This window comes from Streptococcus sp. HMSC064H09 (assembly GCF_001812625.1).
GTDB lineage: Bacteria > Bacillota > Bacilli > Lactobacillales > Streptococcaceae > Streptococcus.
Genome location: NZ_KV809593.1, coordinates 1 through 57,140, shown reverse-complemented (window position 1 = coordinate 57,140; position 57,140 = coordinate 1). Strand labels below are relative to the sequence as shown.

The window sequence follows — 57,140 nt, the reverse complement described above, 5'->3', positions numbered from 1 at the left end:
TTAATTTAGATAGTACGGTTGGTATACCAACTATACTATAAAGCATCAGCATTAGTGAATAAACTACTAAGACAATCCCAAAGATGTTTTTATTGATATCTTTCCTTTTAATAACAAAAGGCAAGATTAGGAGTATGTAAAGTAAGAAATTAAATGAACTTGATAGTTCAACTTGGTTACTTACTTGAGGAGCCTTAAATGGCAGAACGATATTAAATAAGAAATCACTTAAATTTTTCCAAGTATATTCCCCACCAACAGAAATTCTTTTTCCCGGATATACAGTATGAAGAGTTGCTGATATTGCATCCCAACTCTGATAAATGGTCAATGCATCTATCGTAAGCGAAACAAATAAAGTTAATGTAATCACAATCACATCAAATAGTGTAACCTTTTTATTTCTTAATGCCTTGAAAAACTGTATTACTGTAAATAATAGAATAATATAAGCAAATGGGACTTGGAATGCTGGATATATAATTAATGGGAACCCAATAAGAGCAATTATCAAATTTATTGCCATTAATATTTTGAACACTTTCTTTTCAGAGTTAAAATAATGATATATAGACACCATTATCAATAATGAAAAGAATACCACATCGCCAAGATGTTGCATGAACCACCATTGTACTGTCGGTGTGAAAGTTATCCAAAAACTTGATACAGCTGATAATAGCTTACGCCTAGAGGTTAAAATCATAGCAAATTCATAAGCTAATAGTAGCATTGCTATAATTTTAAAACTCCAATACCAAGATAACCCTCTAGAGGCTCCTAAGAAAAGAAATCCCCAGTTAAATGGTTTCCCTATCGTTGAAATATGCCAGGATGAAACATTATAAGCAAGCATCATATTCTGACCTGTAACTTGATAGGATTTATTTGTAAAATGATTTCCTGTTTTTACCTGAGATAAGTAAAAAGGTGTTTGGACTAACCATTCATCAGATCTGATTGGTCTAGGACTACCTATGATAGTATCATCCGTACGATACAGTGATGGAACCCATAACTTTAATTTTTGAAAGCCTTGATAATCATCAACTGTCTTTGTTTCAGACTGAACACCTGACACGGTTTCTCTAACACCAAAGTTATTCCAATTAGCAATTGAACTACCATTAAGATTCAGACTTACTGAACAAATAAGAGCAAATAGAGCGATTACGTAACGCCACTTGATAAAAGATATCCCCAAACTACGAGCTTTTTTCATAAAATTATTTTCCATTTCTAGAGTTGATTAAAAAGAATTAACCAGTAAGAAATCGCTGGTAAAATTGCCAATAACGAAATTATAGTCAGGTATAATCCAGATGATATTTTTCGTTTAGGAATTATGCTTAATAAAATGAAGTAAATTGGGATAAAATATCGTTCTTGAACTCCATCAATGGTATGACTACCAATTTCTGAGAACTGTAAGTAAAGTATGATAAATACCGAAACAATAAAAGCAAAAGAAATTAAATATTTTGAAATCTCAAACAACTTAAAATAAATATTTCTTGGTGCTTTCAGATAGTTTTGACTATTGTATTTAGCAAATACTGATAATACCAGTGCTGTAGCACTCAAGTAGGTAAACAACTTTGGAATTGCATGTACAGCTAAATCATTCGTATACCCAATAGTATATACAAAAAAATTATAGCCCAATAATGTACGAACAAGTAAGGTTAAAAAACTTGGAATATCTGATAAGATAAAACTCAACTGCTTGAACGTATCTACATTTCTACCAAAATAAGCACCTGTATTAATGTTCTTAACAATCAGTACCCACCATATAGTTACCAAAAAACTAAGACCAAAAAGAAGCAATAAATAAAAGTATGCCTTATGTTCAAAATTTGATCTTTTTTTAAGCAAGAACGCAAGCGGTAATAGCAAAAATAAATATAGGAATATTGGAATTTTTCCCATTGATAATAATATCGTTACAATCGAGACAGCTAGTACATCATTTAAAGTAATGTTTTTTCCTTGCTTTAAGGAATAAACCACTCTCAATATTACAGCAAAGAATAAAGCTGAGATTGCAACCATATAACCATCGGCAGAAATATTAGTCCAACTAACTATTACAGTCGGAATAGTAGAAATAAATGCTAAAGTAAACTTCCCAACTGGTGTAATTTTGATAGCTAATATAAACAAAAGAAAATAGGTTAAGAAACCAATAAGTCTCATTAACAAATATTCTGTAACAGGCTTTATTCCAATAATTTTCGACAAATAAGCTGTAAAAACATATGGTAAGTAAGAAAAAGGTGTATAGGGAACAGTATTTGTATTCACATAAAACCTTTTCTGATTAGTAAAAGGAATTGAAGAAAATTTATGATACCAATCTTTATCCGTCGCTTTATACTTAGTAGAATTACCCGATTGAACTTGCTTAGCTTTTTCTATAAATTCATATTGTGTATTTGAAATTTTTCCTCCAGCAAGTGCAGGATTCCCATCCTGTAAACTAAGTAAATTACCATTTGAAAGTTCAATACTCCTTGCGTAATGCCCCATTTCATCTAATCCCACCATAGGGCTCCTCAAAGTAATAGACACTAATCCCGTAAGTAGAGTAACCATCAGAATGATCGTGAGTACAACATTACTATAACCTTTTCTACTAAAAAAATTATCTTTTATCGTTTCCATAATAGATTCTATCAATCCTTATAAAAGTCGTAGATTTTCAACTCATACTGCATTCTATTTTGTCTTACTAGTGTATCTAGAATAAACCCTGCAATAAAAGATAAAGCGGCAAGAATCATCAACCCCGTTGCTAAAATTGCTGATGGCATCTTAGCAATTAATCCTGTTTTAGCAAATTCAGTTACTACAGGAATTCCTACACATAGACCTAAAATAAATAATACAAGACTAACTAAGCTAAAGAACAAAAGAGGTTTATAATCTTTAAAAAGGTTAAAAATCATTTTAAGAACTTTAAAACCATCTGAGAAAGTATTTAACTTAGATTCACTGCCTTCTGGTCTATCTTGATAGGTAATCGGAACCTCGACCAATTTAAAACGTTTATCTAATGAGTGAATAGAAAGCTCTGTCTCAATTTCAAAGCCAGGAGAAAGAACTGGAAAGGTCTTAACAAAAAGTCGATTAAAGCCCCGGTAACCAGTCATAATATCTTGATAATTACCCTTATATAATTTATTCACTAGAAGTCTGACTAAATTATTACCGAAACCATGAAAACCTCGTTTATTTTCTTCAGCATAAGTACCATTTGATAATCTATCACCAATGGTCATATCAGCCATACCTGAACGTAACGGCTCTAAAAGTTTTTCTACCTCATCTGCGGGATAAGTGTCATCAGCATCAACCATAATGTAGTAATCAGCATCAATTTCACGGAACATAGATCGAACTACATTTCCCTTACCCTGTCTAGGTTCAAAACGGACAATCGCCCCTGCTTCTCTTGCTAATTCATTAGTTTTATCTTTAGAGTTATTATCATAAACATAAATATCCGCATTTGGAAGTACCTTCTGAAAATCTGCAATAACCTTTTGGATAGTCACTTCTTCATTGTAAGCTGGTAAAAGCACCGCAATTTTTTCTGTCATAATTTCTCCTTCATATTATTAGATTTAAATTTTCTCTTTATTCTTCTCAAAATGTACTTCACAGCGGTCCCTGGACCTACAATAATATATTTGAGAGCACCTTTTATACCACCGATATTATCAAAATTAATATAGGTATTTGGTAAAGTATCTGGTCGGATATTTAACACAACATTATCTACAAAAGGCGTAATATAGATATCGTTTTTTGCAATGGCATAATCATAACGTCTTGCCCAAGCAAGGTAAACTAGAATACGTTCAATTGAATGCAAAATGGTATGTTGAGGAATTGGTTCTGCTGGAATCTCTTCATCTTGTAAGTCAAGGTCAAACAATGGTTTTAAAGCATCATACTTGAACCAAATAAATGTTCCATAACTCATGATAAAAGTATTCATCTTATCAAAGTCAATTTCTCGACCAAGATTCATACGCTCCCATAAATCATTCATTCCTTCGGCAAAACGATTCTCATTCCAAGGATCCACAATTTTAGTATAACGGAAGAAAGTTGGAATATCAGCAATTACAAGCCCTAACCTATCATCACGTTCTAGATTTGCAATAATATTATCAGCAGGTTGAATTAACATTGAGAAAAGTTCATTTCGCCATGAATCTCCAACCCAATAAGGGTATTCTGGTGATTTTTTCGTATGGAAATGTCCAATATAATCATAAGCAGAAAGTTCATCTTTCAACTTAAGCATTGGAATAACATCACGTCCACGATTCCCAGTAATAAAGATTCGAGCTACTTTTCCATTCTTATCAAGGATAGACTGAATCTCTTCCTTCTTCTCTTCTGAATCCGTTGTTAGGAAGAGATCATAAGTAAAGTTAAAATTCTCAAATTGCTTTAAAAAGTCTTCAAGTAAGTCAACATAGTAGGTATGAAGATGTACAGCAATCTTTTTATTGTCTGAATATGGCTTTGAGCTTTCCTTAATAACCTTGCGGTCAAGCAAGTAGGGTGGAGTCGGTAAACTCATATCTGACATGTGAGACAAAATGAATTCTACCGGATAGTCTGTTCTATTCTCGATTTCCTTAAGCAAATAAGGAGCAAGATGCTGGGTTAAATCAAATGTCTTAACCTTAATAAACGGAACCCCTGCATCAAGCAAAACATGAGGATAATGAATTGTAAAATTACTATGGAAAAACTGATCATTTAGTGGAATCGTATTAAGAATCGATTCATACTTAAATCCAGCATCCATAAACTTCTTGGTATAAAGAGTTTCATAATTATCGATTACCTTTTGAACATCATCGAAACTCTCAACTGATTTCCAGAACTTTTGGAAAACACTAGATTCAACTAAACGTTTTTTAAATGAAATAAAGTAAGATTGCAAATGTTCATGAATATAAATATCACCAGCCTTGATTCCTTGATGATTAGTCATACCCCAAAAATCTACATTTGAATTTGATTCATATTTATCATAGATTGGTGCCATATCCCATAGAGGACCAAAACAGGTATCATTCATAACAGTGACAGAATCATACTGTTTCAAGTTATCAAATCCAACAAATTCCATACCATCATGCCAAGCAGCAAAATCGTAACCTTTATTCTCACGTTGGATAAAATCATCAATCAAGTATTTATCACGAAGTTTCTGTACTTCACTTTCACTAAGACGACTATTTGAAATAAAAACCAATTTATCAAACAACGGTCTCATATGTTCAAGTTGATAAAATACATGTCGACTAATATGATTATATTTATTGAAATGAACATAAAGCAATAGACGTTTCATTTACTTCTCCTAAAGAAATTAATAATTTTAGTTGGTATTGTCCATCTTCTCGAAGTAACAACACTGTTATATTGGATTTGTAAGTCATCATATAGACTTTGTATACGATTCAACTCACTAGTCAAATTAGAACGTAACTCTTCTTTCTCTTTTTTCAAAACTTCAATATACTCGTTTTGGTCATGAGAAATCTGTGATACTTGATTTAATTTCAAATTCAAGTCTTCTATCTGACGATCTTTTTTAAAAACTAAGATATCCAAATCACGATCCTTAACAAGCGCTAAGTGTGAAATTCTTTGAATATCCTGATCTGGATATTTGTTGAGATATTTAATTTGAGAATCTAAGATACCTGTGAACCGCCTTTCAGCAGTCTCCAATGTCATAGGTTTTGAATCAGATCCCAAATTCATACGATATACAGTAGTGGAATCACTCAAAAAAGAAATTTTAGTGCGTTTGAATAATTCAAGTTGCAACTCAAATGTATCGTCTGCGGCTGTATCGCTAATTTGAGCAGATACATCTTGCATAAGAGTGGTATCAACCAACCAGGTTGAAGCCATTGTCATTCCTTTCATGACAAGCATCTCTTCGTAAGAATCAATTAAAGGGAGTGCCTTATTAGCAAAAGCATCTTTTTGGATAAGATTTCCGTCTAGGTCTACCATGTCAAATTCGGTATTTGACCATAGTGAATCTGTTGAAGCATCTAGCAAATCAACTTGCTTTTGAAGTTTTAATGGGTCCGTCCAAAAATCATCACTATCACATCTCGCGATGTACTGACCCTTAGCTTCTTGGCAAACTTTTTTCCAAGTTCTAGTAATGCCAAGATTCACTTCATTACGAAAAGTTCTAACTTTTTCAGGAAACTTATTTTGATATTCTTGAATAATCTCATACGAATAATCTGTCGAAGCATCATCAATGATAATAATCTCGAAACCAAAATTTGTTTTCTGATTGAGAAAGCTATCTATAGCCTCTCGTACCCAATCCCCCTTATTATAATTGGTACAAATAATCGATACTTTCATTCAAACTTCCCTTTTTTCTCTTAAGAAAAACTCCACTTCCCATTTCTTTGAATAATACCAGTTGCAGAATCTTTGGCTGACTCGTCATCTTCATCAATATCATCCCTATTAAGAACAATAACTGGAATCTCATCAGCCGGAAGAAAGGCTAGAACTTGGTTATTCGCATCCCTTACAGTAATTTCGAGTTTTAACTTAATATCGTTTAACCCTGCCAGTGAGCACTGGTAGTTTACTTTAACATCACCCTTGCCACTTGTTAAGTTGTCCATCGTATTATCATTGTAAATCCAAATATTACGATCAATATCTGTAAATGAGATAGCAATATAAGTAGGCACATCTTCTAGCAAAGTATACGTCAAATCAAATGAAATTGGTTCATTTGGTGTAGCCCTCTTAGAAGACAACAGTGATAGCTTCAGATTTTCCACAAGCGAACCACTTCTTTCAATTCCTGATTGTTCTGAAGTGATTACTTGTTCTGTATTGTCAAAACTATATTGATTGGCAACGTCTCTTGGCTCGCCTTTGGCTTTAATGTATCCATCCTCAATTAAAATAGCCTTGTTACAGTACTTCTTAACAGCCCCCATATCATGAGTTACAAGAATTGTTGTTTTCCCTGATTTCTTACGTTCCATAAAGTAGTCATTACACTTACGTTGGAAAGCCTCATCACCTACTGCAAGAACCTCGTCAAGGATAAGAACATCACCCTGTGCCTTGATAGCCACAGAGAAAGCCAAACGGACCTGCATACCAGACGAGTAGTTCTTGAGTTTTTGGTTCATGAAATCTTCAAGTTCTGCGAACTCAACAATCTCATCATACATGGCGTCCACTTCTGCTGTCGTAAAGCCAAGCATTGCTCCGTTCATATAAACATTCTCACGTCCAGTTAATTCAGGATTAAATCCGACACCAAGTTCAATAAATGAAACCATTTTACCATTTACTGTAACCGTCCCTTGTTCAGGAACATAAATTTGAGAAATAATCTTCAATAATGTCGACTTTCCTGAACCATTTCGTCCCACAATTCCGAAGAAATCACCTTCCTCAACTTCGAAGTCAATATCCTTCAAAACATGTTGTTCTTTATAGCCTTTGATTCCTTTAAATCTATTTACTAAGGCAGTTCTAAGACTTTGAGTAGACTCAACCGGTAATTTGAAAAACTTACTTACATGGTCCACTTTAACTGCAATTTTCTTTTCTGTCATTAGAGAATCTCCGCGAATTTTTTAGCTTGATGATGGAAAATGTAGTAACCAATAGCAAAGATAACAAGTGGTAGGAAATACGGAATAATAGCAATAGCTTTATGACCAATTAAATCCCAACCACGCAAGCTACCTGAGAAGACAATAAAGTGTCGCAAGTCCTGAATAATTTGTGCTAAAGGATTCAACATCATCAGTTTTGCAATCTTAACTTGTCCACGTTGCAAAATAAATGTCAACGAATAGATAATAGGTGTCGCATACATACCAGCTTGCATAACTACTTCCCAAATTGGACCAATATCACGGTACTTAACAAAGAGCGTTGCTAAGACAAAGGCAATACCGGCTGAGAAAAGGAAGAGTTCAGCAAACAATGGAATAACTGTCAACCAGCCTAATGAAAAATTAACACCGTTTACCAAGGCAAAAACAAAGACAACAAGGAGGTTAATCACATAGTTAATTGAAGCTCCAACAACTGATGAAATAACAATAATTTCTTTTGAAAAATTCAATTTTCGTAACAAGTCACCCCTTGATACAATTGACATCATCCCCATACTCGTCGCTTCTGAAAAGAAACTCCATGTAACCATACCGATTAAGAGACCAATGGCGTAATGTGGTGTGCCATCATCAAAACGTAAGAAGCGAACAAATACCAGGTACATAATTGTAAAGAGCATAAGTGGTTTCAAAATAGACCACAAATGACCGATTAAACTACCTTGATAGCGCAATTTGAAATCGGTTTTAACCATTTCTCGTAACAAAATACGATTTTTCTGACTAAAAAAGTCTAACATCTTTCTCTCCTCTATATGCAAACTTTGTAAGAATCAATGTCGTAAACACAATTGTGTGAAATGCTCTATTTTTTCGATAACCGTATTTTCGAATACGTGCTAAACGTTCTCTAAATGGAGCATCCATAATTGTTACAAAGTTTTCAATGATTTCCTTATTCTGTGAACTTAACGGGAGTTCCAGCAAATTTCTAGCTTGATCTTGGCTAGCTTTGATAAGACTCCAATATTTGGCAAAAAGGATATGGGGTCTAACCCAATTTTTCATCCGCTTTCGCAAAGTTCGAGCTCCAAGGACATTACTACTATGTTGACGATAGAGCTCAGTTGGCTCATCAATATAGACTAAGTTACCAAAGGCAGAAGCTAGCAAACCTAGATACCAGTCATGCATCAGTAAATCATGCTTTTCCTCACCAGTCCATAGTTCCGCTAAAGCATGGTTAATCATAGCAACGCCACCAGTAACTGTATTTTCAGTCAACTCTTGAATCAGCTCAGTATTCGCATGATCGGACTGGGTGCGGATCATACTATCATGAAGGACAGATAGATTTTCATCCACTACCTTTAAATCAGTATAAATGAGTAGAGGTTTATCCTGAGAATACTTTTTTGCTTCTGTCACTTGAAGTGAGATCTTTTCAGGAAGCCAAAAATCATCTTGGTCACTGAAACAATATAGGTCTGCCTTACTATACTTAAGAAGTGCGTGGAAACTTTTGATAACACCAACATTCTCAACATGATTCTCATTAATAAAGCGAATACGTGAGTCTCGTGTAGCCAGTTGTTTAATAAGTTCGACTGTTCCATCAGATGAACCATCGTCACGTATGAGAAGTTCCCACTCCTGATAGGTTTGCTCTTGGATACTCTTAACTTGTTCCGCTAAATACTGCTCACCATTGTAGGTTGACAGTAAGATATTTACTTTCATGATAAAAATAGCTCCTCGTACTGACCTACAATTTTTTTCCAAGTAAAGTTCTGTTTCATGTTCTCCTTAGCTAACTTACCTAGTTCAGAGTAATCTAAAACGTCATCTACTTGATCAATCAAATGCGACAGATTGCCTTCATCTTTTTCCCAATAACGAGCTGTATCTTGAGCTACTGACCGGTTAAATGAGACACCTAATACTAAATTCAAATCAGTTTGTGCCATAGCTTCCAGTAAGCCAGGGTTGGTTCCTCCAACTTCGTGACCATGAATATAGGCAAAAGCTTCTTTGCGAATATATTTTAATAGGTCTTGATCATAAACTGTTCCAACAAACTTCACACGTGGATCCGTATCAAACTGTGTTTTGGAACGCAATTCCTCAAAATAAGCATTGCCCTCATAATTACAAATAATAATTAAATCACGTTTTGTTGAGGAACTCATAAACTCACGAATAGCCGTTTCATAATTATTTTCTGGAACAAAACGTCCAAGAATCAAATAATAATTTTTCTCGTAAGTATTCCATGTCTTGTAAATATCTCTAACTTTAGCATCCTGATTTGTTAGTGTTGTCGGTGATAAATCTGTTCCATAAGCAATATAAGTTGTCTTAGACCACGGATAGGCATCTTGAATATAAGTTTCAATTCCTGGATTATCCGAGATAACCAAGTCAGCATGTCTTGTCATTACTTTCTCAGAATACTTTAGATAAGCTTGTACTGGCTTGGGCCACTTAGCTCGCTTCCACTCCAAACCATCTGGATTAATGTAGAATTTACCACCAATTCTATGAATCTTACCAGCAAAGGGAGCCACAAAGGCACCTATAGTATTTCCCAAAACATAGAAAATTGGTTCTTTTATATTTTCCTTACGGATTATCTTCAAAGCGTAATTAATAGCCATCATATCATAGGCAATAACGCGAGCAGGTCCTAATTGGGGGGCCTTAATCGTGAAACAATCTACACCTTTATATTCGAAATGCTCATAGGCCTTTTTATCAGAAAGGCAGGCAACATGGTATTTAATTTGGGATGAAACTTGGTTGGAGACTAATTGATCTACAAATGTCTCAAAACCACCGTATTTTGCTGGAAGTCCACGACTTCCGATGATGAATACGTGTTGCATAAATCCCCTTTCTAACAAGTCTATAATCTAATCAATTATACCATTTTACAAGGCTTTTGCCTAATACAAACAGAACAGCAGCCACAAAGGACTGCTGTGTTTTTATTTCACTTCCTGTTTGTAAAACTCTCTCAAAGCATCTTGCCATGTTGGGATTACAAACCCTGTTGCCTTAGCCTTAGCCAAACTCATTGTTGAGTTAAGTGGGCGTTTAGCTTTAGCTGGGAATTGGCTTGAATCAACAGGTTTCACTTCAACATCAGTATCTTTGAGGATTTCAACCGCAAAGTCATACCAAGTTGTATCTTCTGATGCATCATTTGACAAGTGATAGTAACCATATTCCTTACGGTTTTCAGCCAAATAAGTCATAAATTCTGCCAAAGTACGTGTCCAAGTTGGGCGGCCATGTTGGTCATTAACGACTGTAAGTGTTTTATGAGTCTTAGCAAGATTTTGCATAGTGAAGACAAAGTTCTTACCATAGTTACCGAATACCCATGCAGTACGGATAATGTAGTAGTTAGTCACATGTTTTTCAACTAGCTCTTCACCCATGCGTTTTGTACGACCATACTCTGTCTGTGGATCTGGTTTATCATCAACTTCCCACTCCTGACCGACTGGTTTTTCACCATCAAAAACGTAGTCCGTTGAAATATAAACCAGTGTTGCACCATGTTTTTCAGCAGCCTTAGCGACATTTTCAGTACCTGTCACGTTGATAGCATAGTCAAGCTCTTTACCTTCATCTTCAGCAGCATCAACAGCTGTGTAAGCAGCACAGTGATAAACCAAGGTTGGTTTTACTTCCGCAAAAACTTCATCTACTTTGGCAGCATCAGTGATATCCATTTCTGCCACATCTACTGCTACATATTCTTCGTTACGTTCGTCAAGAAGGTGACGAAGCTCAGTTCCGAGTTGACCATTTGCACCTGTTACTAGAATCATATTTTTCTCCTTGTAGTTTTCATTAATAGCTCTTTAATTTTAACAGAAAAAGGGTGAAATTTCACCCTTTTTCCTTAACAATATAAACCGGTCGTTTCTTGGTTTCTAGGAAAATCTTTGAGATGTAGTTCCCGATGATTCCCAAGGCTAAGAGTTGGATTCCTCCGATAAAGAGGATGATTGAGACGAGGCTTGCCCAACCTGCAACACTCCCACCTATAGTTAGTTTTCGGATAACGACAAAGACAATTCCAACCAAGGAGATTAAGAATGAGAAGGTTCCTGCCCATGTGGCAAGCTTCAACGGTACTTCGGAGAAGTTGATAAAGCCATCAAGTGAGTAACTCAATAGGCTCCAGAAAGACCATGAAGTCTCTCCCGCCACACGTTCACGATTTTCATAAGAGACGTAGGCCACATCAAAGCCGACCCAAGAAAAGAGCCCTTTTGAAAAGCGATTCACTTCCTTGAGCTCAAGGATGGCATCAACGACTTGACGAGTCATTAAGCGGAAATCACGCGCCCCATCCACCATTTCAGTATCAGAAACTTTATTAATCAACCAATAAAAGGCCCTAGCAAAGAGTGAACGAATAGGTGGCTCACCCTTGCGGTCAGCACGTCGTGTCCCGACAACGTCGTAACCTTCTTGGATTTTGGCATACATCTCGATAAGAAGTTCAGGTGGATCCTGAAGATCGGCGTCCATAACTGTGACGTAGTCGCCTTCAGCTGATTCAAGGCCTGCAAGTAAGCCTGCTTCCTTCCCGAAATTACGAGAGAAAGAGAGATAGTGAACATTTTCAAATTGTTTTGAAACCTGTCTCAAAACCTCTAAGGTGCGATCTTTTGAACCGTCATTGACAAAATAATAGTTGAAAGTCAACTGATTGGCCATTTGTCGTTCAACTGCCTGACAAGCCTCTAAAAAAGGATGGATGGTCTCTTCCTCGTTATAACAAGGTACAACGATAGCCAGTGTTTTCATAAGCCTTCTCCTAACGAATACCTAGAGCGATACGGGCATAACGGCTCATTTTTTCGATAGTCCATGCTGGTGTCCAGACCAACTTGACCTCAGTCTTAGTGACTTCAGGCACTTCTTTCATAGCGTCATAGATTTGGTCTGTCAAAAGGTCTGCCAAAGGGCATCCCATAGTCGTCAAAGTCATATCGATTTCAGTATAGCCGTCTTGTTGGAAACGGATATCGTAGATAAGGCCTAGGTTGACAATATCAATCCCCAACTCTGGGTCAATGACCATTTCTAAGGCTTCCAAGATACGGTCTTTGATTTTTTCAATTTCTGCTTCAGTGTATTTTACTTCAGACATAGCTTTTCCTCCAAAATCAGGGCCTAATAATCAGGCCCCTTCCATTTACTATCTTAGTCTTCAATAAAGTCTTTAAGTTGTTTACTACGACTTGGGTGGCGCAATTTACGAAGGGCTTTAGCCTCAATCTGACGAATACGTTCACGAGTAACGTTGAAGACTTTACCAACATCTTCCAAAGTACGCATCTTCCCATCATCAAGACCGAAACGAAGACGAAGAACGTTTTCTTCACGGTCTGTAAGGGTATCAAGCACTTCATCCAATTGTTCACGAAGAACGACACGAGTTGTGTAATCTACTGGATTTTCGATAACTTCATCCTCGATAAAGTCACCCAAATGGCTATCATCTTCTTCACCGATAGGTGTTTCAAGAGAAACTGGCTCTTGAGCAATCTTAAGGATTTCACGAACCTTATCTGGAGTCATATCCATACGTTCAGCGATTTGCTCAGGCGTTGGATCTTGTCCCAACTCTTGCAAGAGGTTACGTTGTTCACGGACCAATTTATTGATAGTTTCAACCATGTGAACTGGGATACGGATGGTACGTGCTTGGTCTGCGATGGCACGAGTGATTGCTTGACGAATCCACCATGTCGCATAAGTTGAGAATTTGAAACCTTTAGAGTAGTCAAATTTATCAACGGCTTTCATAAGTCCCATGTTACCTTCTTGAATCAAGTCCAAGAACTGCATGCCACGTCCCACATAACGTTTTGCGATTGAGACTACCAAACGAAGGTTGGCTTCTGCCAAACGTTGTTTAGCTTCCAAGTCACCATTTTCAACAGCGATAGCCAATTCTTTTTCCTCTTCGTTACTCAAGAGAGGCACTACCCCAATCTCTTTGAGGTACATACGAACAGGGTCATTGACCTTAGCTGAATTTGAACCAAGAAGCTCCTCGTCTGTCAACTCTTCTGGTTTTGGGGCTTCAACAACATATTTAGATGAAGGATTCCCATCCTTATCAGTGATAGAGATACCACCGTCTGTCAAACGTTCCAAAAGGTCATCAATCCCATCAGCATCAAGAACAAATGGAATAACAAGTTTTTCTGTGACTTCATCATCAATTGCTGTACCAGCTTTTTTGTGGTTACGAATGAAATCAGCGACTTGAACGTTAAATGCTGTATTTTGTTTTTTCTTTGCCATGTGTTACTCCATATCTCGTTTTTGGGCGATGAGCATCTGCAGGGCTTCCACCGCTGCATCCACATCACCGTGGTTACTTGATTCTCTTATTTGTTTACTTTGCTTACGAAAGTCCTGTTCCCTCAGAAAATGATTTCTACGCTCTTCGATAGCCTGAACTTCTTCAAGACTAGTTTCAGGTGGTAAAATCTCCTCTAAAACCTGATAATAGGCTGTTTGCACCTCTTGAGAAAGTAGAGACAAAGCTACGGTATCAATCTGACCATCTTGTTTCAGAATATGATAAAGCTCCTCTAACTCAGGTGTTTGGAAGAAAAACTCCTCTCTCATGCGATAGTCATTCAAAATCATCGGATGATTAAGCATACGATGGAAGAGTTGATTTTCCGCTCGACGAAGACCTGTGATCTTAGGTGTAGAAGGTAGTTTGACCGTCCCTCTGAATCCTGACGCTGAAGACTCATAAGCACTATTACTAGCAGCCGATAATTGAGCCGTCTGCTGATTCCTCATGGTCAACCGTTCATTATTGACCGCTTGCTCGACTTGGAAAAAATCAAAGTCAGGCAAAAGGTCGGCCACCTTAGAAATGTAGGAATTTTGTGCCGTCACAGAAGGTGACTTGGCAATAATCTTAGCAATCTGCTCAACATAAGCAATCTCCGCTTGAAGATTGTCCACATTAGCAGGTTTTAGTTGTCCTATCCAAAATTCCACATCTGAAATGCGGGACTCGACCAAGAGTTTCCCCAGAGCCTCTTCGGATGTTTTCTGTAGATATTCATCAGGGTCCATATTGTCTGGAATTTTAACAATATCCACTTGGAAATCCGATAAAAGCTCAAGAGACTTGGCAATCGCATTTTGCCCAGCCTTATCACCATCATAGGTCAGAACAATTTTCTTGGTGAGTTTACGCAGACGATTGACATGTTCAGGAGTCAATGCCGTCCCCATAGAAGCCACAGCATTAACATGCCCAGCCCTATAGGCAGCAATGACATCCATGAATCCCTCCATCAGATAGACCTCATGAGTCTTCTGAATCACTGGCTTAGCCTGATCGAGGTGGTAGAGTTCATAAGATTTATTGAAAATGCGGGTAGCCCTTGTATTTTTGTACTTGGCTTGTCCTTTTTCAATATCTTCCTTAGTCCAAACACGCCCTGAAAAACCGATAGTCTTTCCAAACTCATTCTTAAGCGGAAACATGATTCGATTTTTAAAAGTATCGAAAAGACGATTACTTTCAGAAAGATTAAAAAGACCTGATTCTGTCAGTACCTCTTCGTCATATTTTTTTGATACAGACTGATAGAGATAATCTGGTTCGTCAGGGGCTAGACCAATCTGGAAGGTCTTAAGTAAATCGTCAGTCATACCACGCTCATAGAGGTAGGCACGCGCTGCTTCTCCTATCTTGGTCGTCATCAGGACTGCGTGATAAAACTTAAGCGCATCCTCATGAAGATCATAGAAAGCTTGGTTAGGAGAATTCTGTTGCTGAGCCTGTCTTGGTGCGTCTATCGTAACTGCAATACCTAAGCGGTCTGCCAGAACCTTGACACTTTCTTGGAAAGAAATCTGACGGTATTCCTCTAAAAATTTAAAGACATCCCCAGACTTTCCGCAACCAAAACAATGGTAAAACTGTCTGTCCTCAATAACGTTAAATGAGGGGGTTTTCTCCTTATGGAAGGGGCAGAGACCCAGGTAATTGCGACCTGCACGATTAAGACTGACAACTTCGCCAATTACGTCGACGATGTTGGTACTGCTCTTAATATCTTCTATTAAAGCTTTATCAATCACCATCTAATCGCCCCCTATCTTACCATAATTGCATTACCCCTAATTATAACACGATGAAAAATGAAAGTAAAATAAAATTGATTTTTCATGAGCAAATACCTTGTCAAGATTTACAAAATCGGATAAACTATTAAAAGTAAATAAAAGAAAGGATTCATTGTCAAAATGATTAAAGAACTTAAAGACTTTTTGTTCAAGGGTAACGTCCTTGATCTTGCTGTAGCCGTTGTTATGGGGGCTGCTTTCAACGCTATCATCACTTCACTTGTAAGTGATATCATCACTCCACTTATCCTTAACCCAGTTGTTAAGGCTGCTAACGTTGAAAACCTCTCTAAATTGTCATGGAACGGTATCGCATACGGTAGCTTCTTGAGCGCAGTTATCAACTTCATCATCGTTGGTACTACTCTCTTCTTCGTTGTTAAAGCTGCTAGCAAAGCAACTGCTCTTAGCAAAAAAGAAGCTGAGGATGCTGCTGAAGCAGCAGGTCCATCACAAGAAGAATTGCTTACTGAAATCCGCGATCTTCTTGCAAACAAATAATTTTTATTTGTTCAACTAAAGACATATGAAACTCAAGACGTCTGAAATCTCAGACGTCTTATTATTTTGTACCTCAGGACTACTAACTGACTTATTTATTCGATGAAAAGAAAAAAACTTGAGTCTTCTCAAGTTTTTTTCTGTTAATTTCATTCTTAATTAGAATTTTTTACGTTTGCGAGCTGCCTCTGATTTACGTTTACGTTTTACAGAAGGTTTTTCGTAATGTTCACGTTTACGAGCCTCTTGAAGAGTACCAGCTTTAGTCACAGAACGTTTGAAACGACGAAGAGCGTCGTCAAGTGATTCGTTTTTACGTACTACTGTTTTTGACATTGAATTCACCTCCTCAAGATAATGTAACATTTTACACGTTCTATTCAAGTATACAAGACTCGCCTTTTTCTGTCAAGAAATATATTTAAGTTTAGGAATTTTTGCTATTACAGTTGACTTCTAAGTCTACTAAAACTATCCAAGTTTTTTCCTATACAAAAACTAGAGGAGGCATCTCCCCTAGCTACTGATTTATTCAACTGCTGTGTATTTAGAAGCATCCTTGATGTACTCGTCGTAAGTACCATCTGCTTTCAATTTCTTGACGACTTTGTTGACTACTTCTTTCAATCTTTCGTTGCCTTTAGCCATAGCGACTGCTTTTGCATCGCCATCATCAACTTTGAGGGCAACGCTTGCCAAAGCCAAATCTGAATTTTGTGCCACGTAACCTTCTGCTACTGGTTTTTCAAGGTCAACAGCATCAACTTGGCCAGATTTCACCTCGTTAATCGCCTCACCCATTGCTGTAAGTGATACGACTGTTGAATCTTTCAATTGTTTCTTAGCAAGGCCTTCTTCAATGGTACCTTTTTGAACTGCTACTTTCTTACCTTTGAAAGCATCAAGACTTGAGTAAGTAGACTCTTGATCTTTGCGAACGATGATAGCATTTTGTGTTTCGTAGTAAGGATATGAGAAATCAAAGGTTTTCTTACGTTCGTCTGTTACTGAGATACCTGAAATAGCAAGATCAGCCTTACCTGATTGAAGGCTAGAAAGGACATTGTCAAAGCTCATTGTTGTAACTTCAAGCTTAACACCGAGTTCATCAGCGATAGCTTGTGCCAACTTGATATCTGAACCAACTACTTGGTCTTTACCATCTACCAAAGTTTTGAACTCAAATGGTGCATAGTCTGGGCTGACAGCCACGACAAGTTTTTTATTTTCTTTAATGGATAAGTAAGCATCCTTTTTTTGACCCACAAGCTACTAAAGTCACAGTAGCAAGGAGAGCCATAGCCCCAAGGAAAAGTTTTTTCATTTTCATAAGAAACTCCTGTATAAATATAATTTTTGCTCGTTTATTTTACTTAAAATTAGTGGTATTGTCAACATTTATTAAGAAATTGCGACAATTTTTCTAAGCCCTTTTGAAGAACTTCCTTGTCACAGCAATAACCGATGCGGACATGAGACTCCTTGTCAAAACGGTTACCTGGAACCACAAGAACACCATAGTCCTGAAGAAGCTCCAAAGCAAAATCTTCGATAGGACGATTCACATCTAGTTTGACGAAAGATGTGGAAACACTGGCAGGTCTAATCCATGACGCCTTAGGTTCCTTGGCAATCCATTCATCCATAAGAGCTAGATTTTCCTCTACAATCTGACGATTACGCTCTAGGATGGCTTCTTTATTTTCCAAGACAAGGGTAGCCACCATATCATCAAAGACACCCGCACAAATCATCGTGTAGTCACGGTAGTCACGCAGAATGTCCGCCACCTCTGTGTTAGAAGCAACCCAACCCACACGAATACCAGGAATGGAATAGGTCTTTGACAGACTATTGACGGCAATGCCCTTTTCATACAAATCTACAATAGAAGGCGTAGGCTGGTCAAAACTGCGATAGACCTCATCTGAGAAGATATAGGCGTCTACTTCTTTAGCGATAGCCACTAGCTCCTCGAGGTAAGCAGCGTCCATAAGGGCACCGGTAGGATTGTTGGCGTTGTTAATACAGATCATTTTGGTATTAGGACGAATGAGACGGCGGAGTTGGTCCAAATCAGGCAACCACCCCTTGTCCTCTTCAACCTCCCAGAGATCCACGTCTGCTCCTAGCGACTTAGGAATGTCATAGAGCTGTTGATAAGTTGGATACATGGAGATGACATGGTCCTCAGGCTCAATAAGCGCATAAAGGGCTAGCATCGTCGCTCCTGTAGCCCCATTGGTTTGGAGGATATTATCAACCGGCATGTTCTTGTATAAGCTAGCCACTTGAGTCTTAAACTCTGGTGACCCTTCAATCCAGCCGTAATCCATCTTTTTCTTTAGTAGTTGGGCAAAAAAGGCGTCTTTATCAAGGCCTGACAGGTCAAATAATTCTTCCATTGTGAGGGCCTTAATTGAAACTCCTGCGATATCATATATGGCAGATTTTTCATGGACATTAAGCCATTCTTCAACACCAAAACGTGGTAGCTTCATAGTTTCTCCTTGCTTTTCTTAAGCACTCTATACGATGTCATTTGTCTATTTTGACAGACTTACCTACTTTGATAATAACTGTTTTTAACAGAGAATTCAATAAAAAATGGGGTATTGCCCCATTTTAGATTTAAGAATTATTGGAGACTCCTCTTAGGTGAACAAAGCCATCACCAAACGAAACTTTTCACTGTTGATGAAAGCACCTGAATTTTACTCTTTTCAGGTGCTCGGGAGTTTTAAATTTACTTACTTTGTTTGTAGGTTGATGCTTCTTTCAACCATTGGTCAAATTTCCCAGAGTCCTTAGTCTCTTTGATGACGGCATTGATTTCTTTAAGCAAGTCATCCGAACCTTTACGTGTTGCGACGGCATAAGCATCTGTGCCATCTGACTTGAGATTAAAGTTGGCAAGGGTTAAATCGTCATTTTGAGCGATATAACCTTCTGCAATGGCCTTCTCAAGTACAACTGCTTGAAGCTGCCCTGATTTGAGTTCGTTAATCATTTCACCATTTGAAGCCAGTGATACCACACTTGCCTTAGGGATTTGTTTCTTAGCAACGGTTTCTTGAACAGACCCTTTTTGCGTACCGACCGTTTGTTTTGCGAGACTATCAGTGCTTGTGTAGTCATTTACCTTGTCTTTTTTGACAATCACTACATTTTCTGACGTATAGTAGCTGTCTGAAAAATCATAAACCTTCTTACGTTCGTCTGTCACCGAAATCCCTGCAATGGCGATATCGGCTTTACCACTTTGTACGTTAGCAAGAACATTATCAAAAGACATTACTGAAAATTCAACCTTTACACCGAGTTTTTCACCGATAGCTTTGGCCAACTCGATGTCTGCTCCAACTAGCGTATCTTTGCCGTTAACCAACGATTTGAACTCAAAAGGTGCAAATTCAGATTCTGTTGCCACAACAATTTTCTTCTTTTCCTTAATCGTTTTGGGACTTACTCCCTGACTTCCGCTACAAGCAACTAGAAAGCACGTGACGACTAGAGCTGTAAGGATAAAACAAAATTTCTTCATATAATAACCCCTTATTTAGTAGAACTCTTAAGAGAGAGAGCATAGGCATCTTGAACATAGCTGTCAATCTTACCTTCTTTTTTGAGTTTAGCGATAACCTTATTAACCTTTGCTTTTAGCTTATTGCTTCCTTTAGGCATTGCGACGGCATAGGCATCTTTTGAATCTGACTTGAGCGTAATGTCTGACACAGCTAGATCACTGTTTTGATCTACATAACCTTGTGCAATGGCTTTTTCAAGAACTACTCCTTCAACTTGACCAGATTTCAATTCATTGATAGCTTCACCAGGTTGTGCCAAGGATACCACATTAGCATCTGACAAGTTTGCTTTGGCAATATTTTCTTGAATAGAACCTTTTTGAACGGCCACAGATTTTTTAGCAAAATCACCGGTTTGTTTGTAAGTTCCTGTCGCATCTTTTTTGACAACAAGAACCGTTTCAGACTCATAGTAAGTATCCGAGAAGTCGAAAATTTTCTGACGTTCTTTAGTGGCTGAGATACCAGAAATGGCAATATCTGCCTTACCAGATTGGACGCTGGCTAGGACATTGTCAAAGGACATTTCAGAGAATTTGACTTTCACACCAAGCTCATCTGCAATGGCCTTGGCAATTTCGATGTCTGCTCCAACAATAGTATCCTTACCATCTTGGATTGTTTTAAACTCAAAAGGAGCAAAGTGGGGATTAAGAGCGACAGTCAAGGTCCCCTTATCTTTAACTTTATCTAAAGTGTTAGTCGATGAAGAACAAGCCGCTAAAGCTGTCAAAGCAAAGACACTAGCGAGTCCCAATAAAAGTTTTTTCCATGGTTTCATAATCAATCTCTTTTCTATATTTATTAACTATGTAAGTATAATAATGTATTATTATTCATTTGTCAATGGAAAACTAGACTTTTATTGATTATATTTTTTATTTTTATTAATTTTTTGCTAGTCAATCACTCGGAATTTCCTTTATTTTAAGCCATTATATGTATTTTTTTAATGATAAAAAACTATTCATTCGCTTGAATAAATAGTTCATTTTATTACCAAAATTCTCGGATAAAGTCATTTTCGAGTCGCTCCCGATAGAAAAGTTCTGAGAGATTGTCTTCTTCAAAGACACGTAGTAGATTGAGCATGTCATAAGCTAAATCCATATTAGCTACCTCCTCTCGAGCAACCCAACGAACTTCGCCTTCTTCTGTTGAATGGAGTTTTCCTTCAAAATCCGAAGTTCTATAAAGGAATACTAGATAACGCTCATCATCTGTCGTGTAAAAATGCTTCATACCAACTAATTTAGGGTTTTTGATGGTCAAGCCAGTTTCTTCTTTAACCTCACGGATAACTGATTCTACCAGACCTTCATGTGCTTCGATATGGCCACCAGGTAGGGCTGCTCCCGACCAGTAATAACGCTTTGGATTGCGGATTTGCATGACAATATTTCCACGGCCATCTTCGATGAGACACATATTAGTTAAAATAGTTGCTTGTGAACGTGACATATATTTCCTTTCTTACTTATAATGCCTAAGTGATGTAACTAGCCTTAATCCATACTCTTCAGCTCAAGAACCATATCACGGATTTGAGCCGCCAACTCGAAGTCAAGCAGTTCTGCCGCTTCGTGCATTTGTTTTTGAAGTTTCTTGATGGCTTCTTGGCGTTCTTTCTTGTTCATAGCACTGTAGTCCACAGTATCCTCTGCCACTTCTGCTTCATTGACCTTGGTAATCGAAATAAGGTCCCGAATTTCTTTCTTAATCGTTTGCGGAGTGATACCGTGTTCCTTATTATAAGCCATTTGGATTTCACGACGGCGAGCTGTTTCATCCATGGCCTTCTGCATAGACTCCGTAATCTTATCCGCATACATGATAACGTGCCCTTCACTATTTCGGGCAGCACGTCCAATCGTTTGGATAAGCCCACGTTCATTACGAAGAAAACCTTCCTTATCAGCATCCAAAATAGCAACCAGACTAACCTCAGGAACGTCAATCCCCTCACGGAGAAGGTTAATCCCAATAAGAACATCAAAGACACCCAAACGCAAGTCACGGATAATCTCAGTACGCTCCAAAGTCTTAATATCAGAATGCATATATTTGACCTTGACACCCATTTCCTTGAGGTAGTCCGTCAAGTCTTCAGTCATCTTCTTAGTCAAGGTTGTTACAAAGACACGCTCACCTTTTTCAGTACGGGCATTAATCTCACCGAGAAGATCGTCCATTTGACCCATAGTTGGACGCACTTCGACTTCTGGATCAAGAAGCCCTGTCGGACGGATAATTTGTTCAACGACGGTCTCAGTCTGCTCCATCTCATAGTCACCTGGTGTCGCTGATACATAAACAATCTGATGCACATGACTTTCGAATTCTTCACGACGAAGGGGACGGTTATCAAGAGCTGACGGTAAACGGAAGCCGTAATCAACCAACATCTTCTTACGAGCTTGGTCTCCGTTATACATTCCCTTAATCTGTCCCATGGTCATGTGACTTTCGTCAATCATGATGAGGAAATCTTCTGGGAAGAAATCAAGTAAAGTAAACGGTGGCTCGCCTTCTTTTCGACCATCCATGTGGCGCGAGTAGTTTTCGACACCGTTGGTGTAACCCATCTCACGGAGCATTTCGACATCGTATTCTGTCCTTTGACGGATACGTTGAGCCTCGATGAGTTTCCCCTCGGCTTCAAATTGCTTAACCTGAGCCTCCATCTCTTCCATAATATTCTTGATGGCTTCTTCCATATGCTCTTCATTGGTCATAAAGTGAGTAGCCGGGAAAAGAACAAGGTGCTCAACTTCACCGAGATTACGTCCGGTCAGACTCTCAATCTCACAAATGCGGTCAATCTCATCACCGAAAAATTCGACACGAAAGGCGTGCTCATCACGGCTGGCAGGAAAAATTTCGACCACATCGCCACGCACACGGAATTTCCCACGTTGGAAATCAATATCGTTTCGCTCAAACTGGATATCAACTAGGTCATTTAGCAGCTTGTCTCGAGAAATCTCTTGGCCTGGTCGAAGGCTGACTGCTGAATCAGCATATTCTTTGGGCGAACCCAAACCGTAAATACAAGAAACAGAAGCCACAACGATAACATCATTACGCTCAAGGAGGGCCGACGTTGCTGAGTGTCGTAGCTTATCAATTTCATCGTTTACAGAGCTATCTTTTTCGATATAGGTATCTGATGATGGTACATAGGCCTCTGGCTGATAGAAATCGTAGTAGGAAACGAAGTATTCCACAGCATTGTCTGGGAAAAACTCCTTGAATTCTCCGTAAAGCTGACCTGCCAAAGTTTTATTGTGGGCGATAACCAAGGTTGGTTTATTCACGCGCTGGATGACCTGACTCATGGTATAGGTCTTACCTGTCCCTGTCGCTCCCTTTAGGATTTGAGCCTTCTCCCCACCTTCGATATTATCAACCAAGGCTTCAATGGCCTGAGGTTGGTCCCCAGAAGGTTCATATTTAGAAACCAAATGAAATTGGTTGTCTTCTTTTCTATCTATCATGGTTTTTCCTTTCATTTATGTAATCATTCATCTCTTGGTCGGAGAAAAATTCTCCTTCTGCGATAGGAATATGTATCATTCGTGTCTCAGCGACGTATTTGCGCTTTCTTCGTGTCTGATAACCGAGTTTTTTATCATATTTCAAGGCCGTTTTACTATCTTTGAAAAAAATGTATAAAACTCTATACCTCTTCCTTTCCCAAGACCTTATATTCCCGAAATCATAGATACGTTTTAGGATATAGTATATAGTTGATGAGTGTTTGGCATCATCCATTGGCGTTGACCAGTCCTTCATAACCAAGTCAATTTCAGACAGCGGAATCTCAAAGGTGACCCGCCCACATAATCTTCCATAATAAATAAAGGTATCATTGTTAATTTCCAAAATTTTTTTATGACCTTTAAGTCTCACAATACCATCAACTAAGTTAGTCAAAGCATGAAGAAATATTAGTAAAATGAGGAAGGCAACACAGTTATCCACAAAATTCCCAAAACGATAATCATCTATAAGAAACCAGCAGAATAAACCAGTGTAAGCGATAAGAAGTATAAGTCCATAGACAATCTGTACCCAAATCATACCTCGCTCAATCTTAACTATCATCTCTTCCCCTTTTCCAAACTTTCTTCTATTTTAACACAGAAGTAAAAAGACCGAGTCTTTGAACTCAGCCTTAAAAGTTTTCTTTCTTTAATTGTAATCGAAGAATGATGATACCTACCACCAGAACCACACAGGTAACGATATTCCCTTCTAGGCCAAAGGCTCCACCTGACAACCAATCAGGCACACCTGTCCTGGCCTGAAAGTGCAATAAGCTGCCGCCTGCATTCTGTCCACTAACTGACACACCAACTAGATTTCCTTGCGCAAAGTTCCAAGCACCATGAAGAGCCGCTACACCCCAGATATTATCTGTCTTGAGCATGTAAAGAGCCATGAGAACACCCACTAGAACAATACTGATGAGAGACAAGGCGGTAACTCCTTGATTTCCCAAGTGTAGCATTGAAAAGAGAGAACTTGAAATAGCAATTCCCCAAGAAAGGTTCAATCTATTAGTCACCGTCTGAAGCAACCAACCACGTGTCACCAGTTCCTCGGTTCCACCTTGGATAAACCAGAAAGGTATTAGGGAAAGTATGTATAAGAGGGTTTTCTGCGAAAAGTCTACCTTCACAAATTCTAAACCGCCTAGTAAATAAGTCCCAAGGAAACTAACTAACAAGAGCAAAGATCCAAGTCCCCAACCTTTAAGCAAGTTCAACCAAATATGACCCTTGAAAAATCCAAGTGTACGAATGGGACGTTTTTCAACAACTTTAACCCAGAAAAAGATAGCTAAGGCAGTAAAGGCAAAGGCTCCCAACTGAAAATACAAGGTTGAAAATATTTTATAGTAAATCGAATGTATATCCTGGAACTGAATGTTGCCATTTAATACTAAGAACGAAAGAACAATAGCCATTGGAATTCCCACAACAATCCCTGATAGAAATCCACTTATAAGGAAATAACCAAAGGCAATAAAACAGGACAGCATAATCATCAGCCAACTTGGGACTTTATCATATAGGCTAGTATATTTCTCAAGCATACGTTTCTTCATTTTTTAGCTCCTGTAACAAATCTTACATGTATTCGATTACAGTGTAACTAATTGACACAAGCTTGTCAAATTCTTCTAAAACTCTTCTCATATCTAACGAACTTTGTTACATTTCCTAACATCAAACTCCAAGAAGTTTGATAACAAGACCTTTTTTTGATAGAATAGGAAGGTATTTTATAAAGGAGACTTTTTATAATGAAGAAAAAACTTCTGACACTCTTCTTGAGTGTCATGTCAGTTTTCTTTGTTTTCGGAGCTAAGGCATCTGCCGAGACTATCTCAGTCGTTTCAGATACAGCCTATGCCCCATTTGAATTCAAAGATTCTGATCAGACCTACAAGGGTATCGACGTTGATATCATCAACGAAGTTGCCAAACGTAAAAATTGGGACGTTAACCAAACCTTCCCTGGTTTCGATGCAGCTGTCAATGCTGTTCAATCAGGCCAAGCTGACGCCCTTATGGCCGGTACTACTGTTACCGACGCACGTAAGAAGGTCTTTACTTTCTCAGACACTTATTACGACACCTCAATTGTTATCTACACACGTAGTAGCGATAAAGTCAGCGACTACAAACAATTGAAGGGTAAAACAGTCGGTGTTAAAAACGGTACCGCTTCTCAAACTTGGCTTGATAAAAATGCTAGCAAATATGGTTTCACTGTTAAAACTTTTGACACTAGCGACTTGATGAACAACAGCTTGGATTCTGGTTCTGTTGATGCAGCTATGGACGACACACCAGTTGTTAAATACGCTATTGGTCAAGGAAAAGACTACGCTATCAACATTAAGCCTGAATCTATCGGTAGCTTCGCTTTCGCTGTTAAAAAAGGTGGAAAACACGAAGATCTTATCAAAGATTTCAACGAAGCTCTTAAGGAAATGAAGAATGACGGCACCTACGACAAAATCATGAACAAATGGTTGGGTGACTCATCAAAATCTTCTTCATCAAAACCTTCAGCAGATCTTAAATTGACTGGTAATGCCAACGCAAAAGCCACTCCTGCTAAGGAAACCTACACTATCTCAATGGACTCATCTTTTGCTCCATTCGAATACCAAAATGGTTCAGGTAAATATGTAGGTATCGATGTCGATATCATCAATGCCATTGCTAAAAACCAAGGTTTCAATGTCAAATTGACAAACCCTGGTTTCGATGCATCACTTAATGCTGTACAATCTAGCCAAGCTGATGCCGTATTGGCTGGTATGACCATCACTGATGCTCGTAAACAAATCTTTGACTTCTCTGATCCTTACTACACATCAAACATTCGTTTGGCTGTAGCTAAAGGAAGTAAGGTTAAATCTTACAAGGATCTCAAAGGTAAGACTGTAGGAGCTAAAAATGGTACGTCATCTTACTCATGGTTGGAAGACCACGCTGGTGAATATGGCTTTACTGTTCGTGCTTACGATGAAGCTTCTACTATGTACGACAGCTTGAACTCTGGTTCAATCGATGCTCTTATGGATGATGAAGCCGTTCTTCTATACGCTATCCAACAAGGGCGTAACTTTACAACACCAATTGAAGGTATTGCTACTGGTGAAGTCGGCTTTGCTGTTAAAAAAGGTACTAATCCTGAGTTGATTGAAATGTTCAACAATGGTTTGGCTGCTATCGTGAAAGATGGTACTTACGATAAGATTATCAATAAATACCTTGATAGCAACAAATCAAAAGAAGGAAGCTCAAAAAAAGCTACCGATGAAACAACCATCGTAGGCTTGATTAAAAACAACTACAAACAACTTCTCCAAGGTCTTGGAATTACCCTTGGTTTGACCCTTCTTTCATTTGCTATTGCTATGATTATCGGTGTTATCTTCGGTATGATGGCAGTTGCACCAAACAAGACACTTCGTGTGATTTCACAAGTCTTTGTTGACGTTGTCCGTGGTATCCCATTGATGATCGTTGCAGCCTTCATCTATTGGGGTATCCCTAACTTGATTGAAAACATCACTGGTCACCAGTCACCAATCAATGATTTTGTGGCAGCGACAATTGCCCTTTCACTTAACGGTGGTGCTTACATTGCCGAAATTGTGCGTGGTGGTATTGAAGCTGTCCCTATTGGTCAGATGGAAGCCAGCCGAAGCTTGGGTGTTCCTTACAATACAACAATGCGTAAGGTCATCTTGCCACAGGCGGTTCGCTTGATGTTGCCAAACTTCATCAACCAATTTGTTATCTCATTGAAAGATACGACTATCGTATCAGCTATCGGTTTGGTTGAACTCTTCCAAACTGGTAAAATCATCATTGCTCGTAACTACCAATCATTCCGTATGTATGCGATTTTGGCCCTCCTTTACTTGGTTATCATCACATGCTTAACGAAATTGGCTAAACGACTAGAAAAGAGACTTAAATAATGGCTGAATTGAAAATCGATGTGCAGGACTTGCACAAATCATACGGCGACAATGAGGTCCTTAAAGGCATTGACGCCAAATTCTACGAAGGTGACGTTGTATGTATCATCGGTCCTTCAGGTTCAGGTAAATCAACCTTCCTTCGTACGCTTAACCTACTTGAGACAGTGACATCTGGTAAAGTAGTCGTTGATGGCTATGAATTATCAGATCCTAAGACAGACCTTGACAAAGCCCGTGAAAATATCGGGATGGTCTTCCAACATTTCAACCTCTTCCCACACATGACAGTCCTTGAAAACGTAACATTTGCACCTGTTGAACTTGGACGTATGAACAAGGAAGAAGCTGATAAATTAGCTATGGATCTTCTTGATCGTGTTGGACTTGCTGACAAAGCCGATGCTACACCTGATAGCTTGTCAGGTGGACAAAAACAACGTGTGGCAATTGCGCGTGGTTTGGCAATGAATCCTGATATCATGCTCTTTGACGAACCGACTTCTGCCCTTGACCCTGAAATGGTCGGAGACGTTCTTAACGTTATGAAAGAATTGGCAGAGCAAGGTATGACCATGATTATCGTTACTCACGAAATGGGATTTGCTCGTCAAGTTGCCAACCGAGTAATCTTTACTGCGGACGGTGAGTTCCTCGAAGATGGTACTCCAGATCAAATCTTTGATAACCCACAACACCCACGTTTGAAAGAATTCTTGGACAAGGTTCTAAACGCCTAATTATCAAAACAGTTACTCTTGCTAGAGTAGCTGTTTTTGATTACCATTTTGGATAAGAAAAACAGAGCAAGTGCTAGACTTGCTCTGTTTCTTCATTTAGTTCAGGGTGTTTTGCTGCTTCTTCCCTTGCCAAGCGCTCACGCTCAAGACGGAGTTTTCGGTTAGGATTTAAGCGCGTAAAGAGTTCTTCAAGTTTCTTTGGATTCCAAACATCGGCCGCAGAAACAAAATTTCCATCTTTATCCCTGAAGGATATCGGTTTATCTCCCATTGTAAACCTCTTATTTTAATATTTTTTATATTTCACTGACTTTACGCAGTTAGTGAGGTTGATAGGCAATCCGCCATAGCGACTGCCGTAGACTATCAAGTGCTTGGCACTTAGAGAGTCTTGCACGGTCACGACACGAAGGAAAGTCGGTCGATTATACCGACTTTACGCGGTTAGTGAGGTTGATAGACAGTCCGCCATAGCGGCTGCCGTAGACTAGCAAGTGCTTGGCACTTAGAGAGTCTTTCAACATCAATCCACAAACTCAAATTCGAAGTTACCAATACGAACGATGTCGCCATCCTTAGCACCACGTTCACGAAGCGCTTCATCAACTCCCATACCACGCAATTGACGTGCAAATTTCATGATTGATTCGTCACGTTCCATGTTGGTCATAACAAAAAGTTTTTCAAGTTTCTCACCAGAAAGTACCCATGAGGCATCGTCGTCACGGCTAATTTCAAATGGACGTTCATCCTCGTTAAAGCCATAGTAAACTTCTTCTTGTTCCATATCATCTTCACTATAAAGTAAGAATTCGTCTGTCTCATCAAGCAATTTTGCAGTAGCTTCTAAGAGATTTTCCAAACCTTGGTGAGCCAAACTTGAAATTGGAAAAATTTGTGGCAACTCATCGAATTCATCGTAGTTAGCAGCCAATTTTTCCTTAAACTCTTTCAAGTTTTCCTCAGCCTCAGGCATGTCCATCTTATTAGCTACAATAATTTGTGGGCGTTCCATCAAGCGTAAGTTGTAAGTTTCCAACTCTTTATTGATTTGAAGATAATCCTCGTAAGGATCACGTCCTTCGCTCGCTGACATATCAATCACATGAAGGATAACACGTGTACGCTCAATGTGGCGAAGGAACTGCGTTCCCAAACCAACACCCTGACTAGCCCCCTCAATCAATCCTGGAAGGTCAGCCATAGCAAAGCTCTCACCTGACTTAGTACGAACCATTCCCAAGTTAGGAACAATTGTCGTAAAATGATAGGCACCAATCTTTGGTTTTGCTGCCGTTACCACACTGAGAATCGTTGATTTACCAACAGATGGGAAACCAACCAAACCAACATCAGCCAAAATCTTCAATTCCAATTGAAGTTCACGTTCTTCACCTGGTTCACCATTTTCAGCGATTTCAGGAGCAGGGTTACGAGGTGTTGCAAAACGGATATTTCCTCGACCACCACGTCCACCGTGAGCAATGACAAACTCTTGGCCATCTTCAACCAAATCAGTAATAACTTTGCCGGTCTCAGCATCACGAACTGTCGTACCTGGCGGGATGCTAACGATGAGGTCTTCAGCACCTCGACCGTGCATTCCCTTGGTCATCCCTTTTTCGCCATTCTTAGCCTTGAATTTACGGTTATAACGGAAATCCATAAGGGTACGCAGACCTTCGTCAACCTTGAAAATGACTGAGCCACCCTTACCACCGTCACCGCCCCAAGGACCGCCATTGGGTACATATTTCTCACGACGGAAAGCGACCATCCCGTCACCACCACGACCAGCTTTGACACTAATCTTGGCTGTATCTAAAAACATACTCATCTCTATATCTCTCTTTCTGACTAGTGCGTCCTATATCAAGACATTCTCATATAAAAGAATTTCTGACAGACACAAAAAAACGCTTGATAGCGTCTTAAAGGACAGCTGCGACTGCTTGGAAAATCAATGCCCCAACTGTTACTAATAGCATAATCAAAACGACCAATACTGTTAGACGTTCAAAAAATGATTTCTTACGTGGTCCGTTATCTCCAAATGCCACTTGAATTTACCTCGTTTTTTCTTCTATTATTTCACAATAATAGTAACAAAAATCTGCCCATTTCGCAACTCTTAACTAGCTTAAGCCAAAGGAATTCCAAAAACAGCTAAAGCTTCCAACTCCTCCTCGCTTAAACGTCGCCAAGCACCAAGTTCTAAATCATCTGGCAGACTTAAAGGCCCCATACTCATACGTTGTAACTCTGTCACTTCCTTACCACAAGCAGCTACCATACGCTTAACCTGATGGAATTTCCCCTCAGCAATGGTAATCTGAACCAAGCTAGTCCCAGCATCCCTATCTACGGATACAATCTCTAGTTTAGCTGGTTGGCAAGTGTGGTCTTTGAGTTCAATACCTTTTTCAAAAGCCAGAATATCCTCCTGATCCATGATACCATCCACCTTGGCTTGATAAATCTTGTCCACATGTTTCTTTGGAGATAGCATGGCGTGAGCTAAGTCACCATTATTGGTCAATAGAAGAAGACCATGAGTGTCAATATCCAAGCGACCAACTGGAAAAATTTGCTTATGTCTTGCTGTGTCATCGAGTAAATCGAGCACTGTCTTGTGACGGGCATCCTCTGTTGCTGAAATGACACCCTGAGGCTTATTTAAAAGATAGTAAACAAAGGTCTCATGTGTCAGCTCCTGACCCAAGTAAGCAATTCGGTCTTTATTCTCATCAATCTGAGCCTTAGGTGACGTCTCCACTTGACCATTTACAGTCACTTGCTTCTTTTTAAGAAAGGTCTTGACCTGACTACGACTCCCGACACCACAGTCCACCAAAAACTTATCCAGACGCATCTAAACTTCCTCCTTTATTGGAATCCAAACTTCCATTTCATAATCTTCAGCCTGACGATTTCCTGGGAGATAAACCTCTACAGTGGGCTGGTCAATCATTTCAAAATGGTTCTTAGCATAGTGAAAACTCTCCCAAACAGCTGCCGTTGCAGGCCCTCTAAGTTTAAATACCGCATAAGTAGCTGGTGCTAGAGCAATCATTTCCATACTATCATCCTCACCAGCCAAGGCTGTTACATAAGTCTTGCGACTGCCATCATTGATCCGAATGCCATAGGTAGGAACAGCCAAATCATCTTGTTCTGCTAAAAAAGGTACCCAAAGGAAGTCTGTTGGCTTACCTAATTCCTCGCCTTCAAAAGCCATCCCTGAAAAACTCAAAAATCCCTTCCGAACAACCCTCACATCATAACGAACGGTTACTAAATCCAACTTTTGAATCACCTTTTTAAGTTTTGTCAGCTCAACTGGAACCTCGTCCGCTAGGACATAGGAAATCTTTTCTACAAATGCTTCTTTTTCGGCATTACCAGAGCCTATAGGAACCAAGACCCAATCTTCTGCTGCAACGCTTTGATCTTCACAAAGGTAGGTAAATTGCTTGCCTCCTTCGTTAAAAGACACATCGGCTAAACGAAAAAGAGGTTCAGGCAAATCGACAACCAGCATCTCAAGCCCCTTTGCTTGAAACAAGAGCTCTTGATCCCTTAAACGAGCCTTCATAGCCAAGCTATCACTATCAATTGAAAAGGTGGTGTCAGTGTCCATTACAGACTGAAAGAAGGCCTGGTGTAAGCCTGAAAAAGTCCAGACAGCATGCCAACGACACATCATCTCATAATCGTCAATGGTCACCAGAAGAGAGAGCTCCTGCTGGTCAGATGCATAGGAATAGGCTTGAACGCTCAGTTGGTCTGGTGTCAGGTAGTCATTAACAAAGACCGCAAAGTCATCCATGGTTTGAAAATCTGACATAAACGCTCCTTTTCTATTCCTCAACCGAGCCTGTCACATACATAGTAAATGTAGCCCTTGTAAGAATTTTCTCTTCCTGATTAGTAATGACAACTTCCACCACCTTAGTCGTCTTACCATTATGCACACACAATCCTTCAATCTTGAGTTGGTCAGACAAATGCCCTGCCTTGAGATAATTGATATTAGACTGAAGCGTCACCGCATAATCACCTGTTGAAATGGCCACGAGACCTGCGACCTGGTCACAAAGCGTAAACAGATATCCCCCATGAGCATTACCAAAATAATTCAGGGACTTCTCGACTACCTTAGTTGTCACGATAACATGTCCCGTTTCAAATAGTTCTTCTTGAAAATTCTCAAATACATGGATCTCATGTAGTTTGTCTTCCATAGCAAGCACTCCTATCGTTGCTCATTCCACACCTAGTGAAATGACACGTCTTTATCTACTAGTATAACACGAAGTTCATAAAGGATAATAAGCTTATTTGGCTAAGCTAATATCAACCTTAATATCTTCACGAAAAAGCTTCTTCACTCGACAATAATTATCCACAAAAGCCAAGAGTTCTTGTTCATTTTCCAAAATCAGATCCTTAGGTAAATGAATCGCAAGTGTGAAATGCCCTTCTTCATAGTTGGAATCAACCTGAATAGCAAGCTCCTCAATTCCCTGATACTTGGCAAAATAACTCTGTAGACACATGGTCACACAAGAAGCCAAAGCAATATTCACCAGGCTCATAGGTGTTTCCCCATCTTCCGTATAGCCAAAAAGTTCCACAGGTGCTCCATACCCCTCTGAAAGTGAATGGAATCGTTTGTCACCTTTAATTGTTGTTTGATACATCATATCACCTCAATCTGTTTTTATTATTATAACAAAGAGAGGCCTAAGGACCGAGCTGAACGATTTGAAATATCTATCAAAAAAACAGAAAGCGTAAGGGTTTTTAACTCTTATTTTCCAATAGATTAGTCTTGTACAAAACTGATATTACCTAGGGATTCCAGTTGAGTAAAAACGACTAGAAGCGTTTTTAAAATTTTGGTTTTTCATTTAAAATGAATTTATTAAGAAAAAAGGGAGACTATTATGAAAATATTTTCGAAATTAACTTTAGCCTCTATCTCAGTTCTTGCCTTGTTGACCTTAGCAGCATGTGGCAACTCTAAAGACAAAACTGACTCGTCATCTTCAGCACCATCATCAAGCAAGGTGATCAAAGAATCTTCTTCAACTGATTCAAGTGCTTCTGTAAAAGTCAACAAAGACGGATCAACTGAAGTCAGCGACGGAAACGGTAACTCAGCAAAAACAAACGGCAATAACACTGTAGAAGCCAACGATAGCGAGGGTAACAGCGCAACAGTTGGTCAAGATGGTTCAGTAGAAGTTAATAGCCAAGACGGTACAAACGTCAAAGTCAGATCAGACGGAACTGTCTCAATTGGTAACTAAATAAGATAAAAAAGGCTAGCTATTCTGCTAGTCTATTTTTTTAGATTTAGATTGATGTAAACGCTTCCTGAAAGTGTTATAATAGGCGTGGTAATCCAAATTCAGGAGGTGAGACAATGAAAAATAAAATCATCTTGGGATGTTTGGCTGCAGCGACTTGTGAGATTCTCTTTGGGCTCAGTTTTATCTTTACCAAATCTATTACAGCACAGGTCAGTGACCTGGCTTTAATCTCTTGGCGTTTTGTCACAGCCTTCCTTTTTATTAACCTCTATTTTCTCATCAGTCGACGTCGTATAAACATTAACGGTAGGAATCTTAAACCTCTGACACGTATTGCCATCCTCAATCCGATTATCTATTTTATCTGTGAAACGATTGGCATTCGTATGACGACGGCTTCTGAAAGTGGAGCCTTTCTCGCCTGCATCCCAGTCGTTGCCCTTATCATGTCTAGCCTTATTTTAAAAGAATGGCCCAGCCGTTGGCAGGTGGTCGGTGTCATCACAACCCTCGTCGGTATCATCATGGCTGTCTTTGCTGCTGGCGGTTCTACCCACTTCTCCCTGGTGGGCTACTTGATTCTAGGTCTAGCAGTTGTCTCCTACGCCCTGTATTGCGTTGATGTTGAAAGGGCTAGTCAATTCAGTAGCCTTGAGATTACTTATTTTATGCTTGCCAGTGGTTGCCTGACATTCGGACTCTTTGCACTCAGCCAAGGCTTTCTAGCAGGCGATTTGAAAGAGCTCTTGCTACTCCCTGTGATCAATCCAAAATTCACTATCACCATCATTTATCAAGGCTTGGGATGCAGTGTTCTGGGCTATCTTCTATCAAATTTTGCCATCGCAAATATCGGGGTTAACCGAACAGCATCCTTTATTGGGATTTCGACAATTATCTCAATTCTAGCGGCTGTCGTCGTCTTAGGAGAACCCTTCTCGTATTTACAAATTTTTGCAGGAATTTTAGTCGTCTTGGGCGTCTATGTGGCCAATAAAACCTAAAACTCTCGGGAATTAAGCTTCCGAGAGTTTTTAGTCTTAATCAAGCTCTGTTTGGATTAACACGACGAGTTCTTCCTCATTAGGAATGCTGCTTACCGCAGTCGGCTCAGGTAAAGCCTTATCTCCATACCCCTTAATAATATGTGATAAGAACACAGACGCTTTTGTCATGGCAAGAGGTAAAGAATCTGCCCTAATGCTACGACCAAAATCAGGAAAACTAATTTGATAACCTTCCTCAATCGTGTGAAAAATCGCTGGATATTCGTATAACATGTCTCTTCCCCCATTTCAATACTATACTCCTCTATGATAAGATGCGTTTGAAGAGAAGTCAACCAAAAATCGTTATAATAAAGGTATTGAAACCATTCGAAACAATACAGCAAAGTTAAAATAAGGCTTAGTCCGTATTCAACTTGAGAAAGTGGCACCGATTCGGTGCTTTTTTGAAACCCAAAAAGTCCCTTGGAATTATCCAAAGGACTCTTTTTATCTGTTCTATTTCTTAACCTCATCCAAAATCTCAATCACCTTATACAAATCTGGTTCTGTGATTTGGTAAGGCGCTTGTTCACGGACAATTGGTTTAGCACAAAAGGCGATGCCGATGCTAGCTGTCTTAATCATAGGCAAATCATTAGCACCGTCACCCATAGCAATGGTTTGCGAGAGTTCGAGATCATTTTCTGCTGCCCAATCTTTGAGTTTGGCTACCTTGACATCTTTGGTGACAATGTCACCATAGACCTTACCAGTTAAGACACCGTCAACCACCTCTAGGTGATTAGCCTTAACATAATCGATTCCTGCTTCAACTGCTAGTCTATCCACAGTCTCATGGAAACCTCCAGAAACCAAGCCTACCTTAAAGCCACGGGCGTGGAGTTCATCTATAAGTTCCTTGGCCCCCTTGTTGAAATGAATACGGGCGTAGACCTTGTCAAATATACTCTCTGGCAATCCCTTGAGGGTCGCCACACGCTCATTCAAGGCCTGTCTAAAATCCAATTCTCCACGCATGGCACGCTCTGTGATTTCAGCAACCTTTTGACCAACGCCTGCTTCTTCTCCCAATAAATCAATAACTTCTTCTTGGACTAGCGTAGAATCTACGTCCATAACTAATAAACCTTTAACTTCTGACATAATTACCTCGATTCTTCGATGTCTATATAAGCCTTCACTAGATTTAATTCAAATATGAAATGAAAAACGGACCTTACAAAAAATTCTGGACCGTAGTCCAGAATCTTTCTCTTACATACGAATCTGTTCGCGTGTCTTCTCGTAAGATGATACAAAACGATCTGTCACACCTGGTTCAACTGTTTCCAAGGCATAAGAAATTTCTTCCAAAGATGCATCATAATCATGATCAACCTCAAACAATTTAAGTGCATGCTCAAAGCTACTTTGAACAGCAGGTTCGAACGAACGGTATCGGTTCGAGTATTGCAAGAGTTGCTCAGTCAAGGTTGCATTTTGAACAACCAAGTAAGCAGTCTCTTCCAAATGATCAATGGCGTTTTTAGATGTTTCTGTCAAACGCATTACCGCATCAATATTAATACGGCCACGGCTGAGTTCGTCCATAAGGGCCTCAATTTGAGCACTAGTTGAGAAGAATACACTCAAGAAGGATTGAGGAATACCTGGCAGGTTACGTTTTTCCATGTAACGCTTGATAACATGCAATTTATTAACATAAACATCAAGCTCTTCACGTGCTTTAGCTTCGTTTTTCTCAATAGCCTGAAGATTTTCAAAGACCTCAACCTGACCGTTTTCAACAGCTGACAAGGTATTAAGACTCTTTTCAAAGATTTTCTCAAGTTCTGAGAATGGTTTTACCTGAGTTTCAAAATTTTCAAGGGTTGGAAGAACAGCCGTCTCCACACCTGAGATATCAGATGCAAAGCTACGAACATCTGCCGCATAAGTTTCATCGAAGATGTAAGTCAACATGAGACGCTCAAGCTCTTCTTGAAGTTTCTTGTTGTTTTCTTTAGCATGCTTGAGATAACCTGGCAATATTTTCTTTTGACGCATAACAACCTTATATGAGGCAATTTCACGTTCAAAAATGCTATACAAGTTGTCAATTTTTTCTTGAATCTCAGCGTTTTCTTCTTCCGCACGGTCTAAATCAAGAGAAACCAACTCACTTGAGTTTGAACGGATAGCTTCACGAATTTCTTGGAAGCGACGTTCGATATTTTTCTCAGGGAAGTGATAATTTTGCTCAATCAACTTGCGATAGCCAGATTCCAAATCATCCAACTGATCTGGGAAATCATCTTCCAACTTAGCTACAATAGCAGGAATTTTCTCTGAAATTTGACCCAATGCAATAGTGTGCTCTTCTGCACGATCCAAGATAGTAGATGCTTCAACAGGGTCACCTGATGAGTTAAGAGTCACGAATTCTGCAAACTCAGCTTCAATGTTTTTAAGCTGCTTATTGATTTCGGTCATGGTAGAACCGAAATTATCAGAGTTTTCCTCGATTGAGTTTTGCAACTCTTCGTACAAGTCTAATGCATGCTTAACGCGAGCACTGTTCTTTTCTTCTTGTTCTTTCAAGGTTGAGAGCGCTTCGCGGATAGACTTGATGTCTTCTTCCACAAGATCTAACTGACTCTCAATGTTATTGATTTCACCACTAGCCTTGAAGAAATGGAAGGTATCGTTCATATTTTCAGCTTCGAAAATATGATTTTCAATATCTGCGAATGAATTTGTCGAGATATCAATCCATTTCTGATGCCATTCACGGAATGTTGTTTGACTTTGTCCAATCAAGTGAAGCTTTTTAACTTCTTCAATTTCTTCGTTAATTGGCAAGTCAAACAATTTTTGCTTGCGTTCTTCAAGCTGTGCAATCCGCGAATCATTTCGTTTTCTAATAAGAATACCGACTAAGTAAGCGATAATTACGAGCATAACTACCACTACAATCAGTAAAACAATTCCGCTAGACATAGTTTCTCCTTAATCGTCTATTATGTTCATAAATGTAGAATAACATTACGATTATATCATAGTTATCCTAGCATTGCACCCTTTTCTAAAAGAATATTAGATATCTAGAGTACTGTAAACGGCATTTTCTTCGATAAATTCGCGGCGAGGTTCAACCTTGTCTCCCATCAGCATATCGAAAATCTTATCGGCCTCTGCAGCATCATCCACAGAAACACGTGCCATCAAACGATTTTCAGGGTCCATGGTAGTTTCCCAAAGTTGGTGGTCATCCATTTCACCCAAACCTTTATAACGTTGTACTGTAGGTTTTGAACGTCCCACACTATACTTTTCAAAAGCAGCACGCAATTTGTCTTCTTGATCGGCACCAGGTTGGATGTATTCTTTAATCTCAGAACCAACCTTAACCCCATAAATTGGTGGTTGAGCAATGTAGACATAGCCTGCTTCCAAGACTGGACGCATAAAGCGGTAAATCAAAGTCAGAAGCAAAGTACGGATGTGGGCCCCATCGACATCGGCATCGGTCATGATTACCAACTTGTGGTAACGAGCCTTGCTGACATCAAATTCAGCTCCAAAACCTGTTCCCATAGCTGTGAAGAGAGAACGAATTTCTTCATTGGCTAGAATCTTATCCATGCTAGCCTTTTCAACGTTCAAAATCTTACCTCGAATTGGCAGAATAGCTTGGAATTCACGATTACGACCTGATTTAGCAGATCCACCGGCTGAGTCCCCTTCGACAATGAAAAGTTCATTCATTTCAGCATTATTCGATGAACAGTCTGCCAACTTCCCTGGAAGGTTAGAAATTTCAAGACCTGACTTCTTACGTGTCACCTCACGGGCACGCTTAGCGGCGATACGGGCCTTAGAAGCCAAAATCCCTTTTTCAACAATCTTCTTAGCGATAGCAGGATTTTCCAAGAGGAAGCGACTCAAAGCTTCACTGAAAAGACGATTGGTAATCTTAACCACTTCAGAGTTTCCAAGCTTGGTCTTGGTTTGACCTTCAAACTGTGGGTTTGGATGTTTAACAGAGATGATAGCAGTCAAACCTTCACGAACATCATCCCCTGTCAAATTATCATCTTTTTCTTTGAGAATCTTATTCTGACGTGCATAGTCATTAATGACACGCGTTAAGGCTGTTCGGAAACCTTGTTCGTGAGTACCACCCTCATGGGTGTGAATGTTGTTGGCAAAACTCATTACCGTTTCATGATAGCCAGTCGTGTATTGCATAGCAACTTCAACCGAAATACCATCCATCTCACCATCAGTGTAGGTAGGTTCATCAAAGATAACATCCTTGTTTTCATTGATGTATTTCACATAAGATGTGATACCACCTTCGTAGTGATAATGTTTCTCTTGTTCGAGACCTTCACGCTTATCTGTGATAGAGATACGGAGCCCCTTGTTCAAAAAGGCTAATTCTTGGATACGTTTAGCCAATTTTCCAAAATCAAACTCGGTTGTCTCTTGGAAAATCTCTGGGTCTGGCGTAAAGTGAACAGTCGTACCATGTTTCTCTGTTTCACCAATTACTGCCAAATCTGCTACCACTACCCCACGTTTATACTCTTGGAAGTGGATATGGCCATTTTTATAAACCTTAACATCAAGTTGTGTTGAGAGGGCATTAACGACCGAAGAACCAACCCCATGCAAACCACCAGAGACCTTATAACCGCCTCCGCCGAATTTACCACCAGCGTGAAGTACTGTAAAGACAGTTTCTACCGCAGGACGGCCAGTTTTTTCTTGGATATCGACTGGAATACCACGACCATCATCGACAACCGTAATAGAATTGTCCGGCTCAATAAAGACTTGAATATGAGTGGCGAAACCAGCCAAGGCCTCATCGATTGAGTTATCGACAATCTCCCATACCAAATGATGCAATCCCTCTTTTGAGGTTGAGCCAATATACATACCTGGGCGCATACGTACCGCTTCAAGTCCCTCTAGGACTTGAATCTGGCTGGCATCATATTCTTGCGCTTTTTCTTCAAGATTTTTTAATTCATCAGTCATTTATGTCACAATCTCCAATAATGATTTATGGCCATCAACAAGCAAGGTATCCAGACCCGCTGCTTTTCCTGCCTCTATATCTATCTGGCGGTCACCTATGACCAAGCCGTGTTTAATATCGTATTTTTTAATTAAATAAAGGAAACTATCTGGACTCGGCTTTCTAGCAAAACCATTTTCAGAAGTTACAACCTCTGTAAAATAAGAGGCAATTTCTGCTTTATCAAGGATGTCTAGCACCAAGTGATTACGGTGGCTAACCAAAAAATTACGCCCACCCTCGGTCACAATCTTAGCTAGGATAGCCCTAGCACCTTCAAAAAGAACAGGTTCCTGTAAATGCTTGGCTTCCTCCTGCTTATATAGGGTTCGAAAATCAGCTATATCAGGCGCAAACATAGCAATGGCAGTGCTCGTTGATACCTTAAGGGCATCATAGACTGCTTGAGGTTCTGCTGTACGCTCAAATTGTTCTAAAGTTGCTAGAAAAGCTTGAGTTGATACCTGGTAATTATCCAACAAGGTACCACCCAAATCCCAGATATAATCTCCATAATTCATAACCTTAATTATAACATAAAAGGTTAGATTTTGCTTGCTTTTCACAGCTAAAAAGGCTTGGAAAACCTATCCAAACCTTAATTTTTTATTTCAGAATCAAACTCGCCACAATAGGACTAATAAAGACATATAGAATCCCTGTTACAGCAATTGAGAGACCACCCATGGCACCTGCAACCTGACCATATCTGAAGGCAGTTCCTGTACCTACAGCGTGTCCGGTTCCTCCTAGTGAAAGTCCGATAGCGACTGGGTCTTTCATCCCAATCATTTTTAGAAAGACAGGACCTAAGACAGAGGTTAAGATACCCGTAATAACAACTACAACCAAGGTTACCGTCGTAATCCCCTGCATTTTTTCCGAAATTCCCACAGCCATGGCAGTCGTTACAGACTTAGGAAAGAGCGAAATAGCCAAAAAATAATCCATTCCAAAAAGCTTAGCAATCAAGGCCGTGTAAGTCGTATTTAGAACACAAGCAACCGTTGATCCAATTAGAATACTCTTATAGTGATGGCGCATGAGGTGTAGATTTTTATAAAAAGGAACTGCTAGCGCGACTGTTGAAGGAATAATCAAACTGTTAAGATAAGAGCCACCGACATAGTAATCCTTGTAGGAAATTCCTGTATAGTGCAAAATGACGATAATCAGGGCAGTCGATACAAGAAGAGGCGTCGTCAAAGGATTAGGGAAACGGCGATAAATCAATAGCCCTAATGTGTAAGCTAGTACAGAAAGTGTTAGCCCAAACAAGGGTGTGTTAAAAAAATTAGCCACGTTTAACCTCCTCGTAATCACCTTCAAAATGTTTTTTGATGAAACCGACGACTACTGCAATCACTACAATATTAAGAACCAAGGCTCCCATAATAATCAAAATAATAGGGACAATATTCGCTGAAATAGCATTCCAACGTTCCATAATACCGACACCTGCTGGCAAAAATAGAATAGTCATATTGGCAATTAAAAATTCTGCCACAGCATGTATATGACGTAGACGAATCCACTTAAGCTGAAGAGCAATCAGAAGCAAGAATAAGCCAATAATGCTTCCAGGAATAGGTAATTTGAAGAATGTTGAAAGAGCTTCACCAATAACGGCAAACAAACAAATCAACATGAATTGAACGTAGTATTTCACAACTTGCCTCCTAGGTTTAATCACCTATTAGTCTACTCCTTTTTTTTGAATTTCAAGAGTTTTCAGTAAATTCTTTTGAAAAATTGAGATCCATAAATCAGCCCCTTTGAACATAAAAAAATCCAACCCAAAGGCTGGACTCTATCACAGATGCCACCACCGAGAATTGAACTCGGAACGGAGCATTACCATTGCTCTATTATACCATTTAACTATAGCGGCAACTGTTTTAATCTTACCATACTTCTATTTACTGTGGCAAGATTTTTTGCTTATTTTTTATAAATTTAAGTCTTGGTAAGGCGTACGGTAACCAACCTGTAAAACCTTACCATCTTTAATCAAGATAGGACGTTTAATCAACATACCATCTGAAGCTAAGAGTTCAACAGCTTCATCAAGAGATAGCGTTGGTAGCTTATCCTTTAATCCTAGAGATCGGTAGGATTGTCCACTCGTATTAAAGAATTTCTTAAGCTCTAAATCTGACCCTGCCAAAAGCTCTTTTAAAAACTGAGCCGAAGGTGGGTTTTCCTCAATATTAATAGATTTAACATCTAAACCTAATTGATTGAGTTCCGCCTTTGCCTTACGACAAGTGCTACATTTGGGATATTCATAAAAAGTGTACATGTTTTTCTCCTTTTTTCTAGCATAAAATATCTGTCTAAGACTTGTCAAACCTAATGCCTTCTAAATGAAGTAAAAAACGCTTGACTTCTTCTCCTGCTGCATATTTTCCTATATGACCACTACTAGGAAGAACCCGATGACAAGGGACGAGAACCAACCATGGATTCTTACCAACAGCAGTTCCTACGGCCTGTGCCGATTGACATGAAATCACTTTTCCAATCTGACTATAGGTTCTACTCTGCCCCGCAGGAATGTCCTGTAAAGCTGACCAAACCTTTAACTGGAAGGAGGTCCCTCTATCTGCTAGAGGGAGGGTATCTGGACTTGGATTATTACCTTTAAAATAAGCCTCTAACCAATCCCTCGTCATTTTCAAGATAGGATTTGAGGTGTCTACTAATTCCTCTTCCTTAATACCTGCCTGAAAATGCTTTTGTCCCTCCAACCAAATGCCATAAAGCGCTTGGTCACTTGCCACCAAACACAAGCGTCCAATAGGAGATAAATAATACTGACGATAAAACATATATTTATTATAACAAAAAGACAGGAATCTCTTGTTCCTGTCAATTAACTCTTATTATTTACCTTTAATCAAACGCACACGAACGATATTGTCGCTAGCCTCAAACTTAGCAACCAATTCATCAATCTTAGACTTGTCTGTTTCATCAAGGTCAAGAAGTGTATAGGCATAGTCACCCTTAGAACGGTTGATGATATTATCAATATTGATATTAAAATCAGAAACCGCTGTAGATATACGAGCCACAATATTAGGCACGTTTTTATTAATCAAGGTGATACGGTATGGAGCACTCAAGGCCTGTTGCACACGTGGGAAGTTAACAGAGTTAACAATTTCACCTGTTTCCATAAAGCGACGGATAGTTTGACCAGCCATAATCGCACAGTTAAGTTCTGCTTCACCTGTTGAACCACCAACGTGTGGGAAGACAGTCACATTAGGTTTGTTAAGGAGGTCTTCTGTACCAAAGTCAGTGATATAACGTTTAACCACACCTGTTTCTAAAGCATCAAAGAGAGCATCGTTATCTACCAACTCTGCACGGGCAAAGTTAATGATAGTTGTCCCTTTTTGCATGAGATTGAAGGCATCCGCATTGAAAGTTCCTGTTGTATCTGGTGTCAATGGAACGTGAACAGTGATGTAATCACAGTTTTCAAAAATTTCTTTGAGATCAGAAACACGTCTGACATGGTGAGAAATATTCCAAGCTGCTTCAATAGAAACATATGGATCGTAACCATAGACCTTCATACCCAAACGATAGGCATCATTGGCAATACGAGCACCGATAGCACCAAGCCCGATAACACCAAGGGTTTTTCCAGCAATCTCGCTACCAGCAAACTGCTTCTTACCTGCTTCGATTTGTTTAGGAATATCATCACCAGACAAGGTATTAACCCAAGCATTGGCCGCAATATAGTCACGGGCTGAGAGCAAGATAGAGGCCAAAACAGCTTCCTTAACAGCGTTCGCATTAGCACCCGGAGTATTGAAGACAACAATCCCTTTTTCAGTTGCTTCGTCAACTGGGATATTGTTAGTACCTGCACCAGCACGCGCAATAGCTTTCAAGTTGTCAGGAAAAACAGTGTCATGGAGATTTTGACTGCGAATGATATAGGCATCCGGATTTTTCGCTAAATCACCATCAATTTGGAAATGATTTCCAAGTTCCTTCAAACCAATCTGGTTAATATTGTTATACGTTTTTACACTAAATACCATAATTTTATTCCTCTTAAATCAATGTATCCCGTGGTGAGCTGCTTCATCAAGTTCTTGATAAAAGGCTTTCTCCCGCTTAGTTTTGATTTTCTGATAAGCAAGACGTTCACCATCAATAGGAACCTTGCCACAATAGACATAGCCAAGCTTCTCCAAAATATGCTGCATGACAGTATTCTTTTCATGCGTATCGCAACGGAAATCATGAGCATCAGTTCCCTCAATAAGACCCTGAATGAAGGTTTGAGCAATGCCCCGACCCGTAAATTCACTTAAAACGGCGATTCTATGAAAAGTAATATAGCGCTTATTGTGGTGTTTCCAGTCCCCGTCATAGATTTTGTCGTAAGCAGGGTCTCCATCAACAATCACCGCAGCATAAGAAACGATTTGACCATCAACAATTCCTACATAGGCCTGCCCATTAAGGACATCGTCAAAGATAGTTTCTTCAGTAGGGTAACCATCAGCTCCTTGCCATTGGGTACTCCCCTCTTCTGCTAAAGCAGTTCTAGCACTCTCAATCACAGTCATGATAGCCCCAATTTCATTTGGGAAAGCTTGTCTAATTTCCATCTCTTTACCTAATTATTTATTTTCGGCTTCAAATTTCTTCATAAAGTCAATCAAGTCAAGTACACCCTGACGTGGGAAAGCGTTATAAACACTAGCACGCATACCACCTACTGAACGGTGTCCTTTGATATTCTTGAAACCAAGAGCATCTGCTTCTGCTACAAACTTAGCATCCAACTCTTTACTTGGTGTTACAAATGGGATGTTGCAGACAGAACGATCCTTGGCATCTTTGACAGGATTTGTGTAGAAATCAGATGATTCAATATAATCGTAGAGAAGACCTGATTTCTCACGTTGAATTTCAGCCATCTTGTCCACGCCACCAATTTCATTTTTAACCCAGTCAAAGACGAGTTTTGAAATATAGATGTTGAAACATGGTGGTGTATTGTAAAGTGATCCTGCTTCAGCTTGAATACGGTAATCCAACATGGCAGACAATTGTGGTTGGTCGTTAAGGAAGTCTTCACGAACGATAACCACTGTCACCCCAGCAGGTCCAATATTTTTCTGAGCACCCGCATAGATAAGGGCAAAGTCCTCAACATTGTAACGAGCAGCCAAAATATTTGAAGACATATCAGCTACAATTGGCACACCATTAGTATCAGGTAAATCGTAGATAGATGTTCCTTCAATGGTATTGTTCGTTGTCAAGTGAACATAAGCAGCTTCTGGGTCAATTGTTGCTGGGTCAAAGCTTGGGATGTGATCGTAAACAGTTTCTTCTGAAGAGGCCAAAAGAATTGGTTCAAAAGGAATAGTTTTTGAAAGTTTAACAGCTTCTGTATAAGCTTTTTTACCCCATGAACCACCTACAAGGTAGTAAGCTTTCTTACCTTGAGCGAGGTTAAGTGGGACCATTGTAAATTGTGTCGAAGCGCCACCTTGCAAGAAAATAACCTTATAGTTATCAGGAATGGCCATAAGCTCACGAAGTGTCGCTTCCGCATCTTTAACGATTTTGTCAAATTCTGGAGAACGGTGGGACATTTCTAGCACGGACATACCGGAATCTTGATAGTTAAGCAATTCAGCTTGGGCTTTTTCAAGCACTGGTTTTGGTAATGTAGCAGGTCCTGCTGAGAAATTATAAATTGTCATAAAGACACCTCCAAAATTTTAATGGTCCTATTATAGCGAATTTTCTGAATATTGTAAAGTGTTAACAGTAAAAAACGAACGGGATTAACCGCTCGCCTCAAAAAAGTTAGGTATTTTATGTATATTTTCATCAGTAATTGATTTTAGTATCCGTTTATTTTTGCTTAAGAAAATAGGCTGCCCCAATTAGATTAGCTCCATTATGATGATGACAAGCAACAATCTCGGGACGTTTAATAATTTTACCGATAAAGTCAATCTCATGGTGAACCTTATCAAACTGGCGGTTGACCTCCTCGATAAGAATCGGCTGGGCTGAAATGCCACCTCCAATAACAAAGGTTTCCATATCAAAGATAGTTTGAAGATTCAAAATGGTAATGGCTAGGTTACGGCAATAGCTTTCAAAAAGCGGATAGACTGTTTTATCTCCTTCATTTATGGCCTTAAATGCGGCTAAACCATCCTTTAAATCTGAGTTACCTAGCACTTCATTTACCTTGGTAATTAAACCGACAGCCGACAAAGTCATGCCTCGCATCAATGAAGGATCAACTTTTTCCATTTGAACTGGTAACAGAAAGGTCAACTCACCCGCTTGAAAATGACTTCCTTGAAAAAGTTTACCATTAATAATAAATCCACCACCTAGACCTGAACCCAAAACAAGAGCTGCACCATTGGCCACTCCTTGCAAATGACCTGTAGCTAGCTCTGCCAAGGCCGCTGCTTTACCATCATTAAGAGCCATCACAGGCAGATGGTACTTGGCTTCGAGGACCTCTTTAATACGAAAGCCGTGGAAGAACCTCAATAAGCCACCATGATAAATCACACCTTCCTCAGTATCAACCGTCCCTGGAACACTAATTGCTATACCTGATAAGTCTACTTCAACTGAAGTAACTATCTGATCAATCACGTCAATAGCTTGTTCTAAGTTTTGTGGGGATGACTGCGTCGGCAGACTCTTTTCAATGGCGAACTGCTCCGAAACAAGTGCTGACTTCACCTGTGTTCCCCCAAAATCAATCGCTAAAATCGTCATAAGCATCCTCCACAGATTGTTTTTCGTCATTATAACACAAAAGAGCAAAAACTAGAAAAAACGGTTCCAAAATGCTATCATAAACTTACAGAATTAGATAAAAGGAGTTATCTCACATGACTAAATTTCTACACACTTGTGTCCGTGTCAAGGACCTAGAAGCCTCACTTAAATTCTATAAAGAAGCTCTTGGTTTCAAAGAAGCTCGTCGCAATGATTTTCCAGAATATAAGTTCACCCTTGTCTACTTGCAACTCGAAGATGATCCTGATTACGAGTTGGAATTAACCTACAACTACGACCATGAAGCTTATGATCTCGGAGATGGATACGGGCATATCGCCGTTGGTGTTGATGACCTAGAAGCTACACACCAAGCTCACAAAGAGGCTGGCTATACTGTCACAGACCTCTCAGGTCTTCCTGGTAAACCAAAAATGTACTACTTTATCACTGATCCAGATGGCTATAAGATTGAAGTTATTCGTTTGACGCAATTCCTAGAAAAATAAAACAAAAAAAGTCAGATTGTATAGATCTGGCTTCTTTTTGTGCTTAATTTTTATTATCTGTCTTTAAGGCTGACAAAATTTGGGTACGAATATCATCCACACCGTTTGGATTATTTGGTAGGAATAAGGTTTGATTGCCTTTAGCCGCAAAAGTATTAAGGGTATCTAGATATTGGTTAGTCAAGAGAATAGACATAATCTGCTCTTCAGACATACCCACATTGGCCTCTTTAAGTTCTGCGATAGATTCAGCCAATCCATCAACGATTGCCTTACGTTGTTGGGCAATACCGACCCCGTGAAGACGATCTTTTTCAGCTTCGGCTTCAGCTGCTGTAACAATCTTGATCTTATCAGCTTCTGCCAATTCTTGAGCTGCGACACGCTTACGTTGGGCAGCATTGATTTCGTTCATAGACTGTTTAACTTCAGCATCTGGTTCAACTTTGGTAATCAAAGTCTTAACAATGATATACCCATAAGTTGTCATTTCTTCAGCCACTTGGTGTTGAACCTCAAGGGCAATTTCATCTTTCTTCTCAAAGAGTTCATCGAGCGTCAATTTAGGAACTGATGAACGGAGAGCATCCTCAATGTATGATTTAATTTGAGCTTCTGGACGCATGAGTTTATAGTAAGCATCTGTAACATTTTGCTCATTAACACGATATTGAGTAGCCACATTCATCATGACAAAGACATTATCCTTTGTCTTAGTCTCAACCACAATCTCACTTTGAAGCAAACGTAGTTGAATACGAGCGGCAATTTTATCGATACCAAATGGTAAACGCATATGAATCCCACTCGTTGCAATTTTTTGATAACGTCCAAAACGTTCAACGATAGCCACTGACTGTTGACGTACAACGTAAAGCATACTGATGAGAATTCCCAAGATAATCAAGAAGGAAATCAGTAAAAAGAGAAGTGCTGCTTGCATGTTAAGTCCTCCACAATAAACATTAAAAATTTCTTTGTTTTATTATAGCACAGCCATACAATTTTTCAAGAAAAATAGTATGGCTTGTTCGGAATAGTGTAAAGTAGACACTTTCTTAATCTCTTATGTGTCAGCACTCCTGAAATCTTGTAAACTCTTGTTAATCGAGAGACTTGTACACAACAGGCTAGACTTTTCGATGTAAGAAAAAGACTGAAACTATTGCGTTTCAGCCTCTCCGTAATTTTAAAATAAAATCGTTTGAAGAACCGTTTTAGATTGCATCTAAAACTTAGGTCTCAAAAAACTTATTTACGATACATCTTAACTTGAAGGTAAATATCGTTATAGATTCCTAGCCACTTTTGACCTAGGTTATTATAGACTTCAAGGTTTTTGATGGTTGATTCTGATGGGTAAAAGGCCTTATCATCCGTAATACTCTTTGGAAGTAAGGCTTTGGCTGCCTCGTTAGGCGTGGCATAACCGATATATTCAGCATTTTGCGCTGCATTTTCCGGTTTAAGCATGAAGTTGATAAATGCATAGGCTTCTTTTTCATGCTTTACAGTCTTAGGAATCACCAGATTATCAAACCAAAGATTTGAGCCTTCAGATGGGACAACGTAACGTAGGTCCTCATTTTTATCAAGCATCTCACTGGCTTCCCCTGAGAAGGTTACTCCAATAGCCGCATCACCTTGAACCATGTAGCCCTTCATCTCATCACCAACAATAGCTTTGATATTTGGTGTCAGACTATTAAGTTTAGTTTCAGCCAAGCGTAATTCAGTCATGTTCTTGGTATTCAAGCTATATCCCAGGCTATTGAGTGAGAAGCCAAGGACTTCACGCGCGCCATCAACCAGCATAATCTGGTTTCTGTATTCGGGTGACCAAAGATCATTCCAGTGCTGAGGTGCTTTTTTCACCAATTTCGTATTATAGACGATTCCGACTGTCCCCCAAAAATAAGGGATAGAATAGTCATTATTAGGATCGAAACTAAGCCCCTTAAAACTTGAGCCAATCTGATTAAAGCCATGGATTTTAGATTTATCCAACTTCACCAAAAGGTCTTCCTTGACCATTTTATCAATGGTGTAGTCTGACGGCACAGCAATGTCGTATGTCGTACCACCTTGCTTAATCTTAGTATACATAGCTTCGTTGGAATCAAAAGTTTCATACTGGACCTTGATTCCTGTTTCTTTAGTGAACTTGGTCAAAAGATCAGGATCAATATAATCACCCCAGTTATAAATAACAAGCTTGTCCGAAGCATTTCCTGTACGACTTTGCATGTAGGCAGAAATTCCCCAAAGGAAGAAAATAATTGCTAAAATCCCTGCCAGAAATTGATAGAGTTTACGCATCGTGCTCCTCCTTTCTCTCCTTGGTAATCATATAATATCCAATGACTAGAAGAATAGAGAACAAGAAGACAACCGTTGATAGGGCATTGATTTCCAAGGAAATCCCTTTACGGGCACGTGAGTATATTTCCACAGCAAGTGTTGAAAAACCATTCCCCGTTACAAAGAAGGTTACTGCAAAGTCATCCAGCGAATAGGTAAAGGCCATGAAATAACCAGCGATAATACCAGGTGTCAAGTATGGCAACATAACCTCACGTAACATCTGCCATTGGGTCGCACCTAGGTCATAAGCTGCATTCACCATATCTCGATTCATTTCCTTGAGACGTGGTAAAACCATGAGAACCACGATTGGGATTGAGAAGGCAATGTGACTCAACAAAACCGATACAAAACCGAGTTGGAAACCAATCAAGGTGAAAAGAATCAAGAAACTCGCACCAATCATGACGTCCGGTGCAACCATGAGTACGTTATTTAGAGATAAAATCCCAGTCTGTTGCTTCTGTTTGCTCTCATAGATAAAGATAGACCCAAAGGTACCAATAATCGTCGCCAGAAGAGCACTAAGAAAAGCTAAAAAGAAGGTTTGAGCCAGAATTAACATGAGTCGGCTATCTGAAAACATGCTCTGGTAGTTATCCAGAGTAAAGCCAGTGAAGCTATTCATATCGCCACCACTATTGAAAGAATAGGCGATTAAATAGAAGATTGGCAAATAAAGGATAACAAAGACAAGAGCTAAATAGAGATTTGCAAATTTTTTCATTGACGTCTCTCCTTTGTTAACCACATGGTCGCAATCATGGCAGCAATAAGAACAACACCAATGGTTGCCCCCATTCCCCAGTTTTGTGTCGTGAGGAAGTGCTGTTCAATAGCTGTTCCTAAGGTAATCACTCGGTTACCTCCGATCAAACGTGTCAGCATAAAGAGGCTGAGACTAGGAATAAAGACCGACTGGACACCAGAGCGTACCCCATTGAGCGATAAAGGAAAAATAACCTTGGTAAAGGTCTGCCAATCATTGGCTCCCAAATCTTTACTCGCATTTACAATATTTTCATCCAAATCATCCAGTGCATTGAAAATCGGTAGAATCATAAAGGGAATTTCAATGTAGCTAGCCACGAAAATGAAGGAGAAATCCGTAAAGAGAATTTGCATGGGTGCAATCCCAAAGAAGCCGAGAAAGGCATTGATACCACCTTGTTGCCCAAAAATTCCCATAAAAGCATAAGCTTTCAGAAGGAGGTTGACCCAGGTCGGCAAAATGACCAACATCAACCAAAGTTGCTTATGCTTTAGTCTGGTTAAAAGATATGCCGTCGGATAAGAAATGAGAAGGGTTACCAGAGTAATAATGGCTGCATAAAGAACCGAGTTAAAACTCATCCTTAAATAAGTCCAACTGGAAAAGAAGGTACCATAATTGTCCAAAGTAAAGTTACCACTGATATCAAAGAAAGACTGATAGAGTAGCATGAGCACTGGAGCAACCACAAAGAGTAGGAGCCAAAGGAGGTAAGGAACCGAGAAGAGGCTAGCTGTTTTCTTCATAGCGCTCCTCCTCAATGGCATTAATCAAGCCATCTTCATGCTCTTCCACTTCCACATATTCTTCAATACGAGCATCGAATTCTTCTTCTGTCTCATTAAGACGCATGATATGAATATCCTCAGGCGTAAAATCAAGACCGATAATCTCACCCTCAATCGCCTTACGGGTTGAATGAATCATCCATTCATTACCAAGATTGTCATAGGCAATGATTTCATAGTGGACCCCACGGAAGAGCTGAGTTTCCACGCGAACTTGCAATTTGCCTTCCTCAGGAAGTGTAATCTGTAAATCTTCAGGACGAATCACCACTTCGACAGGTTCATTAGGACGCATTCCTCCATCAACAGATTCAAAACGTTTCCCATTGAACTCAACCAAATAGTCCTCAATCATAACGCCTGGTAGGATGTTAGATTCTCCAATAAAGGTTGCAACGAAGTGATTGATTGGTTCGTCATAGATATCAACCGGAGTTCCTGATTGAACAATTTCACCATCATTCATAACAAAAATCCAGTCCGACATGGCCAAGGCCTCTTCTTGGTCGTGAGTGACAAAGACAAAAGTAATCCCTAGACGTTGTTGCAATTCGCGCAACTCGTATTGCATTTCAGTACGTAGTTTCAAATCCAGTGCTGACAAAGGCTCATCCAAAAGGACTACACGGGGTTGGTTAATAATCGCACGAGCAATAGCCACACGTTGACGTTGACCACCTGATAATTTTTGAATCGAGCGCTTTTGATAACCATTTAGTTGAACCATCTTTAAGGCTTCTTCTACACGCTCTTCAATTTCCTTTTTAGGCACCTTTTTCAATTTAAGGGCAAAAGCCACATTGTCAAAGACATTCATATGTGGAAAGAGGGCATAAGATTGGAAAACGGTGTGAACATCCCTTTTATTGATAGGAATATCATTGATACGTTTTCCATCCAAAAGGACGTCACCACTGGTCGCATCTAATAGACCTGCAATGATGTTCAAAATCGTTGATTTACCAGAACCAGAAGCCCCAAGAAGGGTATAGAACTTACCTTCTTCTAGTTCAAAGTTGATGTCTTTTAAAACTTGTGTGCCACTGTCTTCAAACACTTTTGAGACATTTCGAAAGGCAATAATCGGATTAGTCAATTGTCATAAATCCTCCATGGATAGCAAATATAGGGATAGGGTTTTATTAGTTTAATTCGTCGCCAATGATACGTACTTCAGGCTCTAGTGTAACACCTGAATTTTCCTTAACCTTAGCGATAACATCTGAAATAAGGTCTTCATAGTCTTTTGCTGTTCCTTGATCGACATTAACCATGAAGCCAGCGTGCTTAGTTGACACCTCAACACCCCCGATACGATGTCCCCTGAGGTTAGCTTCCATAATCAGCTGACCTGCAAAGTGACCTGGTGGGCGTTTAAAGACCGAACCACATGAAGGGTATTCAAGAGGTTGTTTAAGCTCTCGCAAATGATTGAGACGATTCATCTCATTCTTGATTTGCTCGTAGTCTCCTGGTTTGAGGTTAAATTTAGCTGAAATAACCACTTCACCTGTTTCTTGGAGCACCGAACGACGATAACCAAAACGCATATCTCTTGCATCAATCGTACGAATATCACCGTCTTTTGTAAGAACCTGAGCAGAAACCAAGATATGGGCAATCTCACCACCATAGGCACCCGCATTCATATAGACGGCACCACCAACACTACCTGGAATCCCCGCTGCAAATTCAAAACCAGTCAAACTTTGGAAACGAGCCACCTTGGTTGTCGCAATCAAATTAGCCCCCGCTTCAGCTTCAATTTGATAACCATTAACTGCAATACCATTAAGTCTGTCAAACATAATCACAAAACCTCTGATGCCACCGTCACGGACAATCAAATTACTGGCATTACCGAGCACCATCCAAGGAATGTCATGCTTATTAGCAAATTTGACAATACGAGAGAGTTCATAGCGGTTACGTGGAAAGGCCAAATAATCCGCTGGACCACCAACCTTGGTATATGTATAACGTTTTAAGGGTTCGTCGAAACGAATATCAATCCCCACTAAATCTTCTTTAAGTTCATCTAACATGTTATTTTCCATACTTTTTCTATACATTTATTTCTTTGTAGGTATCGTGATAGACTTCCCCATATTACTATCACTACCTAAAAATGAGTTAGTATTTTTCCTAAAAATTAAAAGAAAAATACGACAAAAAGCCAAGATTAATTATAGCAAAAAATCCCCATCTTGACGACAAGGAATTTCACGCAAAGCTAGTCCATAACTTCCAATTTACGGACATCGCTAGTGTTTAATTGACTCAAATATTTTTTGTAGGCTTGACCAGTTTTAGGGTCAACCAAATCATCTGCTATTTCTATCAAGGGAACCAAAACAAAAGCTCTCTGACTCATATAAGGATGGGGCACTTTAAGGTGCTCAGTCTCCCAGATTTCCTGCCCATATAGAAGAATATCAATATCTACTGTCCGAGGCCCCCAATGCTCATGACGAACGCGATCAAGGTCTTTTTCAATCTGCTGACATGACCTTAGTAAGGTTTCAGCTGGCAACTGAGTCTCTAAGAGCAAGGCAAGGTTCAAAAAATCAGCCTGTTCTGTCAGTCCCCAAGCAGCCGTTTCATAATAGGAAGATACTGCTTTAACCTCTGTCTCAGGTAAGTCATTCAAGGCCTCCACAGCTTTTTGGAGATAGTCCTGACGATCACCCATATTAGATCCCAAACTCAAATAAACTCTTGTCATCGGCTACGCTCCAATTCAATACCAACACTCTTATAATGCCCATTAATTGGTGGATTTTCCTTGGTAATTCGAACTTTAATAGATTGAATTGGTGCAAATTGTTCAAATAAATCCTCACAAATCGCACCCGCCAAACGCTCAATCAAAATGTACTTTTTATCTTCCACTTGTTTTTGCACGGCTTCGAAAACCAAACCATAGTGAACCGTATCATCTAGATTGTCACTCTGTGAAGCCTTAGTTAGATCAACAGTCAATTCCAAATCAACCACAAAAATTTGCCCTAGGGTCTGCTCCTCAGCAAAAGCCCCGTGATAACCATAAAAACGGCAACCATTTAAAATAATTTTATCCATAATTTCTCCTTAAGACACTAGACTCTTCTTTATTCTAGCACAAAACAGTTGAAAAGTTGGTCTCTAATTAGTATGATATTTTAGACAAATCTGAAATTAGTGTATTTACACTTTATGCAATCGATTGCATAATTCTTCTGATTTGGTAAAATATAGACACAGGAGCTAAAAAGAGACTCCTGAATTATAAGCAAGACTATCTCAACTAATAAGGAAAAAAACTATGACAAATCAAACCGCAATGCAATATTTTGAATGGTATCTCCCAGGTGACGGTCAACACTGGAACAATTTGGCTGAAGATGCTCAACATTTAGCAGACCTAGGCATCAGCCACGTTTGGATGCCACCCGCTTTTAAAGCTACAAACAAAGATGATGTTGGTTACGGAGTCTATGACCTCTTTGACCTTGGAGAATTCGACCAAAAAGGAACAGTCCGCACCAAATACGGCCTCAAAGAAGAATATCTCAATGCTATCAACCAACTCAAAGAAGTTGGTATTGTACCTATGGCCGACGTTGTGCTTAATCACAAGGCGGCAGCGGATAAACTTGAGACCTTCGAAGTGGTCGAAGTTGACCCAGAAGACCGTACCCAAGAAATCAGCGAACCATTTGAAATCGAAGGCTGGACACATTTCACCTTTGACGGACGCAATAAAGCCTACGACGATTTTGAATGGCACTGGTACCACTTTAACGGAACTGACTTCGATGCCAAACGTAATAAAAGTGGTATCTATCTTATCCAAGGTGACAACAAAGGCTGGGCAGACAACGACTTGGTTGACAACGAAAATGGTAACTTCGACTACCTTATGTATGCCAACCTAGACTATAAACACCCTGAAGTTATTGAAAATATTTACGAATGGGCAGATTGGTTCGTTGAAACAACAGGCGTTCAAGGGTTCCGAATGGATGCCGTTAAGCACATTGATTCTTTCTTTATGCGTAATTTTATTCGCGATGTCAAAGAAAAACAAGGTCAGGATTTCTATGTCTTTGGTGAATTTTGGAATGGTAACGAGGAGGATAACAATACCTATCTTGAAAAGATTGAAAAACGTTTTGACCTCGTCGATGTTCCCCTCCACAACAATCTACACAACGCTAGCACAGCGGGAGCTGATTATGATTTAACAACAATTTTCGATCATTCCTTGGTTAAAAATCATCCTGAACATGCCGTGACCTTCGTAGACAACCACGACACTCAACGCGGACAAGCTCTAGAATCTACTGTTGAAGAATGGTTTAAACCAGCTGCTTACGCTCTCATCCTTCTCCGTGAAGACGGTCTTCCTTGCCTATTTTATGGTGACTACTATGGTATTGAGGGTGAATTTGCCCAAAAAAATTTCCAAGAGAGCCTAGATACCTTGCTCTACGCTCGTAAAGACCTAGCTTACGGTGAGCAAACAGACTACTTTGATGATCCAAACTGTATCGGGTGGACACGCTCTGGCAACGAAGATGGGGCTCCATTAGCTGTAACGATTTCTAATGATGCTGCTAACAGCAAGTCTATGGAAATTGGTAGTGATTGGGCTGGACAAGCCTTCTATGACATTCTTGGAAACTGCTCTGATACTGTAACCATTGACGAAGACGGATGGGGAGACTTCCCAGTTTCTGAAAAATCTGTCAGCGTTTGGACAAATCAAGACTAAGAAAAAAAGCTCAGTTGAACTGAGTTTTTTTAGTATCATAAAATTCCTGAAATAGTCTTAACGATATCACGATTGGCATCAACATTATGCACACGTACAATCTGACATCCTTTGGTAACAGCATAACCAGATAAGGCAGCTGTCCCCTGGTCGCGATCCTTAGCTTGGGTATTTCCACCTAGTAGGTAGTTCACAACACGCTTACGAGAAATCCCAAAAAGAACAGGATAGCCCAAGGCAACGACCTTGTCCAAACCTTTTAGCAGGTCAATATTGTGTTGGACATTTTTCGCAAAGCCAAAGCCTGGATCAATCCAGATATTGTCCTTGGCCACACCTGCTTCCAAGGCGGCCTGGGCTCGTTGACTGAGGAAGGTACAGACATCTTCTGTGACATCATTGTATACTTCTTCTTTTTGATTATGCGTGAGGATAATCGGCACATTCTTTTCAGCTGCTAAAGCTAGCATCTGACCATCATAGAGTCCTGCCCAGACGTCATTTAGAATATCTGCACCTGCTTCAAGAGCAGCTCTGGCAGTGGCTGTCTTATAGGTATCAATACTGATGAGCACATCATATTTTGCCTTGATAGCCTGAATAACTGGCACGATACGAGCAATCTCTTCTTCCTCAGTCACAAATTCTGCCCCTGGTCCTGTAGATTCGCCACCTACATCGATTATGGCAGCCCCCTGGGCAATCATACGCTCAACCTGAGCCAAAGCATCTTCTACAGTGTCAAAATCGCCACCATCTGAGAAAGAATCAGGGGTGACATTCAAGATTCCCATAATACAGGCCATACCTGCAATCTCATGTTTGCCAATAAACATCTTAACTCCTAAAAATCACGCATCAATGAAAGGATTTCCTTGCGTTCTTCACGGTCTTCTTTATAAAGGCCCTTAGCGACAGTTGTGATTGTCTTACTTCCTGGTTTCTTAATACCTCGCATGGTCATACACATGTGCTCTGCTTCAACCATGACAAAAACTCCTCGAGGATTCAGAGCTTCTTCAAGTGCTGTAGCAACTTGATCCGTAAGACGTTCTTGCAACTGTGGACGACGAGCAGCTACTTCAACCGCACGCGCTAATTTGGAAAGTCCTGTCACCTTGTCTCCACTTGGCAAATAAGCCACATGGGCCTTACCATAAAATGGAACCAAATGGTGCTCACACATAGAGTAAAAAGGAATATCCTTGACAAGGACAACTTCGTCATGGACTTCTGAAAAGACAGCTGTAAATTGATCCTTAGGGTCTTCATTTAGACCTGAAAACATTTCAGCATACATCTTAGCCACACGTTTTGGTGTGTCCAAAAGTCCCTCACGCTCAGGATTTTCACCTAGAGCTTCCAATAGTTGATAGACTGCTTGTTCTACTTTTTCTTGATTTGCCATAATTTCCTCCTGCAACGTTATAATACTATCTATTATACCTTATTTTGCTGGATTTTTCTTGCAAAAAATAAGATTTCCTAGCTACCTAAACCTCAAAAAAAGCGAAGACCACCTTTCATATAGGGCTCTATAATTTCTGTAGTGGGTAAAACCACTG

At 39.6% G+C, this 57,140-nt stretch carries 59 protein-coding genes, 1 tRNA gene and 1 pseudogene (1 of these 61 running past the window's edge); 7 read left to right on the top strand and 54 right to left on the bottom strand.

From position 1 onward, the window contains the following. The 14 genes from HMPREF2867_RS07460 to dnaG form a co-directional block, all read right to left on the bottom strand. Nucleotides 1-1,222 carry the 5' portion of a DUF7657 domain-containing protein gene (locus HMPREF2867_RS07460; protein WP_070576819.1) on the bottom strand. Its footprint begins 773 nt before the window's first position, so only the first 1,222 of its 1,995 coding nucleotides appear in the window; its start codon is at nucleotides 1,220-1,222; its stop codon lies beyond the left edge, outside the window. Nucleotides 1,223-1,239: 17 nt separating this feature from the next. Continuing rightward, a complete protein-coding gene (locus HMPREF2867_RS07455; RefSeq protein WP_141751003.1) occupies nucleotides 1,240-2,598 on the bottom strand; it encodes a DUF2142 domain-containing protein in 1,359 nt (452 codons plus the stop codon). A gap of 80 nt (nucleotides 2,599-2,678) precedes the next feature. Then, nucleotides 2,679-3,605, bottom strand: coding sequence for a glycosyltransferase (locus HMPREF2867_RS07450; protein WP_014634836.1), 927 nt, complete (start codon nucleotides 3,603-3,605; stop codon nucleotides 2,679-2,681). Next, nucleotides 3,602-5,383, bottom strand: a complete 1,782-nt coding sequence (locus HMPREF2867_RS07445) for a rhamnan synthesis F family protein (protein WP_070576817.1) — start codon at nucleotides 5,381-5,383, stop codon at nucleotides 3,602-3,604. The genes HMPREF2867_RS07450 and HMPREF2867_RS07445 overlap by 4 nt, the downstream gene beginning before the upstream one ends. Next, on the bottom strand, nucleotides 5,380-6,426 hold the full coding sequence (locus HMPREF2867_RS07440; protein WP_070576814.1) for a glycosyltransferase family 2 protein: 1,047 nt from the start codon (nucleotides 6,424-6,426) through the stop codon (nucleotides 5,380-5,382). The genes HMPREF2867_RS07445 and HMPREF2867_RS07440 overlap by 4 nt, the downstream gene beginning before the upstream one ends. 20 nt (nucleotides 6,427-6,446) lie before the next feature. After that, nucleotides 6,447-7,652 (bottom strand): ABC transporter ATP-binding protein, encoded by a 1,206-nt coding sequence (locus HMPREF2867_RS07435; protein WP_002891458.1) that lies wholly within the window; start codon nucleotides 7,650-7,652, stop codon nucleotides 6,447-6,449. Continuing rightward, the gene (locus HMPREF2867_RS07430; protein WP_014634840.1) at nucleotides 7,652-8,461 is read right to left on the bottom strand and encodes an ABC transporter permease; all 810 of its coding nucleotides are present in this window, start codon (nucleotides 8,459-8,461) and stop codon (nucleotides 7,652-7,654) included. Before HMPREF2867_RS07430 ends, HMPREF2867_RS07435 begins: the two co-directional genes overlap by 1 nt. Further along, nucleotides 8,445-9,401 carry a glycosyltransferase family 2 protein gene (locus tag HMPREF2867_RS07425; RefSeq protein ID WP_070576811.1) on the bottom strand — a complete coding sequence of 319 codons (957 nt, stop codon included), beginning with the start codon at nucleotides 9,399-9,401 and terminating at the stop codon, nucleotides 8,445-8,447. Before HMPREF2867_RS07425 ends, HMPREF2867_RS07430 begins: the two co-directional genes overlap by 17 nt. Next, nucleotides 9,398-10,546: a beta 1-4 rhamnosyltransferase Cps2T gene (gene cps2T / locus HMPREF2867_RS07420; RefSeq protein ID WP_070576809.1), complete on the bottom strand. Its 1,149-nt coding sequence runs from the start codon at nucleotides 10,544-10,546 to the stop codon at nucleotides 9,398-9,400. Before cps2T ends, HMPREF2867_RS07425 begins: the two co-directional genes overlap by 4 nt. 102 nt (nucleotides 10,547-10,648) lie before the next feature. Then, complete coding sequence (gene rfbD / locus HMPREF2867_RS07415) at nucleotides 10,649-11,500, bottom strand: dTDP-4-dehydrorhamnose reductase (protein ID WP_070576806.1); 852 nt, start codon at nucleotides 11,498-11,500, stop codon at nucleotides 10,649-10,651. Nucleotides 11,501-11,561: 61 nt separating this feature from the next. Further along, the gene (locus HMPREF2867_RS07410; protein ID WP_070576803.1) at nucleotides 11,562-12,488 is read right to left on the bottom strand and encodes a glycosyltransferase family 2 protein; all 927 of its coding nucleotides are present in this window, start codon (nucleotides 12,486-12,488) and stop codon (nucleotides 11,562-11,564) included. A gap of 10 nt (nucleotides 12,489-12,498) precedes the next feature. Next, a complete protein-coding gene (locus tag HMPREF2867_RS07405) occupies nucleotides 12,499-12,834 on the bottom strand; it encodes a metal-sulfur cluster assembly factor (protein WP_002884757.1) in 336 nt (111 codons plus the stop codon). A gap of 53 nt (nucleotides 12,835-12,887) precedes the next feature. Next, complete coding sequence (gene rpoD / locus HMPREF2867_RS07400; RefSeq protein WP_002884252.1) at nucleotides 12,888-13,997, bottom strand: RNA polymerase sigma factor RpoD; 1,110 nt, start codon at nucleotides 13,995-13,997, stop codon at nucleotides 12,888-12,890. Between the two features lie 3 nt (nucleotides 13,998-14,000). Continuing rightward, the gene (dnaG, locus tag HMPREF2867_RS07395; protein WP_048790224.1) at nucleotides 14,001-15,812 is read right to left on the bottom strand and encodes a DNA primase; all 1,812 of its coding nucleotides are present in this window, start codon (nucleotides 15,810-15,812) and stop codon (nucleotides 14,001-14,003) included. 162 nt (nucleotides 15,813-15,974) lie between these two features. On the opposite strand from dnaG, the gene mscL reads away from it, so the two are divergent. After that, nucleotides 15,975-16,355, top strand: a complete 381-nt coding sequence (gene mscL, locus HMPREF2867_RS07390) for a large conductance mechanosensitive channel protein MscL (protein WP_014634846.1) — start codon at nucleotides 15,975-15,977, stop codon at nucleotides 16,353-16,355. Nucleotides 16,356-16,514: 159 nt separating this feature from the next. Here the strand turns inward: mscL and rpsU are convergent, their stop codons facing one another. The 9 genes and pseudogenes from rpsU to HMPREF2867_RS07345 all read right to left on the bottom strand — a co-directional run bounded on the left by rpsU (nucleotide 16,515) and on the right by HMPREF2867_RS07345 (nucleotide 25,055). After that, nucleotides 16,515-16,691 (bottom strand): 30S ribosomal protein S21, encoded by a 177-nt coding sequence (gene rpsU / locus HMPREF2867_RS07385; RefSeq protein WP_002884573.1) that lies wholly within the window; start codon nucleotides 16,689-16,691, stop codon nucleotides 16,515-16,517. 192 nt (nucleotides 16,692-16,883) lie between these two features. Continuing rightward, nucleotides 16,884-17,679: pseudogene (locus tag HMPREF2867_RS07380) on the bottom strand (transporter substrate-binding domain-containing protein). A gap of 67 nt (nucleotides 17,680-17,746) precedes the next feature. Continuing rightward, on the bottom strand, nucleotides 17,747-18,856 hold the full coding sequence (locus HMPREF2867_RS07375) for an aminotransferase (protein ID WP_014634848.1): 1,110 nt from the start codon (nucleotides 18,854-18,856) through the stop codon (nucleotides 17,747-17,749). Nucleotides 18,857-19,101: 245 nt separating this feature from the next. Further along, entirely contained in the window at nucleotides 19,102-19,899 is a 798-nt protein-coding gene (locus HMPREF2867_RS07370) for a transporter substrate-binding domain-containing protein (RefSeq protein ID WP_070576800.1), read from the bottom strand. A gap of 11 nt (nucleotides 19,900-19,910) precedes the next feature. Then, nucleotides 19,911-20,723, bottom strand: a complete 813-nt coding sequence (locus tag HMPREF2867_RS07365; protein WP_070576797.1) for a transporter substrate-binding domain-containing protein — start codon at nucleotides 20,721-20,723, stop codon at nucleotides 19,911-19,913. 215 nt (nucleotides 20,724-20,938) lie between these two features. Next, nucleotides 20,939-21,403, bottom strand: coding sequence for an 8-oxo-dGTP diphosphatase (locus HMPREF2867_RS07360; RefSeq protein ID WP_070576794.1), 465 nt, complete (start codon nucleotides 21,401-21,403; stop codon nucleotides 20,939-20,941). A 44-nt stretch (nucleotides 21,404-21,447) separates the two neighbouring features. Next, nucleotides 21,448-23,439, bottom strand: coding sequence for an excinuclease ABC subunit UvrB (gene uvrB / locus HMPREF2867_RS07355; RefSeq protein ID WP_070576790.1), 1,992 nt, complete (start codon nucleotides 23,437-23,439; stop codon nucleotides 21,448-21,450). Next, the gene (locus HMPREF2867_RS07350; RefSeq protein WP_070576787.1) at nucleotides 23,429-24,049 is read right to left on the bottom strand and encodes a hypothetical protein; all 621 of its coding nucleotides are present in this window, start codon (nucleotides 24,047-24,049) and stop codon (nucleotides 23,429-23,431) included. Before HMPREF2867_RS07350 ends, uvrB begins: the two co-directional genes overlap by 11 nt. Nucleotides 24,050-24,119: 70 nt before the next feature. Beyond that, on the bottom strand, nucleotides 24,120-25,055 hold the full coding sequence (locus tag HMPREF2867_RS07345) for a CPBP family intramembrane glutamic endopeptidase (protein ID WP_070576784.1): 936 nt from the start codon (nucleotides 25,053-25,055) through the stop codon (nucleotides 24,120-24,122). A 198-nt stretch (nucleotides 25,056-25,253) separates the two neighbouring features. Between HMPREF2867_RS07345 and HMPREF2867_RS07340 the strand changes: the two genes are divergently transcribed. Further along, nucleotides 25,254-27,452, top strand: a complete 2,199-nt coding sequence (locus HMPREF2867_RS07340; protein WP_070576781.1) for an ABC transporter substrate-binding protein/permease — start codon at nucleotides 25,254-25,256, stop codon at nucleotides 27,450-27,452. Next, nucleotides 27,452-28,192 (top strand): amino acid ABC transporter ATP-binding protein, encoded by a 741-nt coding sequence (locus tag HMPREF2867_RS07335; RefSeq protein ID WP_037601657.1) that lies wholly within the window; start codon nucleotides 27,452-27,454, stop codon nucleotides 28,190-28,192. The genes HMPREF2867_RS07340 and HMPREF2867_RS07335 overlap by 1 nt, the downstream gene beginning before the upstream one ends. A 73-nt stretch (nucleotides 28,193-28,265) precedes the next feature. Here the strand turns inward: HMPREF2867_RS07335 and HMPREF2867_RS07330 are convergent, their stop codons facing one another. From HMPREF2867_RS07330 to HMPREF2867_RS07300, 7 genes are all read right to left on the bottom strand, one after another. Then, entirely contained in the window at nucleotides 28,266-28,463 is a 198-nt protein-coding gene (locus HMPREF2867_RS07330) for a hypothetical protein (RefSeq protein ID WP_002884415.1), read from the bottom strand. Between the two features lie 252 nt (nucleotides 28,464-28,715). Next, entirely contained in the window at nucleotides 28,716-30,029 is a 1,314-nt protein-coding gene (gene obgE / locus HMPREF2867_RS07325; protein WP_002891491.1) for a GTPase ObgE, read from the bottom strand. 94 nt (nucleotides 30,030-30,123) lie between these two features. Next, nucleotides 30,124-30,252: a DUF4044 domain-containing protein gene (locus HMPREF2867_RS07320; protein ID WP_002884629.1), complete on the bottom strand. Its 129-nt coding sequence runs from the start codon at nucleotides 30,250-30,252 to the stop codon at nucleotides 30,124-30,126. Nucleotides 30,253-30,332: 80 nt separating this feature from the next. Next, a complete protein-coding gene (locus HMPREF2867_RS07315; RefSeq protein WP_037601654.1) occupies nucleotides 30,333-31,064 on the bottom strand; it encodes a pseudouridine synthase in 732 nt (243 codons plus the stop codon). Next, nucleotides 31,065-32,039 carry a GyrI-like domain-containing protein gene (locus HMPREF2867_RS07310; protein ID WP_070576777.1) on the bottom strand — a complete coding sequence of 325 codons (975 nt, stop codon included), beginning with the start codon at nucleotides 32,037-32,039 and terminating at the stop codon, nucleotides 31,065-31,067. It abuts the gene before it with no gap. A gap of 13 nt (nucleotides 32,040-32,052) precedes the next feature. Continuing rightward, on the bottom strand, nucleotides 32,053-32,436 hold the full coding sequence (locus HMPREF2867_RS07305) for a PaaI family thioesterase (protein ID WP_070576774.1): 384 nt from the start codon (nucleotides 32,434-32,436) through the stop codon (nucleotides 32,053-32,055). A 93-nt stretch (nucleotides 32,437-32,529) separates the two neighbouring features. Continuing rightward, a complete protein-coding gene (locus HMPREF2867_RS07300; RefSeq protein ID WP_037598323.1) occupies nucleotides 32,530-32,895 on the bottom strand; it encodes an OsmC family protein in 366 nt (121 codons plus the stop codon). A 246-nt stretch (nucleotides 32,896-33,141) separates the two neighbouring features. Here HMPREF2867_RS07300 and HMPREF2867_RS07295 point away from each other — a divergent pair, with 246 nt between their 5' ends. Continuing rightward, entirely contained in the window at nucleotides 33,142-33,507 is a 366-nt protein-coding gene (locus tag HMPREF2867_RS07295; RefSeq protein WP_070576771.1) for a histidine kinase, read from the top strand. A 116-nt stretch (nucleotides 33,508-33,623) separates the two neighbouring features. Next, the gene (locus tag HMPREF2867_RS07290; protein ID WP_070576768.1) at nucleotides 33,624-34,514 is read left to right on the top strand and encodes a DMT family transporter; all 891 of its coding nucleotides are present in this window, start codon (nucleotides 33,624-33,626) and stop codon (nucleotides 34,512-34,514) included. 36 nt (nucleotides 34,515-34,550) lie between these two features. Here HMPREF2867_RS07290 and HMPREF2867_RS07285 read toward each other — a convergent pair whose 3' ends face one another. From HMPREF2867_RS07285 to HMPREF2867_RS07220, 14 genes are all read right to left on the bottom strand, one after another. Next, a complete protein-coding gene (locus HMPREF2867_RS07285; protein WP_002884756.1) occupies nucleotides 34,551-34,790 on the bottom strand; it encodes a hypothetical protein in 240 nt (79 codons plus the stop codon). 225 nt (nucleotides 34,791-35,015) lie between these two features. Continuing rightward, the gene (gene serB, locus HMPREF2867_RS07280; RefSeq protein ID WP_070576766.1) at nucleotides 35,016-35,663 is read right to left on the bottom strand and encodes a phosphoserine phosphatase SerB; all 648 of its coding nucleotides are present in this window, start codon (nucleotides 35,661-35,663) and stop codon (nucleotides 35,016-35,018) included. Nucleotides 35,664-35,774: 111 nt separating this feature from the next. Next, nucleotides 35,775-37,499 carry a septation ring formation regulator EzrA gene (ezrA, locus tag HMPREF2867_RS07275; RefSeq protein ID WP_064524174.1) on the bottom strand — a complete coding sequence of 575 codons (1,725 nt, stop codon included), beginning with the start codon at nucleotides 37,497-37,499 and terminating at the stop codon, nucleotides 35,775-35,777. A 96-nt stretch (nucleotides 37,500-37,595) separates the two neighbouring features. After that, entirely contained in the window at nucleotides 37,596-39,548 is a 1,953-nt protein-coding gene (gene gyrB, locus HMPREF2867_RS07270; RefSeq protein WP_070576763.1) for a DNA topoisomerase (ATP-hydrolyzing) subunit B, read from the bottom strand. After that, the gene (locus HMPREF2867_RS07265; RefSeq protein WP_070576761.1) at nucleotides 39,549-40,109 is read right to left on the bottom strand and encodes an HAD-IA family hydrolase; all 561 of its coding nucleotides are present in this window, start codon (nucleotides 40,107-40,109) and stop codon (nucleotides 39,549-39,551) included. An 85-nt stretch (nucleotides 40,110-40,194) separates the two neighbouring features. Next, nucleotides 40,195-40,890: an LrgB family protein gene (locus HMPREF2867_RS07260; RefSeq protein ID WP_070576758.1), complete on the bottom strand. Its 696-nt coding sequence runs from the start codon at nucleotides 40,888-40,890 to the stop codon at nucleotides 40,195-40,197. Next, nucleotides 40,883-41,257: a CidA/LrgA family protein gene (locus HMPREF2867_RS07255; protein ID WP_037598332.1), complete on the bottom strand. Its 375-nt coding sequence runs from the start codon at nucleotides 41,255-41,257 to the stop codon at nucleotides 40,883-40,885. The genes HMPREF2867_RS07260 and HMPREF2867_RS07255 overlap by 8 nt, the downstream gene beginning before the upstream one ends. 151 nt (nucleotides 41,258-41,408) lie before the next feature. After that, nucleotides 41,409-41,479, bottom strand: a tRNA-Thr gene (locus tag HMPREF2867_RS07250). Nucleotides 41,480-41,536: 57 nt separating this feature from the next. After that, on the bottom strand, nucleotides 41,537-41,890 hold the full coding sequence (locus tag HMPREF2867_RS07245) for an arsenate reductase family protein (RefSeq protein ID WP_070576755.1): 354 nt from the start codon (nucleotides 41,888-41,890) through the stop codon (nucleotides 41,537-41,539). A 34-nt stretch (nucleotides 41,891-41,924) separates the two neighbouring features. Next, nucleotides 41,925-42,419, bottom strand: a complete 495-nt coding sequence (locus HMPREF2867_RS07240) for a methylated-DNA--[protein]-cysteine S-methyltransferase (protein WP_070576752.1) — start codon at nucleotides 42,417-42,419, stop codon at nucleotides 41,925-41,927. A gap of 54 nt (nucleotides 42,420-42,473) precedes the next feature. Then, a complete protein-coding gene (locus HMPREF2867_RS07235; RefSeq protein WP_070576749.1) occupies nucleotides 42,474-43,652 on the bottom strand; it encodes a 3-phosphoglycerate dehydrogenase family protein in 1,179 nt (392 codons plus the stop codon). An 18-nt stretch (nucleotides 43,653-43,670) separates the two neighbouring features. Next, nucleotides 43,671-44,228, bottom strand: a complete 558-nt coding sequence (locus tag HMPREF2867_RS07230; protein ID WP_070576746.1) for a GNAT family N-acetyltransferase — start codon at nucleotides 44,226-44,228, stop codon at nucleotides 43,671-43,673. A 12-nt stretch (nucleotides 44,229-44,240) separates the two neighbouring features. After that, nucleotides 44,241-45,335, bottom strand: coding sequence for a 3-phosphoserine/phosphohydroxythreonine transaminase (serC, locus tag HMPREF2867_RS07225; RefSeq protein WP_014632766.1), 1,095 nt, complete (start codon nucleotides 45,333-45,335; stop codon nucleotides 44,241-44,243). A 154-nt stretch (nucleotides 45,336-45,489) separates the two neighbouring features. Continuing rightward, complete coding sequence (locus tag HMPREF2867_RS07220; protein ID WP_022496813.1) at nucleotides 45,490-46,383, bottom strand: ROK family protein; 894 nt, start codon at nucleotides 46,381-46,383, stop codon at nucleotides 45,490-45,492. A 116-nt stretch (nucleotides 46,384-46,499) separates the two neighbouring features. On the opposite strand from HMPREF2867_RS07220, the gene HMPREF2867_RS07215 reads away from it, so the two are divergent. Beyond that, nucleotides 46,500-46,895: a lactoylglutathione lyase gene (locus HMPREF2867_RS07215; protein ID WP_002884456.1), complete on the top strand. Its 396-nt coding sequence runs from the start codon at nucleotides 46,500-46,502 to the stop codon at nucleotides 46,893-46,895. 43 nt (nucleotides 46,896-46,938) lie between these two features. Here HMPREF2867_RS07215 and HMPREF2867_RS07210 read toward each other — a convergent pair whose 3' ends face one another. From HMPREF2867_RS07210 to folB, 8 genes are all read right to left on the bottom strand, one after another. After that, nucleotides 46,939-47,838 carry an SPFH domain-containing protein gene (locus HMPREF2867_RS07210; RefSeq protein ID WP_002884203.1) on the bottom strand — a complete coding sequence of 300 codons (900 nt, stop codon included), beginning with the start codon at nucleotides 47,836-47,838 and terminating at the stop codon, nucleotides 46,939-46,941. A 308-nt stretch (nucleotides 47,839-48,146) separates the two neighbouring features. Continuing rightward, complete coding sequence (locus tag HMPREF2867_RS07205; protein WP_070576743.1) at nucleotides 48,147-49,214, bottom strand: ABC transporter substrate-binding protein; 1,068 nt, start codon at nucleotides 49,212-49,214, stop codon at nucleotides 48,147-48,149. Then, a complete protein-coding gene (locus HMPREF2867_RS07200; RefSeq protein ID WP_037598343.1) occupies nucleotides 49,207-49,986 on the bottom strand; it encodes an ABC transporter permease in 780 nt (259 codons plus the stop codon). Before HMPREF2867_RS07200 ends, HMPREF2867_RS07205 begins: the two co-directional genes overlap by 8 nt. Next, on the bottom strand, nucleotides 49,983-50,777 hold the full coding sequence (locus HMPREF2867_RS07195; RefSeq protein ID WP_048673786.1) for an ABC transporter permease: 795 nt from the start codon (nucleotides 50,775-50,777) through the stop codon (nucleotides 49,983-49,985). Before HMPREF2867_RS07195 ends, HMPREF2867_RS07200 begins: the two co-directional genes overlap by 4 nt. Beyond that, a complete protein-coding gene (locus tag HMPREF2867_RS07190) occupies nucleotides 50,761-51,915 on the bottom strand; it encodes an ABC transporter ATP-binding protein (protein WP_002884517.1) in 1,155 nt (384 codons plus the stop codon). Before HMPREF2867_RS07190 ends, HMPREF2867_RS07195 begins: the two co-directional genes overlap by 17 nt. 46 nt (nucleotides 51,916-51,961) lie before the next feature. Beyond that, nucleotides 51,962-52,864 (bottom strand): UDP-N-acetylmuramate dehydrogenase, encoded by a 903-nt coding sequence (gene murB / locus HMPREF2867_RS07185; protein WP_060972234.1) that lies wholly within the window; start codon nucleotides 52,862-52,864, stop codon nucleotides 51,962-51,964. A gap of 188 nt (nucleotides 52,865-53,052) precedes the next feature. Beyond that, the gene (gene folK, locus HMPREF2867_RS07180; protein ID WP_002891525.1) at nucleotides 53,053-53,544 is read right to left on the bottom strand and encodes a 2-amino-4-hydroxy-6-hydroxymethyldihydropteridine diphosphokinase; all 492 of its coding nucleotides are present in this window, start codon (nucleotides 53,542-53,544) and stop codon (nucleotides 53,053-53,055) included. Then, nucleotides 53,541-53,900: a dihydroneopterin aldolase gene (gene folB / locus HMPREF2867_RS07175; RefSeq protein ID WP_070576740.1), complete on the bottom strand. Its 360-nt coding sequence runs from the start codon at nucleotides 53,898-53,900 to the stop codon at nucleotides 53,541-53,543. Before folB ends, folK begins: the two co-directional genes overlap by 4 nt. 223 nt (nucleotides 53,901-54,123) lie before the next feature. Between folB and HMPREF2867_RS07170 the strand changes: the two genes are divergently transcribed. After that, nucleotides 54,124-55,575, top strand: coding sequence for an alpha-amylase (locus HMPREF2867_RS07170; RefSeq protein WP_070576733.1), 1,452 nt, complete (start codon nucleotides 54,124-54,126; stop codon nucleotides 55,573-55,575). Nucleotides 55,576-55,610: 35 nt separating this feature from the next. On the opposite strand, the gene folP is transcribed toward HMPREF2867_RS07170, so the two are convergent. Further along, nucleotides 55,611-56,411 (bottom strand): dihydropteroate synthase, encoded by an 801-nt coding sequence (gene folP / locus HMPREF2867_RS07165; protein WP_070576730.1) that lies wholly within the window; start codon nucleotides 56,409-56,411, stop codon nucleotides 55,611-55,613. A gap of 8 nt (nucleotides 56,412-56,419) precedes the next feature. Next, entirely contained in the window at nucleotides 56,420-56,983 is a 564-nt protein-coding gene (gene folE / locus HMPREF2867_RS07160; RefSeq protein WP_002884345.1) for a GTP cyclohydrolase I FolE, read from the bottom strand. Nucleotides 56,984-57,140 lie beyond the last annotated feature (157 nt).

Excerpts from the sequence above, each read along its gene's own strand:
- HMPREF2867_RS07455 (WP_141751003.1), bottom strand. The coding sequence starts at position 2,598 with ATGGTTACTCTACTTACGGGATTAGTGTCTATTACTTTGAGGAGCCCT.
- HMPREF2867_RS07450 (WP_014634836.1), bottom strand. The coding sequence starts at position 3,605 with ATGACAGAAAAAATTGCGGTGCTTTTACCAGCTTACAATGAAGAAGTG.
- HMPREF2867_RS07445 (WP_070576817.1), bottom strand. The coding sequence starts at position 5,383 with ATGAAACGTCTATTGCTTTATGTTCATTTCAATAAATATAATCATATT.
- HMPREF2867_RS07440 (WP_070576814.1), bottom strand. The coding sequence starts at position 6,426 with ATGAAAGTATCGATTATTTGTACCAATTATAATAAGGGGGATTGGGTA.
- HMPREF2867_RS07435 (WP_002891458.1), bottom strand. The coding sequence starts at position 7,652 with ATGACAGAAAAGAAAATTGCAGTTAAAGTGGACCATGTAAGTAAGTTT.
- HMPREF2867_RS07430 (WP_014634840.1), bottom strand. The coding sequence starts at position 8,461 with ATGTTAGACTTTTTTAGTCAGAAAAATCGTATTTTGTTACGAGAAATG.
- HMPREF2867_RS07425 (WP_070576811.1), bottom strand. The coding sequence starts at position 9,401 with ATGAAAGTAAATATCTTACTGTCAACCTACAATGGTGAGCAGTATTTA.
- cps2T (WP_070576809.1), bottom strand. The coding sequence starts at position 10,546 with ATGCAACACGTATTCATCATCGGAAGTCGTGGACTTCCAGCAAAATAC.
- rfbD (WP_070576806.1), bottom strand. The coding sequence starts at position 11,500 with ATGATTCTAGTAACAGGTGCAAATGGTCAACTCGGAACTGAGCTTCGT.
- HMPREF2867_RS07410 (WP_070576803.1), bottom strand. The coding sequence starts at position 12,488 with ATGAAAACACTGGCTATCGTTGTACCTTGTTATAACGAGGAAGAGACC.
- HMPREF2867_RS07405 (WP_002884757.1), bottom strand. The coding sequence starts at position 12,834 with ATGTCTGAAGTAAAATACACTGAAGCAGAAATTGAAAAAATCAAAGAC.
- rpoD (WP_002884252.1), bottom strand. The coding sequence starts at position 13,997 with ATGGCAAAGAAAAAACAAAATACAGCATTTAACGTTCAAGTCGCTGAT.
- dnaG (WP_048790224.1), bottom strand. The coding sequence starts at position 15,812 with ATGGTGATTGATAAAGCTTTAATAGAAGATATTAAGAGCAGTACCAAC.
- mscL (WP_014634846.1), top strand. The coding sequence starts at position 15,975 with ATGATTAAAGAACTTAAAGACTTTTTGTTCAAGGGTAACGTCCTTGAT.
- rpsU (WP_002884573.1), bottom strand. The coding sequence starts at position 16,691 with ATGTCAAAAACAGTAGTACGTAAAAACGAATCACTTGACGACGCTCTT.
- HMPREF2867_RS07375 (WP_014634848.1), bottom strand. The coding sequence starts at position 18,856 with ATGAAGCTACCACGTTTTGGTGTTGAAGAATGGCTTAATGTCCATGAA.
- HMPREF2867_RS07370 (WP_070576800.1), bottom strand. The coding sequence starts at position 19,899 with ATGAAGAAATTTTGTTTTATCCTTACAGCTCTAGTCGTCACGTGCTTT.
- HMPREF2867_RS07365 (WP_070576797.1), bottom strand. The coding sequence starts at position 20,723 with ATGAAACCATGGAAAAAACTTTTATTGGGACTCGCTAGTGTCTTTGCT.
- HMPREF2867_RS07360 (WP_070576794.1), bottom strand. The coding sequence starts at position 21,403 with ATGTCACGTTCACAAGCAACTATTTTAACTAATATGTGTCTCATCGAA.
- uvrB (WP_070576790.1), bottom strand. The coding sequence starts at position 23,439 with ATGATAGATAGAAAAGAAGACAACCAATTTCATTTGGTTTCTAAATAT.
- HMPREF2867_RS07350 (WP_070576787.1), bottom strand. The coding sequence starts at position 24,049 with ATGATAGTTAAGATTGAGCGAGGTATGATTTGGGTACAGATTGTCTAT.
- HMPREF2867_RS07345 (WP_070576784.1), bottom strand. The coding sequence starts at position 25,055 with ATGAAGAAACGTATGCTTGAGAAATATACTAGCCTATATGATAAAGTC.
- HMPREF2867_RS07340 (WP_070576781.1), top strand. The coding sequence starts at position 25,254 with ATGAAGAAAAAACTTCTGACACTCTTCTTGAGTGTCATGTCAGTTTTC.
- HMPREF2867_RS07335 (WP_037601657.1), top strand. The coding sequence starts at position 27,452 with ATGGCTGAATTGAAAATCGATGTGCAGGACTTGCACAAATCATACGGC.
- HMPREF2867_RS07330 (WP_002884415.1), bottom strand. The coding sequence starts at position 28,463 with ATGGGAGATAAACCGATATCCTTCAGGGATAAAGATGGAAATTTTGTT.
- obgE (WP_002891491.1), bottom strand. The coding sequence starts at position 30,029 with ATGAGTATGTTTTTAGATACAGCCAAGATTAGTGTCAAAGCTGGTCGT.
- HMPREF2867_RS07315 (WP_037601654.1), bottom strand. The coding sequence starts at position 31,064 with ATGCGTCTGGATAAGTTTTTGGTGGACTGTGGTGTCGGGAGTCGTAGT.
- HMPREF2867_RS07310 (WP_070576777.1), bottom strand. The coding sequence starts at position 32,039 with ATGTCAGATTTTCAAACCATGGATGACTTTGCGGTCTTTGTTAATGAC.
- HMPREF2867_RS07305 (WP_070576774.1), bottom strand. The coding sequence starts at position 32,436 with ATGGAAGACAAACTACATGAGATCCATGTATTTGAGAATTTTCAAGAA.
- HMPREF2867_RS07300 (WP_037598323.1), bottom strand. The coding sequence starts at position 32,895 with ATGTATCAAACAACAATTAAAGGTGACAAACGATTCCATTCACTTTCA.
- HMPREF2867_RS07295 (WP_070576771.1), top strand. The coding sequence starts at position 33,142 with ATGAAAATATTTTCGAAATTAACTTTAGCCTCTATCTCAGTTCTTGCC.
- HMPREF2867_RS07290 (WP_070576768.1), top strand. The coding sequence starts at position 33,624 with ATGAAAAATAAAATCATCTTGGGATGTTTGGCTGCAGCGACTTGTGAG.
- HMPREF2867_RS07285 (WP_002884756.1), bottom strand. The coding sequence starts at position 34,790 with ATGTTATACGAATATCCAGCGATTTTTCACACGATTGAGGAAGGTTAT.
- serB (WP_070576766.1), bottom strand. The coding sequence starts at position 35,663 with ATGTCAGAAGTTAAAGGTTTATTAGTTATGGACGTAGATTCTACGCTA.
- ezrA (WP_064524174.1), bottom strand. The coding sequence starts at position 37,499 with ATGTCTAGCGGAATTGTTTTACTGATTGTAGTGGTAGTTATGCTCGTA.
- gyrB (WP_070576763.1), bottom strand. The coding sequence starts at position 39,548 with ATGACTGATGAATTAAAAAATCTTGAAGAAAAAGCGCAAGAATATGAT.
- HMPREF2867_RS07265 (WP_070576761.1), bottom strand. The coding sequence starts at position 40,109 with ATGAATTATGGAGATTATATCTGGGATTTGGGTGGTACCTTGTTGGAT.
- HMPREF2867_RS07245 (WP_070576755.1), bottom strand. The coding sequence starts at position 41,890 with ATGTACACTTTTTATGAATATCCCAAATGTAGCACTTGTCGTAAGGCA.
- HMPREF2867_RS07240 (WP_070576752.1), bottom strand. The coding sequence starts at position 42,419 with ATGTTTTATCGTCAGTATTATTTATCTCCTATTGGACGCTTGTGTTTG.
- HMPREF2867_RS07235 (WP_070576749.1), bottom strand. The coding sequence starts at position 43,652 with ATGGTATTTAGTGTAAAAACGTATAACAATATTAACCAGATTGGTTTG.
- HMPREF2867_RS07230 (WP_070576746.1), bottom strand. The coding sequence starts at position 44,228 with ATGGAAATTAGACAAGCTTTCCCAAATGAAATTGGGGCTATCATGACT.
- serC (WP_014632766.1), bottom strand. The coding sequence starts at position 45,335 with ATGACAATTTATAATTTCTCAGCAGGACCTGCTACATTACCAAAACCA.
- HMPREF2867_RS07220 (WP_022496813.1), bottom strand. The coding sequence starts at position 46,383 with ATGACGATTTTAGCGATTGATTTTGGGGGAACACAGGTGAAGTCAGCA.
- HMPREF2867_RS07215 (WP_002884456.1), top strand. The coding sequence starts at position 46,500 with ATGACTAAATTTCTACACACTTGTGTCCGTGTCAAGGACCTAGAAGCC.
- HMPREF2867_RS07210 (WP_002884203.1), bottom strand. The coding sequence starts at position 47,838 with ATGCAAGCAGCACTTCTCTTTTTACTGATTTCCTTCTTGATTATCTTG.
- HMPREF2867_RS07205 (WP_070576743.1), bottom strand. The coding sequence starts at position 49,214 with ATGCGTAAACTCTATCAATTTCTGGCAGGGATTTTAGCAATTATTTTC.
- HMPREF2867_RS07200 (WP_037598343.1), bottom strand. The coding sequence starts at position 49,986 with ATGAAAAAATTTGCAAATCTCTATTTAGCTCTTGTCTTTGTTATCCTT.
- HMPREF2867_RS07195 (WP_048673786.1), bottom strand. The coding sequence starts at position 50,777 with ATGAAGAAAACAGCTAGCCTCTTCTCGGTTCCTTACCTCCTTTGGCTC.
- murB (WP_060972234.1), bottom strand. The coding sequence starts at position 52,864 with ATGTTAGATGAACTTAAAGAAGATTTAGTGGGGATTGATATTCGTTTC.
- folK (WP_002891525.1), bottom strand. The coding sequence starts at position 53,544 with ATGACAAGAGTTTATTTGAGTTTGGGATCTAATATGGGTGATCGTCAG.
- folB (WP_070576740.1), bottom strand. The coding sequence starts at position 53,900 with ATGGATAAAATTATTTTAAATGGTTGCCGTTTTTATGGTTATCACGGG.
- HMPREF2867_RS07170 (WP_070576733.1), top strand. The coding sequence starts at position 54,124 with ATGACAAATCAAACCGCAATGCAATATTTTGAATGGTATCTCCCAGGT.
- folP (WP_070576730.1), bottom strand. The coding sequence starts at position 56,411 with ATGTTTATTGGCAAACATGAGATTGCAGGTATGGCCTGTATTATGGGA.
- folE (WP_002884345.1), bottom strand. The coding sequence starts at position 56,983 with ATGGCAAATCAAGAAAAAGTAGAACAAGCAGTCTATCAACTATTGGAA.